Raw genomic sequence first — 57,671 nt, forward strand, 5'->3', positions numbered from 1 at the left:
AGAAGAATTAGGCCCTACATATATAAAATTTGGTCAATTATTAAGTAATCGTAAAGATCTTGTCCCTGAAGAATTAATTTTAGAATTAAAAAAACTACAAGACGATGTCCCTCCGGAGCCAATCGATATTGAAAAAAGATTAGCAGATGAATTTGGAATTGTAGTGAGAGATCATTTTTTAGAAATAGAAAGTGTTCCTTTTGCTGCTGCAAGTATATCGCAAGTATATAAAGCTACTTTATTATCTGGAGATAAAGTCATTTTAAAAGTTAAACGTTCGAATATCCAACAAATTATTGAATCAGATTTAGCACTTATTCGAGATTTAGTTTTCTTCTTAGAAAGAAAATATGAACGACTACAAAAACTATTTATCTCTGAAATTGAAAAAAGTTTTGAAAATTCATTACTGAAGGAACTTTCATTAATTAATGAATACCAAAACATTGAACGTTTCCGTAAAAATTTTGCTAAAAGTAAAGATGTATACGTTCCTAAAACTTACCAAGATTATTGCAACAACAATATCTTGTGTATGGAATTTATCGAAGGATTTAAGATTACTGATATTGAAGAACTCCGTCGAGTAAAAATTGAACCTAAGAAAATCATTGAGAAAGGTTTCGATATTTATTTAAAGCAATTACTAGATGATGGCTTTTTTCATGCTGATCCACATCCCGGAAACATCTTTGTAAAAGATAATGGACAAATTGTTTTCATCGACTTCGGCTCAATGGGTGTTTTAACTATAAGTGAACGTGAAATTCTTGAGGAAGTTGTAATTAATTTCGGCTTAAAAAATTCGAAAAAAATCGTTCGATCTTTAAAGAAAATGGCAATCAAACATTTTATTGAAGATGAAAAACAATTAGAGCGAGACATTGCAGAAATTTTTGATTATCTAGAATATAATACCGTAGATACAATAGAAGTTCAGGTTATCATTAAAAAGTTTAATAATATTTTAAATAAAAATCATGTCCTTTTACCTGAGTATGTTTACGTATTATTAAGAGGAGTAGCTTTGATTGAAGGGATAGGCCAACAATTAGATGCAGATCTTAATGTACAGAAATCGATGCGACCTTATGCTATTAAGCTAGCACAAGAGAAATTATACCCACAAAATATTGCAAAGAAAGCATTTGAAAATTTTAAAGATGTAAAAGATTTATTTGATGACTTCCCTGAAGATACTTTAAAACTAATTGAGAAAGTGAATAATGATCAATTAGCTTTAAATTTTAAAATTTCTGAGATAAGATTAATTTTAGCAATTATAAAAACAAGTATCAATAAATTAGTTTTAGCAATATTAACATTAACGTTTGGTATTGGAGCAAGTATGCTAGCCAATACTAAAGTAAGACCTATGATTTTAGATATGCCTTTGTTAGCATGGATTGGCTACGGTATGTCTATCTTTACAGGATTAGCTATTTTATATTACGTCTTTAAAAAGAAATAAAAGTATTATAATTAGAAAATGCGTTCAAATAAAATTTGAGCGCATTTTTTTTAATAAATCATAGTCTAATTTATAATATAAAAAAAGGCCTTCTCTAAGAGAAGGCCTTTTATATATTAACTATCTAATAGATAATTACTTTTTCTTTTTTGTTGTTGGTTTAACAACTTTAGTTTCAACTACAGTAGCTGATTTTGGTAAAACCTCAACACGTCTGTTCTTTTGGTAACATTCTTCAGTTTCCTCAGTACATAATAATTGAGACTCTCCTAATCCACGAGCAGTTAAACGTTTTGCATCAACACCAGCTCTTTCATTTAAAACTTTTACTAATGCTTTAGCACGTTTTAAAGATAAAGTTTTGTTGTAAGCAGCAGTACCTCTTTGATCAGCGTGACCGTCAATGTAGAAGTGTTTGTCTTTTAAATCATCAGAATTTAAAATTTGTGCAGCTACACGTACGTCATCGTAAGAAGACTCAACAATTTTATCAGAGTTGTATTCGAATAAAATGTTAGATAAACGTTTAGCAACATGAACTTCAGTCCAAGGACATCCGTTGTTTTCTGCTGGTCCTTTAACGTCTGGACACTCATCTAATTTATCAACAACACCATCTCCATCTCTATCTGGACATCCGTTTGTAGCTGGATCGTTTGTAGCGATACCTGCTTCAGTAGGACAAGCGTCATCTTTATCTAAGATACCATCGTTATCTGTATCTGGCCAAGGACATCCGTTGTTTTCAACTGGTCCTGCAACCTCTGGACATTCGTCGATGTTATCAGTTAATCCATCACCATCTGTATCTGGCCAAGGACAACCGTTGTTTTCAGCTGGTCCGAATTCGTTTGGACAGTTATCTAAATGATCTGGAATTCCGTCTCCATCAGCATCTGGACATCCGTTTGTAGCTGGATCGTTTGTAGCGATACCTGCAACTTCTGGACATGCATCCTCATCATCAGGAATACCGTCTCCGTCTTTATCATTGTTTCCGAAACGGAAAGTTAAACCAACTGTATGTTGGAAAAAGTCGAAATAATCAGTTTTAGTAGCTGGAATCCAGTTGTAATCTGAAGCTACGTTTAAACCGAAGTTTTTAGTAAACCAGAAATTGATACCAACACCTCCTTGTAATGCAAAGTGATTTTTCTCACCTTTAACATCTTCACGTAAGATATCAGTTGTAGGGTTATCAGACTCTCCAATTGTAGAAACGTATGGAGTAGCAAAACCTGAATAATCATAGTGGTGGTAACCAGCTCCAATTCTTAAGTAAGGATCAAACCAAGATGACTCGTTTAAGAAATATCCGTTAGCAAATTTATAACGTAAACCTAAACCAGCGTTGATGAATAATTCATCTTTAATGTTCATTCTTTTGTTGTCAATTTCTCCTACAGAAGCAGTTAAATCAACATCGAAAGATCTGTTCAAGTTACGGATAACAGATAATTTAGATAAAGGAGGAACGATATCCCAGTTATCAGTATCAAAGTAGTGGTTGAAAGCTCCACGAACTGCACGGTGGTCAGTTGCATGTGCACCTACTGTAATTGCCCAAGGATTTTTAGAATTCTGAGCGTCTACGAATGAGCTACCAGCTAATAGTAACGTCACTGCAGATAATAATAGATTAAACTTTTTCATTATCAAATATTTAGCGTTTTAAATATATTTATTTTATGTAATTATTAAGCAAATTTAAGAATTCTTTACCATTCTATCCAAATCTCTCTTTAAATCTTTTCCTTTTATTGTCTCCCGTTTGTCGTAAAGTTTCTTACCTTTTGCAAGATAAACTCTTAATTTAGCAAATCCTTTATTGTTTATATAGAGGGTTGTGGGCACAATTGTAAGTCCAGACTCCTTCGTTTTACGTTCAAGTTTTTTTATTTCTTTTTTTTGTAAAAGAAGTTTTCGATCTCTTCTTGTTTTATGATTATAATGAGTACCCCAATCGTATTCGTCTATAAACATGTTGATAATATATATCTCACCATCTTTAATTTGACAAAAACTTTCTGTGATTGAAGCTTTTCCCATTCTTATAGATTTTATCTCAGTTCCAAACAATTGGATTCCGGCGTCAAATGAATCCATTAATTCGAATTCAAAACGGGCACGTTTATTCTTAATTGTAACTTCCTTTTGCACTTTATATTATTCCAATTATAATTTGTAACTTTGCCAAAATGTTAAAACAAACATCATACCAAAAATTATGTTAAATGTTTCTAATTTATCACTTCAATTCGGAAAGCGTTTACTTTTCGACGAAGTTAATATAAAATTTACAAATGGCAACTGTTACGGAATAATTGGTGCTAACGGTGCTGGAAAATCTACATTCCTTAAAATTCTTTCTGGAGAAATTGACCCAACTTCTGGACACGTTTCTTTAGAGAAAGGAAAAAGAATGTCTGTTCTTGAACAAAATCACTTTAAGTACGATGAATATACAGTATTGGATACTGTTTTACGTGGTAATAAAGTGCTATATGATATTAAAGAAAAAATGGATGCCTTATACGCTAAGGAAGATTTCAACGAAGAAGATGGAATCAAAGCAGGTGAATTAGGTGTTATTTATGAAGAAATGAACGGTTGGAATGCAGAATCTGATGCTGCCTCATTATTATCTAATGTAGGAATTGAATCTGATATGCATTATACATTAATGGGTGACTTAGATAATAAAGCAAAAGTACGTATCTTAATTGCTCAAGCTTTATTTGGTAATCCTGATGTATTAATCTTAGATGAGCCTACGAATGAGTTGGACGTTAATACAATTCAATGGTTAGAGGATTTCTTAGGAAACTTTGAAAATACTGTAATCGTTGTATCGCACGACCGTCACTTCTTAGACTCTGTTTGTACACATATTTGTGATTTAGATTTCTCTAAATTAAATTTATATTCTGGTAACTACACTTTCTGGTACGAATCTTCTCAGTTAGCTGCGAAACAACGTGCACAACAAAATAAGAAAGCTGAAGAAAAGAAGAAAGAATTACAAGATTTTATCGCTCGTTTCTCTTCTAACGTTGCTAAAGCAAAACAAACAACTTCTCGTAAGAAAATGATCGAGAAATTAAATATTGATGATATTAAACCATCTTCTCGTCGTTATCCTGCTATTATTTGGGATCAATCTCGTGAGGCTGGAGATCAAATTTTAGATGTTACTAATTTATCTGCTTCTGTTGATGGTGAAGTATTATTTAAAGATGCTAATATCAATTTAAAGAAAGGAGATAAAGTTGGTATTTTCTCTCGTAACTCTAAAGCTATTTCTCAATTCTTTGAAATTTTATCAGGAAATGCTCAACCAGATTCTGGAGAATATAATTGGGGAATTACAACTACACAAGCTTATTTACCTTTAGATAATACAAATTTCTTTAAAGAAGATATAAACTTAGTAGATTGGTTACGTCAGTACACTGAAAATGATGAGGAGCGCCATGAAGAGTTTATGCGTGGATTCTTAGGAAAAATGTTATTTTCTGGTGACGAAGCATTAAAAAAATCTTCAGTATTATCTGGAGGTGAAAAAATGCGTTGTATGTTCTCTCGTATGATGTTATTACGTGCTAACGTATTATTATTAGACGAGCCAACAGGACACTTAGACTTAGAGTCGATTACTGCATTAAATAACTCTTTATTGAACTTTAAAGGGACTGTATTAATGGGTTCTCATGACCACGAATTAATTCAAACAACTTGTAATCGTATCATCGAATTAACTCCTAATGGAATTATTGATCGTTACATGACTTATGATGAATTTTTAGAAGATCCTAAAGTAAAAGAATTAAAAGCTAAATATTACGCTTAATTATTTCTTTAAAAATATTTTAAACCACCATTATTAAATGGTGGTTTTTTTTATATACATATTTAAATAAAAAAGTCCAGTTCAAAGAACTGGACTTTTGATATTATATCAATATATTAAATATCAATTTTTGCATAATGAGCATTCTGTTCAATGAATTCACGACGAGGTGGTACATCATCTCCCATTAACATCGAGAAAACACGATCAGCTTCTGCAGCGTTATCAATAGTTATTTGACGTAATGTTCTATAACCTGGATTTAGGGTTGTATCCCATAACTGCTCCGCATTCATTTCCCCAAGACCTTTGTATCGTTGTATTGCAACTCCTTTACCATCTATAGAAAACTCTTTAGTAATACGCTCACGATCTTTTTCATCCCAAGCATATTCTGATTTAGCTCCTTTTTTAATTAAATATAAAGGTGGTGTAGCAATATAAATATGTCCTTGCTCTATTAACTCTTTCATGTAACGGAAGAAAAAAGTTAAAATTAATGTAGATATGTGAGATCCATCCACATCGGCATCGGTCATAATTACTACTTTATGGTAACGTAATTTAGAAATATTTAAAGCTTTTGAATCTTCTTCTGTTCCTATTGTTACTCCTAATGCAGTATATATATTTTTAATCTCTTCGTTGTCTAAAACTTTGTGCGCCATCGCTTTTTCAACATTTAAGATTTTACCACGTAATGGTAAAATTGCTTGAAAATGACGATCACGACCTTGTTTTGCTGTACCTCCGGCAGAATCTCCCTCGACAAGGAATAATTCTGACTCTTCTGGATTACGAGAAGAACAGTCTGCTAATTTCCCTGGTAAACCGCTTCCGCCCATTGGGTTTTTACGTTGTACCATTTCTCTCGCTTTCTTAGCAGCTTGTCTTGCTTTTGCAGCTAAGATTACTTTATCAACGATTAACTTAGCTTCACCTGGATTTTCTTCTAAGAAATTTGTAAGCATTTCTGCTACAATTTTATCTACTGCTGGTGAAACTTCAGAATTCCCTAATTTAGTCTTAGTTTGTCCCTCAAACTGAGGTTCCATCACTTTAACAGAAATTACAGCTGTTAATCCTTCACGGAAATCGTCTCCAACAATTTCTACTTTTTCTTTTGCAAGATTAAAGTTTTCCTCAGCATATTTCTTAAGCGTACGAGTTAATGCACGACGGAAACCTGTTAAATGCGTTCCACCTTCATGTGTATTAATGTTATTTACATACGAGTGTACATTTTCCGTATAAGAAGTATTATAACGCATTGCAACTTCTACAGGAATATTATCGCGTTCACCTTCCATAAAGATAATTCTATCCATAATAGACTCGCGACTACTATCAATAAAAGCAACGAATTCTTTTAACCCTTCTTCTGAATGAAATACTTCTGTTACAGAATTACCTTCTTCATCTTTTTGGCGTAAATCTGTTAAAGTAATATTAATTCCTTTATTTAGGAAAGAAAGCTCACGTAAACGATTAGCTAAGGTTTGATAGTTATAAGTATTAACCTCTTGGAAAATTGTAGTATCTGGGGTAAAGGTAACCGTAGTTCCATTATGTTCTGCTAAGCCAACTTCCTTAACATCATATAATGGTTTTCCTTTAGAATACTCTTGAATATATTTTTTACCATTTTTAAAAACTTCTGCAGTTAAATGCTCTGACAATGCATTTACACAAGATACACCTACACCGTGCAATCCTCCAGAAACTTTATAAGTATCTTTATCGAATTTACCACCTGCTCCAATCTTAGTCATTACAACCTCTAAAGCAGATTTTCCTTCTTTTTTATGTAAGTCTACTGGAATACCACGACCATTATCTTCAACACGAATAGAATTATCTTCTAAAATGGTTACTTTAATCGTGTCACAGTATCCTGCTAAAGCTTCATCAATAGAGTTATCAACAACCTCATAAACTAAGTGATGTAATCCTCTAACTCCGACGTCTCCAATATACATTGAAGGACGAAGACGAACATGCTCCATACCTTCTAACGCCTGGATATTATCCGCCGTATATGTGTTATTACTCATAATGTATTTCTCTATTTTTTTAACAAACAAATATAGTAAAAAATAGCGAGTTAACCATTATAATGCATGGTTAAAAACTTAGGTTTTATGAAGTTTTTAACTAAAAAAAGCTCTGAAAAATCAGAGCTTTTAAATTGTATTGAATTCTTTATTAAATATCTTTTTTATGCAAGTAAACTACTTTTTTAGTTTCGAAGAAATCTTCCTCGAAAAACTCAGCAATATTATGTAATTCTGCATTTGGAAAATCTTTTAATTCTTCAGTTAAATCACCTCCTTTTAGGTATAATAATCCATTAGGTAGTGGATTTAAAGAATCTCTTTTAAATTTACCTCTAATCCATTCTGCAAATTGTGGCATTGCCGTTACTGCACGTGATACAACAAAATCATATTTATCGTGTAATTGTTCAGCTCGCTTTTGCTCTGCCTTTACATTTGTTAGCCCTAATCCATTAGCTACTCCTTGTACAACCTTGATTTTTTTACCAATAGAATCAACTAAATGAAAATTGACATTTGGAAATAAAATTGCCAGAGGAACTCCAGGTAAACCGCCACCTGTACCAACATCTAAGACATCCGATCCATCTTCAAATTTCATTACTTTGGCTATAGCTAAAGAATGTAAAATATGATTAGTATAAATCTCATCGATGTCTTTACGTGAAACTACATTTATTTGTTCATTCCACTCTTTATATAAATCGCCAACTTTATTAAATTGTTCGATTTGTTTTTCAGTTAAATCAGGAAAATATTTTAATATTAAATCCATAAAAATTATATGATTTCAGAAACTTTGTTGCAAATATACTCCAACAATTTTGTGTCTGCATCAGTAAATGGATCAATTGTGTGCGAATCAATATCTATTTGTCCTATATTTTCCCCATTTTTGAAGATTGGCATTACGATTTCTGCCTTTGTATCAATAGAACATGCTAAATAATTATCTTGTGCATACACATCTGGTACTACAAAAGTTTCATTAGATTCTGCGACTTGACCGCAAATTCCTTTTCCGTAAGGAATAATTGTATGATCGGTCTCAGCACCTACATAAGGTCCTAATTTTAATTCATTTTTATCTCCATTTTTAAAATAGAATCCAACCCAATTATAATATTCAATTTCATCAGATAAAAGCTGACAAACTTTTGATAATTTTTCTTCAACGGAAATTGAACTTCCAAAAATCACATCTATTCTTTTATTTAAATTTTCCATTTTTTAGTTATTTTATATACAAACTTAAGGATAAGTTAGACAGAAAATACTTAACATTTTCACAAACTAATATTCATCTATTAAAGTAATTATTATATGTAAATTATACTATTTTAGTCCAAATTTTATTATTTAAATTCACCCTAAATATATTTACACATAAGGTGTATTTTTAAAATAGAAGTCCTAATAAATCATTTATATTTGTTTTCTATCTATACGTGAAATGAGACAATACAAACCTTTAATATTCTTTTTATTAAGATTCATAGGATCTTATGTACTCTTTATATTAATATATAATTGGTATTTAAATCATTTTTTACCACATGGCTTACCAGATCCTTTTACAAAATTTTGTGCCGAATTAGCTTCTAAAGGATTTAATATAATAGGATTTGAATCTTCTACCATTCATATTCCAGGAGAAAACTATATGCGACTTATTGTAAACGGTAAAGTAGGATCAATAGTAAATGAAGGATGCAATGCCATCTCTATCTTAATAATTTTTGTAGCTTTTATATTGGCATTTTATACCACATTTAAACAAACCCTTTTATACATTATATGTAGCTTAGTAGGATTATTTTTGATGAATATTTTTAGAATTATTTTATTAACCTATATTTTTAGATTTCACGATTCTATCGCAAAAGTATCACACGACTATTTATTCCCTGCGATAATCTATGGTTCAATAATTATATTATGGATAGTTTGGATTAAATTTTTTGTATCAAAAAGAAAAATAAATGCAGCATAATGTTTTAAAATATAGTCTTCTTACTTTTTTATTATTTGCGTTAATTGCAGTAAGAATGTATGAAGCAGAAATTTTCTATGATCCACTTTTAGATTATTTTAAAAATTCTAATCATACGAATTTACCTTCTATGAATCTTACAGATTTATATATTAATGTATTTTTAAGATTTATGATTAATTTATTACTAAGTGTTCTAATTGTAAAAGTTTTGTTTAATGAAAAAGCGTATGTAAAATTCACAATCATAGTAGGAATTTTAGGCTTTGTAATACTTTTACCATTATATGCTTATATGCTTAACCATAATTTAAATTTTGGAGAAATGATCTTTTTTTATGTAAGAAGATTTCTGATTCAACCCATGTTTTTAATTATATTAATTCCATGTTTTTATTACCAAGAAATTAGAAATAAAAAAGCGACTCAAGTTTGAGTCGCTTTTTATATTTATATTTTGTCTTGATTTTCTGCTGCAATTTTCTGTTCTTTTTTAAGTTTACGATATTTAAATAACCAACCTAAAAAGCCTCCCAAAATTAATCCTATTCCTATTCCTCCTATCGTACCAATTGCAAAACTATATTCTTTCACCATTTCAGCAAAAACAGTATGCGTGGTATTATACATCATATAAGACATTGCGAGTAATAATACTCCGATTATTGAAGCGTAAGACATAAATTTTTATTCAAAAAGATTAGCATTTACACGTTGACGAACTGCTTCGTATAAAATTGCTCCACATGCAACTGATACATTTAATGAAGCTGTTTGTCCAGTCATTGGTAATTTAATCATTTTATCAGAAATTTTCAAGATAGAATCTGATACACCATCTTCTTCGCTTCCCATTACAATTGCAGTAGGAACAGAAAAATCTGCATCGTATAAGTAATCATTTGTTTTTTCTGATGCACTAAATACAGAAATACCTGATGCTTGTAAAAATCTTACCGCATTTACCAAGTTACCCTCTTTACAAACTGGAATATTATATAAAGCTCCAGTTGAAGTTTTGATCGCATCTCCATTTACAGAAGCAGAACCTTTTGCAGGAATAATAATAGCATCTACCCCCACACATTCTGCAGTACGAGCAATTGCACCAAAGTTTCTCACATCACTAACACGATCTAATATTAAGATAAACGGAGTTTTACCTTGCTCATAAATTTGAGGTAAAATATTTTCGATTGAATCAAATTCAATCGGAGAAATAAAAGCATATACTCCTTGGTGATTTTTTCCTGTAAAACGATTTAATTTTTCCACAGGAACATAACTAACCGGGATTTCATGTAAAGTGATTAATTTTCTTAATTCAGCAAAAATTTCACCTTGTAATCCTTTTTGTACAAATATTTTATCGATTGTTTTTCCAGCTTCAATCGCTTCAATAACAGGTCTAAGACCAAAAATACCTCCTTCGTTTTTCATAAATGCAAAGATACAATTATTTACGAATCCTTTTCTTTACATTTTGTATATAATGTGGCAATCCAGTTGCTAAAACAAATGATAAGATTAAAATGGCTAAAACACTCCAAATATTTAGCCTAAAATGAATTAATCTGCTCACTAGTGCAAACACCAAAACAAGCATAATAAAGGTCTGAAAATAAAAATGTTGTATTAATTGCATTCCTTTTTTTGTGCGTTTAACATAAAAAAACAAGAATAGAAATAACACAAACGATAAAATGCTTACTAATTTCATTTGACTAAATTGATTTCATTTATAATATATTTTTACTATATTTTTGTCTCTGTAAAATTACCTTTTAAATTTAAACTTATGCAACAATATCATGACCTTTGTCGTAAAGTAATGAGCGAAGGTTCGTTCAAAGAAGACCGGACTGGAACAGGAACAAAAAGTATTTTTGGGTATCAAATGCGCTTTAACTTAAGTGAAGGTTTTCCATTAGTTACTACTAAAAAATTGCATTTAAAATCAATTGTACACGAATTATTGTGGTTTTTAAAAGGTGATACAAATATAAAATACCTTACAGATAATGGAGTAAGAATTTGGAACGAGTGGGCAGATGAAAAGGGAGATTTAGGACCAGTTTACGGTAAACAATGGCGTTCTTGGGGAAAACCAGATGGAGAAGTTATTGATCAAATAAAAGTTGCTATTGATCAAATAAAAAATAATCCAGATTCTAGGAGAATCATTGTATCTGCATGGAATGTTGGTGAATTAGATCAAATGGCTTTAGCTCCTTGTCATGCATTTTTTCAATTTTATGTAAATGATGGGAAATTATCCTTACAACTATATCAACGTAGCGCCGATATATTTTTAGGTGTTCCATTTAATATTGCATCCTATGCTTTATTACAAATGATGGTGGCACAAGTTTGTGGATTAAAAGTAGGAGATTTTGTACACACATTTGGTGATGCACATATTTATAAAAACCATTTTGAGCAGGTAGAATTACAATTATCTCGCGAACTATTCCCATTGCCTACCATGAAGATTAATCCTAAAGTAAATGATATTTTTGATTTCACTTTTGATGATTTCGAATTGGTCAATTATCAAGCTCATCCACATATTAAAGGAATCGTAGCCGTATAAATAGTATTAAGCAGTGAATATTCACTGCTTTTTTTTATTTAAATTTTAACGTACGACTTTCAAAAATAATTGAGAAATTTAAACTTCATAAATTTTACACTTTATAAAATTTAATTCGTAAAATTATTTTTGTAACATATCCACAATTAGAACGTCTAATTGATTAAAATCAAGTCGATGAAAAAAACACTATTTTATATAGCTACTGCATTTGCATTGTCTGTAACAATTAATGCACAAGTAACTACTCTCCCACCAAGCTACAATGAAAATCAATCCGATCCTACAAAAATTTACCGCGCTGAAGCTGAGCGAATCAATAATTTAGTTCATACAAAACTTGATTTAAAATTTGATTATGCAAAACAACAAGCAAATGGTGAAGCTTGGCTTACCCTAAAACCTCATTTCTATACTACTCAAAAATTAACATTAGATGCAAAAGCTATGTTAATACATGAAGTAGCCTTAGTAAATGGAGCGAATAAACAAAAGCTGAATTATACTTATAATGACGAGCAAATATTCATTGATCTTGATAAAGCTTATAAAAAAGATCAAGAATATACCATTTATATCAAATACACAGCTCGTCCAAACGAAGTAAAACAAAAAGGAAGCTCTGCAATAAGTGATGCAAAAGGATTGTACTTCATTAACCCTGATGGCACTGAACCTAATAAACCTACGCAAATTTGGACACAAGGTGAAACCGAATCTTCGTCTTGTTGGTTTCCAACGATTGATAAAACAAATCAAAAAACATCACAGGAAATCTATTTAACATATCCTGAAAAATACGTTTCTCTTTCCAATGGTTTATTAAAATCATCGAAGAAAAATGGAAATGGAACTAAAACTGATTATTGGAAATTCGATTATAAACATGCCCCATATTTATTTTTTGTAGGAATTGGAGATTATGCCATAATTAAAGACAAATGGAAAAATATCGATGTAGATTACTACGTAGAACCAGAATATAAGGATTACGCAAAAGAAATTTTTGGCGCAACTCCTGATATGATTACATTTTTTTCAAACATTTTAGATTATCAATTCCCTTGGGATAAATACCATCAAATGACTGCTCGCGATTATGTATCTGGAGCTATGGAAAATACTGGAGCAGTTTTATTTTATGAAGCTGTTCAACAAAAACCTGGTGAATTAATTGATGAAAATACTGCTGAACCTATTATTGCTCATGAGTTATTTCATCATTGGTTTGGGGATTTAGTAACTGCAGAGAGCTGGACAAACCTTACAGTTAATGAATCATTTGCAAACTACTCAGAATATTTATGGTTTGAACATCGCTATGGTAAAGAAAAGGCAGATGAACATCGTACAACCGATATACAAGGTTATAAAATGGGCGATAATTTTACAAAATCATTAGTTCGTCCACACTATAACTCGCGTGAAGATATGTTTGATGCTGTTTCTTATAATAAAGGAGGAGCAATTCTTCACATGTTAAGAAACTATTTGGGTGATGAAGCTTTTTTTAAAGGATTGAATTATTATTTAAAAACAAATGAATTTAAAAAAGCAGAAGCAGTTCAATTACGCCTAGCTTTAGAAGAAGTTTCGGGTCGTGATCTAAACTGGTTCTTTGACCAATGGTATAACGGAAGTGGACATCCAAAACTTAATATTGTTTACGAATATAATCCTTCTACAAAGAAAGTAAAAGTAAGTGTAAAACAAGATACAAAAGGCTTGTTTGAATTTCCTTTTGCAATAGATGTTGTTGAAAATGGAAAAGCAACACGACATAATGTTTGGGTTGGAAAACAAGTAGAAAATTCATTTGAATTTGATGCATCACAAAAACCAGAAGTTGTTATCCCAAATGCTGATCAAGTTTTATTAGCCGATATTACAGATAATAAATCCATCGAAGAATTTATTGCTCAATATAAAGTAGGTAAAGGAACTTATGATACGAGAAGATTAGCTGTAGAAGCTTTTACGAATGCTCAAGCGACCAATCCTAAGGCTTTAGAAGCACTAATTAATGCTCTAAATGATCCTTACGAAGGAATTAGATCTATAGCTATTAAAGGATTAGACACTAAATCACCTAAAGTGATGGAGAAAGCAAAAGCTAAATTACTTGAAATTGCTGCAAAAGATCCAAAAACCAAAGTGCAAGGAGATGCGTTAAATTCATTAAATGAAGCCAAAATAGTTGACCAAGCAATTTTTACGCAAGCAGCACAAAGCAAATCTTTCCGTGTACAAAGTTTAGCAATAGCTGGATTGGTTAAAAATAATCCTTCTGCTATCGAACAATATAAAAATATAAGTGATGATGTCATAAAATCAAGTGACGATTTAGTCGCTCAATTTTTGCCAACATGGATTAAGAATAATCAAGTAGATAAGGCGAAGTTAGTTGGTGAGAATGCTGCTTTTTATGAATTAATTAAATTTCAAGATCCTTCAGCTGGTAAAACTTTTGAAGATGCATTTATATGGATGATGTCTAATGATACTCCAGAAGCAACAACACAGATTGCAAATACATTTGCCCGTTATTTTGGATATTTTAAGGAACAGAATCCTATGGTTGCAAATTTACTTAGACAAACTGCTAACAAAGGTTTAAACTTAAAAACTGAGGCATATAAAAAACAATCTTCGGCTTCTTTACAAAAACAAATTGATGAATTGAAAAAAGCCATCGAAAAAATGAAATAATCAATTATTTTTATATCTTTATGAAGCTATTCTCGTCAGGGAATAGCTTTTTTAGCCTTATTAAATAACTTATGATAAAAATTATTGTAGCGAAAGCAAGTAATAACGTTATTGGAAATAACAACGAATTGATTTGGCATCTACCGAATGATCTTAAAAATTTTAAAAAACTCACATCTGATCATCCCATAATTATGGGGCGTAAAACCTATCAATCATTAGGAAGACCTTTACCAAATCGTACCAATATTGTTATAACGCGCGATTCAAATTTTAAAGATGACAAAGTTGTAATTACTTATTCTTTAGAAGAGTCAATTAATAAAGCAAAAGAGATAAATAATGATTTGTTTATAATTGGAGGAGGAGATATTTATAAGCAAGCGATGGAAATTGCAGACGAATTATACATTACAGAAGTTCATCACGAATTTGAAGGAGATACATTTTTTCCAGAAATCGATGAAGATAATTTTGAAGAAATTTCTAGAGAACATTTTAATAAAGATGAAAAACATCTCTATGCCTATTCTTTTGTAATATATAAGAGAATTAAGGAATCAATAAATTAAAAGGATAAATAGGAATATTCCTTAAAATCCCAAATAAAAGTACTAAGATTAACAATCCAATCCATACAAACTTCTTTGTTGGAATTCGGATTGTTTTTTTTGCATCAAAGATGAGGTTGTAAATTTTTATGATGACTCCATAAATTATAAAAGGTAGAGCCAAAATAAATAATGCATTATACCGTAAAGCTTCTATCACTTCCAAATGTAGTAAATGATGCAATGCCCGCTGAGTTCCACATCCAGGACAATTAAAACCGAAGATTAAATTGGAAGGACAGCGTAAAAATAATGATTGACTTGTACTAGGATTATTAGTGTAAAAATATAATAATATTCCACTAGATAATAAAATAACTACAAAACCTTTAGCTGCTTTTACTTTATTTATAGGAAACATTACTAAAAAGTATAATAGAGAATATTATGATTACTCCTATAACAAATGATAAAATTATAGCTGAAATTGCTAATTGTACTGTTCGTTTAGAAGCTTTTTTTGATGGTTCTATTAAATTTTGTTCCCAATATTTATTCACTTTTATTGAATTATATAAAGCCAATATAGATAAAGGCCAAAAAAATAAAAAGGATATAATTACTAAATACAAATAATTATTAGGCCTTTTGGATGGAGATTGTAAATCATTCATAGAAAAATATATAATAGATTTATAAATATAAAAAAAGGAAGGTTATAATAACCTTCCTTTTTTTTATATATTAATGTGAAATATTTCCTACTGAATTTGGATCATGTTTATGCTTAAATAAAATTGCAAAGAAAACAGCAATAATTAAGGCATAAGCCGCAAATGTCAACCAAATATGCTCCCAATCTTTAAACATTAAAGCTTTATCAAATATACCATTTGTAACTATGATTCCGTTTGCTGAAATAAATTCAGTCATCAAATTATTATCAGGTGTAGTATCTAAAAAGTTAGCTAACTCAGTTGTGTTATTAAAAGATTTAGTGAAAAACTTATCAATCATCCACCCCGATGTTAAACTTCCAAATACAGCACCAAAACCATTTGTCATCATCATAAATAAACCTTGTGCTGATGAGCGCATCTTAGAATCTGTATTTGTCTCAACAAACAATGAACCTGAAATATTAAAGAAATCGAATGCCATACCATAAACGATACAAGATAGTATAATCATCCATAAACCGTCTTGTGGGTTAGAGAATCCTAATAAACCGAAACGTAAAACCCATGCTAACATAGAAATTAACATCACCTTTTTAATTCCATATTTCTTTAAAAAGAATGGAATTGCAAGGATAAATAAAGTTTCAGAAACCTGAGAAATTGACATGATAATTGTTGAATATTTTACAACAAAAGAATCTGAGTATTTAGGAAAATGCTTAAACTCGTCTAAGAATACATCTCCATAAGCATTAGTTAATTGTAATGCTCCTCCTAAAAACATTGCAAAGATGAAGAACAATGCCATTTTATAATTAGCAAATAATTTGAATGCATCTAATCCTAATAATTGCATTAAGCTTGCATTCTCATTAATTGTTTTCTGTGGTTTACATGGTGGGATTGTTACAAAAGCATATATTCCCAAAACAATTGCAGCAACACCTGCAATGTAAAATTGTAACTCTGTAGCTTTATTCCCTGTTAAATTGGTAATCCACATTGCAACAATAAATCCTACCGTTCCCCAAACACGAATTGGTGGGAAATCTTTGACTACATCATAATTATTAGACTTTAAGACTGTGTATGATATTGAATTATTCAATGCGATAGTAGGCATATAACAACTCATTGCTACTAACATTACCCAGAAGAATGTATTAGGATCATTTATTTGAGGTAAACAAAATAATACAGCTGCATAAGCAATATGTAAAATTCCGTATAATTTTTCTGCATTTACCCATCTATCTGCGATAATACCTGTAATGGTTGGCATTACTAATGAAGCAAATCCCATTGTGGAGAAAATTAATCCAAATTTTGTTCCATCCCATTGTTTAGTTCCGAACCAATAATTGGCAATTGTAATTAACCAAGCTCCCCAAACAAATAATTGTAGGAAGTTCATTAATGTTAGTCTAACTTTTAAAGACATAATTCTATTAAAAAAGTGATTGTTTAGTTTTTAAAATTTTCTATTTCGTCTCTTAGACGTGCGGCTAATTCGTAATCTTCATTCATTACTGCCTTTTTCATTTCCTCTTCTAATTCATCTTTCGACCAACCAGAGAAATCTGAACCTAATTCACTTTCTGCGATGAAGTCAATCTCCTCATTAATCTGATCCATAGTATGTTGGATATCTTCATCATCTTCCTCGACAATATCTAAATGGATACCAGCCTTTTCTACCACATGTTCATATGCATATATTGGTGCATTAAAACGTACAGCTAAAGCGATAGCATCCGAAGTTCTAGAATCAATTTCGTGGCGCTCACCATCTTCATTTATAAAAACGATATTAGAATAAAAGACCCCATCTTCTAACTTGTATATATATACTGATTCTACTGTAATATTATATACTTTTCCTAAACTAATAAATAAATCATGAGTTAATGGTCGAGGTGGATTAATATCTTTTTCTAAAGCTAATGCAATTGATTGTGCTTCGAAACTTCCAATAATAATTGGTAGTTTACGAGTACCTAACTTTTCCTCCAAAATCAAAGCATATGCACCAGTCTGAGTTTGACTGTATGATATACCTTTTATTATTAAGCTAATTAAATTGTTCATTTGGGTGTAAAGTTATCAAAAAATGATTAAATAATAATGATTATTTAACAGATAAAAAAATCCGAATCACATTAGTAATCCGGATTTATATTTTAAAGATTTATTAATTGAATTAAGCTAATCCTTTTAATTTCTTAACTTCCTCGATTAATCTAGGAACAACTTCAAACGCATCTCCTACAATACCGTAATCAGCTGCTTTAAAGAAAGGTGCTTCAGCATCACTATTAATCACAACAATAGTTTTAGATCCATTAACCCCTGCTAAATGTTGGATAGCTCCAGAAATACCAATCGCTATATATAAATTTGGCGCGATAGCTTTCCCTGTTTGCCCTACGTGTTCTGCATGTGGTCTCCATCCAATATCTGCTACTGGTTTTGAAGAAGCTGTTGCAGCACCTAATAATCCTGCTAATTCTTCAATCATACCCCAATTTTCTGGACCTTTTAATCCACGGCCTGCAGAAACTACAATTTCAGCTTCTTTTAAATCGATTGCCCCTGTTTTTGCAAACTCAACTCCTAATACTTTTACTTTAGCATCAGCATCAGTTACAGTAACTTTTACAGATTCTTCAGATCCTGTTACTGCATTTTCCTTAACTCCAAATGCATTTTGCAAAACTGTTACAACAACTTTTCCAGCTGCTGCTACTGTTTCAATACCTTTTCCTGAGAATGCTTTACGTGCAACTGTAAATGGTGCTACAGCAGTTGGAGCTTTCTCCACATTAGTAACTAATGCCGCATTTAATTTTAATGATAATAATGGAGCAAAAGACGCTGCATCATTCGTAGATGGTAAAACAACTACATCTCCTGCTACTAATTCTGCTACTGCTTTAGCATAAGCATTAGCATCAAAGTTTTTTAAAGCTGAATTCTCAACTTTTAAAACTTTTGTAGCTCCATATTTGTATAATTCTTCAGATGAATCTGTTGCGTTGAAAGCAATTGCTGTAACTGTATCACCAGCCACATCTGCAACAGCTTTTGCATATGCTACAGCTTCTAATCCTGCTTTTTTATATTTTCCGTCGTGAGACTCTGCGTAAACAAAAATTGCCATTTTTTAAATAGTTTTAAAGATTGATTAATTAGATAGCTTTCGCTTCTTCGTGTAATAAACGTACTAATTCAGCAACATTATCTTTGTCTACTAATGTTACATTTCCACGTGAAGCTGGTTTTTCATAACCTACAACTTCTGTTTTAGTTTCTGTAGCTTCTGCTGCTACTACGCTAATTTGTTTTGTTCTTGCTTGCATAATTCCACGCATATTTGGAATTCTTAAAGCAGCTTCATCCACTAAACCTTTTTGTCCTGCAATAACTGCTGGTAAAACTACTTCTACATTTTCTTTACCTCCGTCTATTTCGCGAATAGCTTTAGCTGAAGATCCATCAATTTCTAATCCGATACATCCGTTAACAAAACCATAGTCTAATAAACCTGCAACTAATCCTGGTACAGATCCACCATTATAATCAATCGATTCTTTACCTGTTAAAACTAGATCGAATCCTCCTTCTTTTGCTGCTTTTGCTATTTGTGTCGCAACGAAAAAGTCATCACGAGCATCTGCATCGATACGTATACCGTCATTTGCTCCAATTGCTAAGGCTTTTCTCATTACTGGATCTACAGTAGCATCTCCTACTGTTAATATAGTTACAGTAGCGCCTTGTTTTTCTTGTAACTCTACCGCTTTGTTTAAACTAAATTCATCATGTGGATTTATAACGAATTGTACACCATTTTTATCAAATGATTTTCCGTCTCCTGTGAAGTTGATTTTTGCTGTAGTATCTGGTACACTACTAATACAAACTAATATCTTCATAATTTTGGGTTTATTATATCTTTATAGTAAAATTAAAAAATTTATTTTATTATGCAAGCATAACATGATTATTTCTTAACAAGATCTGTTCCTTTAGATCTTAACTGCTTTGTATATATATTATTAGACACTAATATACTAAACTCATACAATATCCATAATGGTATAGTTACCAACACCATACTATATACATCATTAGGCGTAATTGCGGCTGCTATAACTAACACTACAATAAAAGCATGCTTACGATAATCCTTTAAAAATTTTGGTGTAAGGATACCAATACTTGTTAAAAAGTAAACAAAAACAGGCATTAAAAACATTACTCCCATAGAAAGCAATAGTTGGACAAATAGATCTATATAACTTGGTAAAGTCCATGTATTTCCAACTCCAAATGGATCATAAGTAAATAAAAACTGAGTACAAAGTGGTAATAATAAAAAATAACTAAAAAGTACTCCAGTTATAAAAAAGAATGTTACAGCTGATATTGTAGCTCCCGCATACTTACGTTCATTTTCTTTTAGTGCAGGACTTACGAATTTCCAAATTTCATAAATAATATAAGGGATGGACACAATAACTCCACAAACCATCACAGCAAAAAACTGAGATGTAATTTGTCCTGAAGGATTTAAATTTGTTAAGTCTTTAGAAATATCAAATGAACCGGTATAAATTTTTCCATAACCAGTTAGTTCCCCAAAGGCATTAAACCAATCAAATGTTGGAAAGGTCGATTTTAAGGGCGCCATAATAACATATTCTACTAATTCTTCCCAAAAAATAGCCACTCCTATCGCAGCTATTACAATAGCAATCACAGATCGCACAAGATGACCTCTTAATTCTCCTATGTGTGCCAAGAAAGGCATATCTTTTTTAAATGTTCCAGACATATTATTCGATTCCTTCATTTAAAATTGAGTGAATATCTAATATTCCAAAATAGTGATTATTTTCATCAACAACAACTAATTGCCCTATACTATTTTGTCTTAGAATACTCAAAGCTTCTCTTGCTTTTTCCTTTGTATGAATCGTTTTAGGATTTAAAGTTGCGATGTCAATAGCTGTTAGATTTGAAAAATCCTTATATTTCATCAACATACGTCGTAAATCTCCATCTGTTATTACACCTATTATTTTCTTATCCTCTAAAACAACCGTTATTCCATGCTTACCTGATGTTAAAGAATTAATAACATCAGCAATAGTAGAATCTGGATTTACAGATGGATGCCTTGTAGGATCCACAATATTTTCAACCGTCCACAATAATCTTTTTCCTAATGCTCCACCTGGATGAGATTTTGCAAAATCATCAGATTTAAACTGTCGTAATTTCATTAATGCAACCGCAATTGCATCTCCCATTACAAGTTGTGCAGTAGTAGAAGATGTAGGTGCTAAATTGATAGGACAAGCCTCTTTCGATATGTTAACATCTAAAACTATATCCGAATTTTTAGCCAATTCTGATTTTAAATTAGCTGTTAAACCAATTAAAAATGAAGAATATTGTCTTAATATTGGAGCTAAATATGTTATTTCTGGAGTATTTCCACTTTTAGAAATACAAATTACTACATCTTCTTTTTGTAGTAACCCGAGATCTCCATGTATAGCTTCTGCTGCATGCAAAAATTGAGATGGCGTACCTGTAGAATTTAATGTCGCAACTATTTTATTTGCGATATGTGCGCTTTTACCAACTCCTACAACAACTAATTTCCCTTTCGTATGGTATATTGCGTTCACTGCATCTGTAAAAGAATTATCTAAACGGGATGCGATCGTTTCTAGCTCATGAATCTCATCTTGAAAAACATTCTGAGCAATTTGTATTAATTCTGACTTTTCCAAAACAAATAGTATTGTCTAATTTTATTTTTTTCGTACCTTTAACTCCCTTTTTTAACTCTTAATCAATTGAATAAAAATTGAAAGGTTAATTCAGGTTTCAAATATAGGAACTATTTAATTTATAATTTTAATTTTAGTCTATTGCTTAGATGGAAGCCAATTCGAAGAACTTAACATCTTACCTTAAAAAGTATTTTGGTTTTGACCAATTTAAAGGTCAACAGGAAGAAATTATCACATCACTTTTTAATGGTGAAGATGTTTTTGTCCTTATGCCTACCGGAGGAGGTAAGTCATTATGTTATCAATTACCGGCACTAATGTCAGATGGAGTGGCAATTATTGTATCACCTTTAATTGCACTAATGAAAAATCAAGTAGACGCAATACGTGGAATTTCTGAAAATGATGGAATTGCACACGTATTAAACTCTTCTTTAAACAAGTCAGAAACAAAAACAGTGATGACTGACATCAAAAATGGTGTCACAAAAATGCTTTATGTTGCACCCGAATCCTTAACCAAAGAAGAATATATCGACTTCTTTAAATCTGTTAAAATTTCGTTCTTTGCAATTGATGAAGCGCACTGTATTTCTGAATGGGGGCATGATTTCCGCCCTGAATATCGAAATCTTAAATCTATAATTAACAAAATTGGAGACGCACCAATTATTGCTCTTACAGCAACTGCAACACCTAAAGTACAAGAAGACATTCAGAAAACTTTAGGAATGCAAACTGCTAAAGTTTTTAAAGATTCATTCAATCGTACAAACTTATTTTATGAAGTTCGTCCAAAAGTGAATCAAGACAAAGAAATTGTCAGATTTATAAAACAAAATGAAGGGAAATCTGGAGTTATTTATTGTTTAAGCCGTAAAAAAGTAGAAGAATTTTCACAACTTTTACAAGTTAACGGCATTAATGCTATTCCTTACCACGCTGGGTTAGATGCAAAAACAAGAAGCAGACACCAAGACATGTTCTTAATGGAAGATGCAAGTGTAGTTGTTGCTACTATTGCATTCGGTATGGGAATAGATAAACCAGATGTACGTTTTGTTATTCACTATGACACACCAAAATCATTAGAAAGTTACTACCAAGAAACTGGTCGCGCGGGTCGTGATGGTGGAGAGGGACATTGTATTGCTTTCTACGATTATAAGGATATAGAGAAGCTAGAAAAATTCTTAGCAAGTAAACCTGTTGCTGAACGTGAAGTTGGGATGCAATTACTTTCTGAAGTTGTAGCATATGCCGAAACTTCAATGTCTCGTCGTAAATTTTTATTACACTATTTTGGTGAGGAATTTGACGAGCATAACGGTCCAGGAGCCAATATGGATGATAATATGAGAAATCCTAAAAAGATGGTTGATGCTACAGAAGATGCTTCTAAAGTTCTTGAAATTATTTCAAAAACTAATCAAAAGTTAAAAATAAATGATGTAGTAAATGTGATGGTAGGAAAAGAAACATCCATTACTAAATCATATAAACTTGAAAAAGAATCATTTTTTGGCACTGGAAAAGGGAAAGAAGATTATTATTGGAAATCTATTCTGCGACAATTAATTGTTCATAATTTTTTGATTAAAGAAATTGAAACATATGGAATTTTAAAACTAACAAAAGAAGGAAAAGATTTTATTGCTAACCCTACTTTTTTTGAAATTGCAGAAGATGTTGATTACAAAAAATTATTAACTGATGGCTCATTAGACAAAGAAGATGTATCTACTGCTACACTTGCATATGATGATGTTCTTTTAAAACAGCTAAAAGATTTACGCAAAAAGATTGCAAAAAAACATAACATACCTCCATTTGCTGTTTTTCAAGACACAAGTTTAGAGGATATGACGATGCAATATCCAACTACAATTAAAGAACTAACAAATGTCTTTGGAGTTGGTGAAGGAAAAGCTCAAAAATTTGGAAAAGATTTTGTAAATTTCATTGCACAATATGTTACAGACAATGATATCATTCGTCCTGAAGATATGGTCGTTAAACAAGTTGCTGATAAATCTAGCCACAAAGTTTACATCATACAGTCTACAGATCGAAAGTTGAATCTTGAAGATGTAGCGAGTGCAAAAAATTTATCCATGTCAGATCTATTATCAGAAATGGAAGCAATCGTTTATCAAGGAACTAAATTAAATATTGATTATTATATTGATGATATTTTAGATGAAGATCAACAAGAAGAAATTCATGACTTCTTAATGGATTCCGAATCAGATTCTATGTCAGTATTATTAAAAGAATTTGGTGACGATTACGAAGAAGATGATTTACGCTTAATGCGAATCAAATTCATAAGTGAAGTTGCCAACTAAAAAATTAAACTAAGCTCAAAGTTTTCGTAACTTTGAGCTTTATTTTTTTTCAAAACAAACCATGAACAACAAAGCTATATTAATGATCTTAGATGGTTGGGGTATAGGAACTAATCCTTCTGTCTCAGCCATCGAACAAGCCAATACACCTTTTATCAACAGTTGCTATCAACGTTTCTCTCACTCTACATTAGATACATTTGGATCAGCAGTAGGTTTACCTGATGGACAAATGGGAAATTCGGAAGTTGGACATATGAATCTAGGAGCTGGAAGAGTTATTTTTCAAAATTTAGTCCGTATTAATATGGCTGTTGAAAATGGAACTTTTATAGAAGAGCCAATTTTAAAAGATGCATTTGATTACGCCATAAGAAACAACAAAAACATACATTTCTTAGGTTTGGTTTCTAATGGAGGTGTACATTCTCACATCAATCATCTAAAAGGATTATTAGACGCTGCAAACTCTGCGGGATTGAAAGATAATGTTTTTGTGCATGCGTTTACTGATGGACGCGATTGCGATCCTAAATCTGGTGTAGAATTTATTTCTGAAATAATTCAGCATATGGAAAATTCTACAGGAAAATTAGCTTCTATTACTGGACGTTATTATGCGATGGATCGCGATAAACGTTGGGAACGTGTAAAATTAGCATACGATGCAATGGTATATGCTAAAGGTAAAAAAACAGCATTCCCTATTCAAGCTATTGAAGATTCTTATCAGGAAAATATAACAGATGAATTCATAGAACCTATCATAATTTGTGATGAAAAATATGAACCAATTACCACAATTAAAGAAGGAGATGTTGTTTTATGCTTTAACTTTAGAACAGATAGAGGTCGTGAAATTACAGAAGTTTTAACCCAACAAGCTTTTCCTGAATTTGAGATGAAACCTTTAAATGTGAAGTATATTACAATGACTCAATACGATGAAACTTATCAAAATATTGATGTTTTATTTAATGACAGTAATATAAAAAATACACTTGGAGAAGTTTTAGAAAAAGCAGGTAAAAAACAAATTCGTATTGCAGAAACTGAAAAATATCCACATGTTACATTTTTCTTTTCGGGAGGTCGAGAAACTGAATTTATTGGTGAAAAAAGAATAATGTGTGCTTCACCAAGAGATGTAGCTACATATGATTTGAAACCTGAAATGGCTGCATATGACATTACAGCTGCTATATTACCAGAAATTGAAAATGAAAGTGCTGATTTTATTTGTTTAAACTTTGCTAACACAGATATGGTTGGCCACACAGGTATAATGGAAGCAGCAATAAAAGCCGCTGAAGTTGTTGATGCTTGTACAGAAAAAATAGTAACCTTAGCTTTACAAAAAAATTATAAAGTTGTCATCCTGGCCGATCACGGTAATTCAGATTTTATGAAAAATGAAGACGGATCACCAAATACACAACATACAACCAATCAAGTTCCTTTTATTTTAGCTGAAAAAAATCAGGAATGGAATGTATCTCATGGAAAATTAGGTGATATAGCACCTACAATTTTAACATTAATGGGTATAAATATTCCAGAAGATATGACAGGAAATATTATTATTGAAAAGAAAAATTAAATATAACTTAAACTAGCCAACCGATGATTAATAAAATTATTGCTGTTGATTTTGATGGAACCATTGTAGAGGATAAATATCCAGGAATTGGAAAACCAAAATTATTTGCTTTCGAAACTTTAAAACAACTACAAAACGAAGGATATAGACTTACACTTTGGACTTATAGAAGTGGAAAAATGTTAGATGAAGCTGTAGAATTCTGTCAAAAAAATGGCATTGAATTTTATGGGATCAATAATAGTTTTGTTGGAGAAGAATTTAATGAAGAAAAACAAAGCAGAAAAATAAATGCTGATATTTTTATTGATGATCGTAACCTTGGAGGTTTTCCTGGGTGGGGCGAAGTTTATCAAATTATAACTAAAAAAATCGAATTTTCTCTTCATGAAAATGGTAAAGAGACTGTTCGAAAAAAGAAAAGAGGATTTTTTGGATTATGATACATTTAAAAAGTAAAGAAGAGTTAGAATTAATGTACCTAAGTGCACAATTAGTGTCAAAAACATTAGGTATGTTGGCAAAAGAAGTGAAACCAGGTGTAACCACAAATCACTTAGATAAATTAGGTGGAGAATTTATCCGTGATCATGGTGGATATCCTGCATTTTTAGGAATGTATGATTTTCCTAAAAATTTATGTATTTCTCCAAATGAACAAGTAGTTCATGGAATTCCAAATGATATCCCTCTAAATGAAGGAGATATAGTTTCTGTAGATTGCGGTGTTTATATGAATGATTTTTATGGAGACCATGCTTATACTTTTGCAGTAGGTGAAGTAGATGCAGAAACAGAAAAATTATTGCGTATAACAAAAGAGTCTTTATATAAAGGTATAGAGCAAATGCAAAAAGGGAATCGCGTTGGAGATATAGGATACGCTATTCAATTACATTGCGAAAATGAAGGATACGGAATTGTTCGAGAATTAGTAGGACATGGTTTAGGTCGTAAAATGCATGAAGAACCACAAGTTCCTAACTACGGACGAAGAGGATCTGGAAAAAAAATTGAAGAAGGAATGGTATTAGCTATTGAGCCAATGACTAATATGGGAACTGAAAAAGTTAAATTCCATAAAGATGGTTGGACAGTAACTACACGAGATAATAAGTATTCTGCCCACTTCGAACACGATGTATGTGTGGTAGATGGTAAGCCAAAGTTATTATCTACATATCAATATATTTATGATGCATTAGGAATTGTTTCTGATGAAGAAACTCCATTTTTATTTAAACCATAAGCTATAACCTCATTTAGTGAAAGCGGCATTCAAAAAAATCATGAACATTGTACCACGTCCTTTATTAATTCAAGGAAGTTACATCGTTCGACCTTTTATTGTTTGGTACATGCGAGGAACTCGTTTTGTAGATCCAATCGATAATCAAGGATACAAAAATTTATTACCATACGGTTACGAAAACCAAAGAGATAATGTTCTTTCTCCTGGAACATATTCGCTAGAAAGACACCGTTTAATGTGGTTATATTTAAAAAATGAAACGGATTTTTTTACAAAATCAGCTAAAGTTTTACATATAGCTCCAGAACAATCTTTTATTAAACGATTCAGAAATCTAAAACATTTAAATTATACAACAAGTGATTTAGAATCGCCGTTAGCAGATGTAAAAGCTGATATTTGCGATTTACCTTTCGAAGATAATTCATATGATGTGATTTTCTGTAATCATGTTTTAGAGCATATACCAGATGATGCAAAAGCTATGTCTGAATTGTTTCGAGTAATGAAGCCAGGAGGTTGGGGAATTTTACAAGTTCCGATTTCTTACCAAAGAGATGTTACTTATGAAGATCCAACAATTACTTCCAAAGAAGATCGTCGCCGCGAATTTGGTCAGTACGATCATGTTCGTGTTTATGGAATGGATTATTATAAACGTTTAGAAAATGCCGGATTTATTGTAGAACAAGTAGACTACACGAAACAAATTCCAGCAGAAGATGTTGAAAAATATTGTTTAGAAAAAGGAGAAATTCTACCAGTAGTAAGAAAACCTTTGTAAATATAAAATCCCGCCATATCAGCGGGATTTTTTTTTAGTAAGTTAATATAATATTTTTCTTCTCTACACTTCCTTTTTTCTCGACAACTAAACTATCATTTTCTAATAATTTACCATTCACCTCATAATTATGCGGTTTATAATTAAATGGTAATCCATTTTTTGAAATTAAGCTGTCATTTTTTATCAAATCTTCTTCACTAAAATAATTGTAATAATTAGTTTTCGATTTTATCCTATACACAAAATCTGCATTACTTTGTAATTTTCTCCCATTACGATATAAACTACCCAAATGATTTAAACAAAATTTACTATCCCTATATTCTATAGCAAAATCTATATCACTCTTGGTTTGAGAAGGACTTAATTTAAAATTTAATAATTGCTTAGAAATATCTATATAATCTGATTTACTTATTTTTAAAACTTCTACATTTTCAAAACTAAAAGAAAGGTCGGCACAGTTTATCATATAAAGGTCTGATGTGTTATAAGATATCTTTAAATAATCATTGACAATATATTTTTTTAAATCTTCCTCATTACTGATTGTTGGAATAGAATTCTCTTCGCATGAACAAATTGAAATTATCATTAAAAAAAACAAAATAAAAGTCTTTTGCATATAGTGTTATTTAGGTCTTGAAATATAGAAATATTTAAATCAAAAAAATATGTAAAAGTTTAATTTCTAACAAAAAATATAAAGCCAACAAATTGTATTTAAAACATATATATTACATAAAAATTTATACACTTTTAATTTTATAAATTAGATACAGATACTTTTAAAATAAAAAAATCCACACTTCACAGTATGGATTTTTTTGATAAATATTTTGTAAAATTAATGCGCTTCGTACCAGTTAGCTCCTACTCCAACTTCTGCGATTAAAGGTACATCGAAAGAAGCAGCTGCTTCCATTGTATCTTTTATCATTTTTGAAACAGCTTCAACTTCATCTTTTGGTGCATCAAAAATTAACTCATCATGCACTTGCAAAAGCATTTTAGTTTTATAATTCTTTTTCAATTCTTTTTGAATTTGAATCATCGCTATTTTCACAATATCTGCAGCAGTACCTTGTATTGGTGCATTTACTGCATTGCGTTCGGCATGCGAACGTACAACTCCATTCCTAGAATTAATATCTTTTAAATAACGGCGACGTCCCATTAAAGTTTCAACAAAACCATTTTCGCGTGCAATTTCTACTTGTTGATCAATATACGTTTTTAGTGTTGGATATGTTATATAATAAGCATCAATCAAAGCTTTTGCTTCTTTACGAGAAACATCTGCTTGTTCTGCCAACCCAAAAGCTGAAACACCATAAATAATACCAAAATTTACAGTCTTAGCTTGGCTACGTTGTTCACGTGTAACCTCATCCAATGCAACACCAAAAACTTTTGCAGCAGTTGCCGCGTGGATATCTTCTCCTTTTCTAAAAGCTTCGACCATCGCAGGATCTTGTGACATTTGAGCAATTAATCGTAATTCAATTTGCGAATAATCGGCCGAAATAATCACGTGGTTTTCATCTCTCGCTATAAATGCTTTTCTAATTTGTTGTCCTTCTTCTGAACGAATAGGAATATTTTGCAAATTTGGATTTACGGAAGATAATCTCCCTGTTGCCGCAACAGTTTGCGCATAAGTTGTATGCAAACGATTGGTTTTGAGATTCACCAATTCTGGTAACGCATCTATATAAGTCGATTTTAGTTTTTGTAACTGACGATATTGTAAAATATCTGCAATAATTGGATGTTCTCCTTTTAATTTTGAAATAACTTCTTCCCCTGTTGCGTATTGACCTGTTTTAGTTTTTTTCGCTTTAGGATCTAATTTTAATTTATCAAAAAGAATATCGCCTAATTGTCTAGGCGAATTTATATTAAATTCTTCACCAGCATCTGCATGAATTTTTACTTCTAATTCTGCTAATTTTGCTTCATGTTTTACAGATAATTCTTTCAAGAAAGGTACATCTAAATTTATACCTTCTAATTCCATATCAGCCAAAACTTGCATCAATGGCATTTCAATAGTAGTAAATAATTGATGCGTATTAGCTTTTACCAATTCAGGTTCAAAAAGATTTTTTAATTGATAGGTAATATCAGCATCTTCCACCGCATATTCTGTTTGAGCCTCTAATTCTACCGTTCTAAAATTCTTTTGATTTTTTCCTTTTTTCCCAATTAAATCTTCAATTTTAACTGGTTGATAACTTAAATACGTTTCTGATAAAACATCCATATTATGGCGCATATCAGGATTTATTAAGTAATGCGCAATCATTGTATCGAAGTTATTTCCTTTCACTTCAACACCATATTTAGCCAGTACTTTTATATCATATTTTAGATTTTGACCAATCTTTGAAATTGATTCATCTTCTAAAATTTCTTTAAATTCATTAATTAATGCATTAGAACTTTCAAAATCTTCTGGAAATGGGATATAATATCCTTTCCCTTTTTCATATGAAAATGAAATTCCTACTAATTCAGCTTCCATCGTATCTAAAGAAGTTGTTTCTGTATCAAAACAAAACTCTTTCAGGTTTTTCAATTTTCTAATTAAAAGATTTCTTGCTTTTGGCGAATCAACTAATTGATAAAAATGTTCTGTTGTACCAATATTTGTATAAACTGAATTTTGAGGAACAATTTCATCACCCGATGTAAAATCAAATAAAGATTGTTGACCTGCAGGATCTGATGCTACATTTTCTTGTGATGCTAAAGAAATTTCTGTTTGTGCTTCTTTGATTATTCCAGAAGAATCTAATCCATAAATTTTATAAACAGTTTCTAACATACGACGGAATTCTAATTCCGTAAATAATTCTGTAACTTTTTCTAAATCTGGTTGACAAACTAATAAATCTTCCTCATCAAAATCTACTGGAGCATCGGTAATAATTGTCGCTAATTTCTTAGACAATAAGCCTAACTCTTTGTTTGCTTCAATTTTCTCTTTTGCTTTACCTTTTAATTGATCTGTGTTAGCTAAAAGATTTTCTAACGATCCAAATTCTTTGATATATTTACTCGCTGTTTTAGCTCCAACACCAGGCAAACCAGGGATATTATCCACTGCATCACCCATCATTCCTAAATAGTCAATGACTTGAATCGGGTAATCTACTCCAAATTTTTCTTTAACTTCTTCTATACCCCAAATTTCAACTCCTTTTCCATTTGCTGGTGGACGATACATCTTGATTTGATCTGTTACCAATTGGGCAAAATCTTTATCAGGTGTTACCATGTAAGTTGTATACCCATGTTGTTCAGCTTTAATTGCTAAAGTTCCAATTACATCATCTGCTTCATAGCCTTGAGCAAATAATACAGGAATTTTTAAAGCACGTAATAACTCTTGTATATAAGGTACACCTTCTCTAATTGCTTCTGGAGTTTCTTCGCGATTACCTTTATATTCTGCATAATCAACCGTACGAACAGTTGCTTCTCCTACATCAAATACAACTGCTAAATGTGTTGGTTTTTCACGATTTAAAACATCGAAAAGCGAATTCATAAACCCCATTACTGCTGAAGTATTGAAACCTTTCGAGTTAATACGTGGATTTTTTATAAATGCATAATATCCTCTAAAAATTAAGGCATAGGCATCTAAAAGAAATAATCTTTTATCTTGATTCATTGTTGATCAGTTTTAAGTATTACGTTTTACGTTGTACGTTAAACGCGAAATTTAGTCAACGTAGAACATATTACATACTACGTAAAACTTGGACAATTAATATTCAGGCGCTAATTCCACTACTAATCCGTCCATATCTTCCGTGATATGTAATTGACATCCTAAACGCGAATTATCTTGCACATTAAACGCTTCTGCTAGCATAGCATCTTCGTCTGGATTCATTTCTGGTAAATTAATCTCAGGTGTTTGCACATAACATTGGCAAGATGCACACATCGCCATACCTCCACAAACTCCTATTGTACCTTCTGGAGCTAATTCGTATGCACGTGTCAACTCCATGATGTTCATGTTCATATCAGTTGGCGCATCTACTTCATGCTTTACACCTTCTCTATCTATAATTGTAATTTTAATATCTGCCATTTTTATTCTATTATTCACAAAAATACTAATACTTAGAACACTAAAAAAAGATATCGTATAGTCTTTAAATTTTAAGATTAATTTAAACTAATTCTTGTTACAAAATGATGAATTTTGATACTAATTATTAAAATTGAATTGTTATGAATGCACACGAAATTGATTACGAAATTTTTGGCGAAGAAATGCAATTTGTCGAAATTGAATTAGATCCTCAAGAAACAGTTGTTGCGGAAGCAGGTAGCTTTATGATGATGGAAGACGGCATCAAAATGGAAACTATCTTTGGTGACGGATCACGACAAACAAGTGGAATTTTTGGTAAATTAATGAATGCTGGAAAACGTATGTTAACTGGTGAAGGTTTATTTATGACGACATATACTAACTATGGACAAGGAAAGAAAAAAGTGTCGTTTGCTTCTCCTTATCCTGGTAAAATCATTCCGATTGATTTATCCGCAGTTAACGGAAAATTTATTTGTCAAAAAGATGCTTTTTTAGCTGCAGCAAAAGGCGTTTCAGTTGGAATTGAATTCAACAGAAAACTAGGAACTGGATTATTTGGGGGTGAAGGTGTTTTCTTTGCTACATTACGTGGTCCTGGAACTGTCTATGTACAATCATTACCATTTAGCCGATTAGCTGATCGTATTATTGCACACGCGCCTTCAGCAGGTGGTTCATCTCAAGGCGAAGGTTCTATTCTTGGTGGATTAGGTCGTTTGATTGATGGAGATTAAGAATAAGGTTGAGATTTAACATAACCGTGTCAAGGTTTAGAACCTTGACACGGTTTTTTTGTCCTTTAAAAAGAGACCTTCTTAAAAGATTGATGATGAATCAATCTTTTTTATAAATTTATAAATCAAATAATTAACACTTTATGAATAAAATTTATCTCTTACTGATCCTTTTTGGAATTTCAGTTTCAGCTCAACTAAAAAACATCAAAATTGTAGACAAAGAAAACAATTCACCTTTAGCTGATTCAGATATTTATTTTACACAATCCACTAAAAATTTTATATCTGACGAAAATGGTAAAGTAAGGATTGACTTACAAAATATCTCACCAAATGACGAATTAATTATTTCGAAAAAAGATTATCAAAATGCAGTTTTTAAAATCGCTGAATTAAAAGATGACGAACTAATCATTCAACTATCTAAAGTTGATGAAATTGAGTTAAAAGAAACTTTCATTACAAATCTTAAGACAATAGATATTCTTCAAAAAGTAATTGAGAATTACGAAAAGAATTTCAACACAGAACAACATTTTTATAAAGTAAATTTTTCGGTCGACGAAATTGTTGATTCTATCAATCGTGATTTTATTAATCTTGATTTACAATTACGTTTTAAGAAAGATAATCTTTCGATTAAATCGAAAGAAAATGTGATAGAAAGAATTGTAAAAGAACCTAATTATGGTTATAATATTCGATTGAGTCCTATTCTAAAAGATATTCACTTAAAATATAAACTTGAGCAGTATATAAAATATTATTCAACATTAGAATCTTCGTCCGTTAAATTAACAAAATATGGAAATGAATATATGTATGAATTTCATTTAGTGAATAGTGTGTATCATCGTTTCTTAATAGCTAAAGATTCTTTTGCCATAGTAGAATTTATTATAGATGGAGAGAACTTAAATTTTAAAAAATCTGATGATTTCGTAAATTATGTGAATACTTATTACAGATATCGACCATATCAAGGAAAATATATTTTGCGAGAATTTGCAAGAAATTGGAGTACAAATTACAAGGAAAATGATGGAAGTAATCATAATGTCACATCAAAAATAAACCTCGAAGTTCAAGAATTCAGCAATCAACCTTTTCCTGAATTTAATCAATCCGTGAATGAGAAAATGGATATTCGTAAAAGTTTTAAAAACTAAATATGAAAAATATTTTAACACTATACCTTCTGTTTATTACTTCATTTGTCTTTGCACAAACTGAAAGTATAAGAGCCACTTATACAGCTGAATTTATTTTTGATTACGAACAATCAAAAGATTTATTCCCTAAGGATTTGCAACCTGTTTTTAAAAGTTTGATTGATAAAGGAATTTTTCTTGATTTTATTTTGGAAAGTAACAATCAATTATCCGTATTTAGAGCAGAAAGTAAAATCAACAATGCACAAGACCAATCGAATATGATTGTTCAGGAATTGTTAACTTCTGAACAAAATCCATTATTTAAAGATTTTTCTAAAAACGAGTATTACAAACAATACGATATCAATGTAAAAACATTTTTAGTAAAGGATCAAATCCCAAATCTCAAATGGCAACTTACCAAAGAAAAATCTACTATAAACGGTTATAATGCTACTAAAGCTATCGGAGAAGATATTGAAGGAAATGAATTTGTTGCTTGGTATTCGACAGATGTGAAATACAAAGACGGACCGCATAATTTTGCTAATTTACCAGGATTAATTTTGAAAACAGAAATTAAAACACCTTTTTTCACAACAATTTTCACATTAAAAAATTTAGAAATCCTAGATAAGCCATTAAAAATTACTCTACCGCAAAAAGGAAAAATCGTAACCTTTGAGGAAATGAGAAAAGAAATAGGAATCATCAACCAATAAAAAAGGAGCTCAAATGAGCTCCTTTTTTATTGTATATAAATTCTATCCGTAAAATATGGAATTCTATTGCGAAATCCGATATAGATGAAGAACCAAATTTCGAGACAGATTTTGATCATATTATCGAGTTGTTTCATTTTGGCGATTCTTATTATTACATCTTCAATCTACAAAATTCTGTTATTGAATATGTACATCCTAAGGTAGAAGAAATAATTGGCGTGAAACCTGAAGATTTTACAACAGAAAAATTTATGGAAATTGTTCATCATGATGATTTACCTCATTTTATGAACATGGAAAACACAGCGATTAAATTTGCTCTTAATTTTACACCCGAAAAATTAGAAAATTATAAAGTAAGAAGTGATTTTAGAGTAATTCATCAACAATCTCAGGAAACAATACGCATCTTAAGACATATTCATCCTTTGCAATTCACAGCAAATAAGGGAGTTTTACTTTGTTTAGGTATTCAGACCGACATTTCTTATTTGAAACCTTTTGGCAAGCCTATTTTATCTTTTATTGGACTGAATGGCGCACCTAATTATATTAATATTGAAGTAGAAGAAGTTTTTAAACCAACCAACGAAATATTAACTCCGCGAGAAAAAGAAATTCTGAAATTATTGCACAAAGGTGAAAGCAGTAAACAAGTAGCACAGGAATTACATCTCAGCGAAGCTACTGTTAATACTCATAGTCGAAATATTTTATGCAAAACCCAATGCACTTCAATACAAGAAGTGATTTATAAAGCCATTGAAAATGGTTGGATATAAAAAAGGCACCTTAGAGAAGGTACCTTTTTATTATGTATAAATTTTATTTAATGATAATTTTTTTACTTTCTCTACCTTCCGATGTAATTAGATTTAAATTATAAACACCTGTAGAAAAATTAGATAAATTAATTAAAATGTGATTTTTATAAAGGTTTATATCCATCTTAATTTCTCTTCCAAGCATATCATATAAAGAATAACTAATTAACTCACCTTTACTAATTTTTACATTCAATTTTCCATTAGTTGGATTTGGATAAACTACAACATTATTCTTTTTTGAAGAAAATTCAGTTGTTGAATTTTCTGTTGTATTAAGAAAAATAAAATCAACGTTAGAAACAACTAACTCATTACCATAATCTGTTTGAAAAATAGTACTCCCTAAAATTTTATTCAACTCTTCATTATAAATCATTTCTCCCATGTAATCTATATTGTCATAAAATATATCATCTAATTTAATTGGAATAGGGGAAACCTGATTATTTTCAATCGTAAAATATGTGCCAAGTATTACTGAATCATAAGCAGAATTTTGAAATAACAACGGTTTATTGCTAATACATAAGGTATTATTGTTATTAAAATATCCGTGAGTCAAGGTCATTAAATTTTCATTAGATGTTTTATCCTTTATTCTAACATCACGAAAGTTTAAAGAATAATCTGTATCGCCATATAATAGATAATTTCCACAATCTTTTAAAACCATCATATCATCTTCTAAATATCCAAAATTTTCTTCAATCAATATTTTAACTCCAGTATGGATATTATAACTATAGTAATTATTATCTTTTGTATAATAAATATTATCTTTAGTTAATTTAGTCGTTTTATTTGATTTAACCTTATCTATAAATTCTATTTCAGCGGTGTTTAAATTATAACGATATAATCTTCTTTCAAACAGAAAGTAATTTTCTGGTTGGTAAGAATAGGTATAATAAACATAATTATCTGTTACTGCTATAATTCCTTCAGTGTTAAAAGAATCTGTTCGTACAACTTCAGATATCCTATTTAATTTTCTTGTACCTTGCTCACTTCCGTCTGTTACCCACAAATCAAAAAAAACATACGAACCTTCTAAATAATTAGGTCGTAAAAAGTAAAGTAAATCTCCAATAATAGAGTCATCCGTAGTGGAAAAATAAGTAGAATTAGATCCTGGCGAAAATTCTTTTACAATACGAGTTCCTTCCCTTGTTCCATCAGAAGTCCAAAGTTCATCCCCTTGATGTGGTGTATTTCCAACAAAATAAAATCTATTTTCACCTTTACCAATAAAATTTCTGAAACCACTCACCACACTATGAGGCCCTGCAGTAGTGGTATTAATTTCAATTTCTTGGGTTCCTTCAGGTGTTCCGTCTGAAAACCATAACTCAGATCCAGAATTTATACCTGGTCTTATTCCTGAAAAATAAAGTTTACCCTTAAACTCTATTCCTTTCATTAAATTACCCAAAGTATTATTATTTAATGAGACATCAAATACTTTTCTAGTCGTTTCTTCAGTACCTTCTGTTACGTATAAATTATCTGACAATGCTTGATAAAAAACTTTATTACCAACATTGATAAATGCTTTTGGATTTGTATTTGGTGAATTATTTAAGTCTCCGAAATATTCTATTGAAGATGATACATTATTATACGCAAAAATTTCTGCACCAGTTTTCGGAGTTGTAGCGTGCAAAATAATTTCATCATTTGAAACACTCAATATTTTTTCAACCTTAATGTTAGAGGTTAACACTTGTCTTTCTCCATTGCTTATGTTATAAACTTCTAAGTTGTCTCCTTTTATATAATATTGTTTATCACCAAATGAATTATTCTCTAAAAAATTAGTATCATTTAAATAAGATATAAGCTCTAACTGTCCTGTTAAAATATCAATTTTCGCTGTCTCATAAGAACCTGTTTGATTAGAAAATATAAACGTGAAAATCGAATTATTATGTGAAATATCTAGAGTTGAATAATAATTTAAAGAATAATTACCTAAATCGATTCTAGATATAGTACTATTTGAATTAATTATATACAAGTTGTAATTATATATAAAAAGCGTTGTATCTCCTACTTTTCTTACAGAACCAAGTGTATAATTAGGTATGGTTGTATTTTGAAAACTATAAGTGTTTAAATCAAATGATTTTACTGTTGTTTGATAATTAACGACTGATTTAAAATATAATTTTGAATCAACAATGTCTAAATTAAAATTTGGAATTTGATTTCCATAATTCATCGTATTTTCAATCGAGAAATTTACGACCTCATTGTTTGTTAAATTAGTTATGCTGATTTTATTAACATAAAGCACAATAACTTTATTATTTTCTATTGAGATTCCCATTAATTTAGAATCTGTTTCTAAATTTAATACATCTTCAAAAGCACCGTTAGAAATTTTAGCTAATCTTGAATTTGTAGTGTCATAAGAATCAGAATATAAAATATAACTTACACTATCATCAACCTTAATAATTTTATTGAAATAGAAAGAACTTTTTATAGTCTCTACTTGACCATCTTCAGCATACTTTAAAAGTAATTTTCCATCGGTATAATTAAAGAAATGATTTATACCATCTGAAATTAATTCTGTATTCCTTAAATTATTGTTTCCTGTATTAACGAACGAATATTGTTTTGTCTGCTTATTTAGCTTTGTTAATTTATTATTGGCAAAAAACACATAATCTCCAGCTCCCGAAATAAAGTTACTTACCGATGTATCTCCATTTTTGGCGATATCTATTGTCTGAAAATTAAGTTCTTTCTGTGCAAAAGCTAATGGACTTAGTGCAACTAAATAAAGCGCTAATATTAATCTTTTCATTATTTTTTTATTAATTTCCTAGAGTAGCTAGATGAATTAGTTGTTATGTTTAGGAAATAAATTCCCTTTTTTAGTTGAGATAAATCTAATTCAGAAAAATTATTATGCGAATTAATGTTTTGTTTCAAAATTGTTTGCCCAGTAACATTCACAATTTTGATTTCTTTAATTTGTTCTTCTTTATTGACAATAATTTTAATCTTTCCAGTAGTAGGATTTGGATATACTTTTACTTCCCCTTTTTTGCTCAAATTTAAATTAATATCAAAATTTTGATCCGATAGAGTGGTTAAATTAAATGCATTATAATCTACAACAAATACCTCTTTACCTGCGTAATAATGTGAAATGGTTAGATATAATTTATCTTCCATAACCTCCATATTAGTCGTATAATCATAATTTACCCACATGTTTGGTAAATCATCAAATTCAAAATCAAATATTTTTTTTATCCCATTATCTATCACTGATAATTGATTTCCGTAATAATTTTCCATGAAAAATAATTTATCATTAAAGCATTTCATTGGACTTGAACTTCGGATATAAGAATGATCCATATATCCTACAGACCTTGTCCCTGCTGCTGTACCGTCAGTTTCATATAAATTATAATCTTTAAAACTGATAAAATACATTTTGTCATTGCATTGCTTATATAAAAATACCCTATTACCATCTCCTTGAATATTTAATTTTTCGTGAGTAACTCCATCACTTGTCCATAAATCATAATGCTCAGTGCTTCCCACAGCTTTTAAATAATAAAACTTATTGTTATGTATTGGCTGATTATCTATATTAAGAAACGGAGTTTCGGTATACATGACTCCAAACACAGTTCCGTCCGTAACGTAAGTCATTGTAGTACCATCATACAAATAATACCCATTATCATAATTAACCAGAAGTTTATCATTCAACTTACCAACTATTATAGCTTGCTTATTATCATAGCTTTTAACTAAAAATCTAAAAACTGGTTCAACTCTGTTATTAGATAAATTAAGTTTATTAATTTTTCCTTTATTATCCCCCTCTGAAACATAATAATATTGACCATCTAACTCAAAAATGCCATTAAACGAATAACCTAATATATCTGGATCAACATTAGCTATTGATTTAACATAATTAAGTGAATTATCAGCAGGATCTAAATAATGTAACTGACTATTATAGCCCTCGGATAGAGTATTGGATACAAAATATAATTTATTATTAAAAACATATGGATTAATAAATGAAAATCTTGGAGCTGTATAGATAATTTCAAAATCTTTTGTTTTTTCATTTAATTTTGAAAAATGGAATTGATAATTTCCTTCAGTAAATAATATAACATCATTGTTCACCTGAAAAAATGAATGAATAACGTAATTATAATTACTTTCAGGACTGGTATATTTTACACTTTCTCCAGTTGTAGAAATACTATAGACATTATTTTCAACGCCTTTAAAAAATAAACGATCATTTAATTTCTTAATTTTTTCTACATTTCCTGAACCTCTATAATTAATATTTTTTACGAGTTCTGTTATATTCGTATCTTCATTATATTTCCAAAGTTCATCTCCATTTATTTCATCACTTTTTCTAAAATATAACTCACCCTTAAAGGTGATGAGATCTCCAGAATTAACACCTCCTATCTCATCCACTATCCCAGAAGATGCTGTGGTCCCATCGCTTCTAAAAATTCGGAAAGATTGATAGTTATCCAAAACACTAAAATAAAAATTATCATCTGTAAAATAGAAATCACTAACAATAGTATTATCTGTAGAGGCATGAAGCACAAATCCAGAATTTCCATATTTATAAATTCTACCTCTATTATTATTATTTTGAACAACTACATACCATTCACCTTTAAACTTAAATAAATTTCTAAAATTTAAATACTGATTAGTAATTTCATTTCCATCAATAGTAATCGTTTCAAATAAGTTATTTGATTTGTTATACTTATAAACTTTAGATTGCTCATTCGACCAGTTTATACTTTTTGCTTCGATAAAAAGTACATCATTATCTAATACGAGAAATTTAGTAAAAGGAAGTGAATTGTTATCTACAAAAGCAAAATTTTCATTGCAATTTCCATTTTCACAAGTCAATATCTTACCTGTATTGTATGTATTAGAAATGTTATAAAACCATTTGTTGTTCACTTTTACAAAATCATTAATTGTAAGATTATCAAAATTGGTAATTTGAACTAAATTTTGGTTTGTATCTATTTTATAATGAAAATCCTTACTATTAATAGTCATAATAAAATGAAGTTCGTTAGCTATAACTTTTAAAGAACTAAAGTTTGAGAAGATAGCATTATCTGTGACAGACACTTTTTTTGTACCTAAAACAGTACCATCCGTCTCATATAAAAAATATTCATATCCATTATTTCTTACCAGGAAATACAATTTATTTCCCCATTTCACATAATCTTGATCATTAAAATAAAATGCTCCTAAATCAATTGTATTAGATTGTGTCCCATCAGTGATAAACACTTGGTGCGTATAATTCTTTGTTCCGGATAATATAAATCTATTCTCATCAAATTGAATTACCTTAGAATTACCAAAATAAATTGAATGATTTGCGTTGTCTTTATCGACAAATTTTAATTTATCGTCTTCTATATTATATAACCATCTATAGTCTCGGGATTGATTTGCTGTGAAATGAAGTTTGTTATTAGATATAAAAAAACTACTAATACTAGAACCTTCTTCTTTAGAAATATCAATTGCATTTAAAACAACTGAATTTTGTTGGCCAAACGAAATACATCCGGCTAATAATAGAGCAAAGTAGATTAATCTTTTCATGCTATGTTTATTGTGTTAACTAAACAAATATATCACTTTTAATTATTTATATTTAAACACCACTATTTATAAACGCAAAAAGCACCTCTATTGAGGTGCTTTTTTATTTTGAGCTACTATTTAATTAATCAATCGCTTTTACTACTGCTTTTTCAGCTTCTTTACGTGTTCCATCAAAACCATCAACACCTGAAACTGTTGTATATTTTAATACAAACTTCTTTCCTGGGTTTAATTTGTTATAAACAGATTGACACATTAAAGTTGCTTCGTGAAATCCACATAAAATTAATTTTAATTTTCCTGGATATGTATTCACATCTCCAATTGCATAAATCCCTTCAATGTTAGTTTGATAATCTAATGCATTATCCACTTTAATCGCATTTTTCTCAATCTCTAATCCCCAATTTGCTATAGGTCCTAGTTTTGGTGATAAACCAAATAATGGAATAAAATAATCAGTAGCTAAGTCAAAAGTTTCTCCTTCTTTCTCTACCACAATTGCTTCTACATGTCCATCACCTTTAATCCCAACAACCTCTGCTGGCGTTACTAAATTGATTTTTCCTTGTTTTTTTAATTCAATCACTTTATCCACAGAATCTAATGCTCCACGGAACTCGTTACGACGGTGGATTAAAGTCACTTCAGCAGCAACTTCTGCTAAGAAAATTGACCAATCTAATGCTGAATCTCCTCCTCCTGCAATAACAATTTTTTTGTCTCGGAATTGTTCAGGATTTTTCACAAAGTATTCTACTCCTTTTTCTTCATAAGAAGCAATATTCTCAATAAGCGGCTTACGAGGTTCAAAAGATCCTAACCCACCAGCAATAGCTACAGCTTTACCATGAACTTGGGTACCCTTATTCGTTGTTACGATAAAAGTTCCATCTTCTTGTTTATCTATAGTCATAGCTTGCTCAGCTAAAGTAAATCCTGGTTCAAATTGTTTAATTTGCTCCATTAAATTATCCACTAACTCTCCAGCACCAACTGAAGGATATCCCGGAATGTCGAAAATAGGTTTTTTTGGATACAACTCTGCTAATTGTCCTCCTGGTTGAGGCAAAGCATCAATAATATGACATCTTAATTTTAATAAACCTGCTTCGAACACAGCGAATAACCCTGTTGGTCCAGCACCGATAATAATTATATCTGTTTGAATCATTTTGTTTAAAACTTATTTAGAATATTACTAAATTGATTGCAAATTTAGTGAAATTGAACTATTTAAATGATGATTATCGTCAGAAGACTGTTAATATTTCATCAAAAAAAAAGCAGATTCATTATGAATCTGCTTTGAGTTTGTAGCGAAGAGCAGAATCGAACTGCCGACCTCAGGGTTATGAATCCTGCGCTCTAACCATCTGAGCTACCTCGCCTTGTTTGTTTTTATTGGTGCAAATATAAGGGCATAATTCGGACTATACCAAATGTTTTTTCAAATATTTTTTACATTTTTTGGCTTAAATAAGCTAATTAATTGATGTTCATTAAAATAAATTTTAAAATAATTTTTATTTCTTTTCGCCTCGTATGAAACTTATGATCATTTTACCAAGTTTCAATCCTAAAATCACGATCGAAATGAAAAGTATCAATTCAAAAAATAGTAAAAAATAGACTTCTTTCGATGAATTTTCTAATTCAGAAGATTGATTAAATCCTTCAAAAATCAATTTCAACATCAAAAAAATAAGAGAAAACATTAAAGCGATAATCTCAAAAGCGAGTTTAATTATTTTTTTCCATCTATAGAAAGATAATAATTATCCATCATAAAATAGTATCTCTACATCATCATATCCCTTAAATTTGCAACTCCTAAAATCGAGGAAAGAATGAAGAAGATTTTAATTGTAATTTTTGGAGTATTTATTTTGATGCAATTGATTCGAATTGATCGAAGCCATCTAACTATTGATAAAGGAAAAGATTTTGCATCGAATGAAATAATTCCTACCGATGTAAGAGCGATTGTAAAACGTTCGTGCTACGATTGCCATTCGTTCGAAACAAATTATCCTTGGTACGCGAATGTCTCTCCTGTTTCTTGGTGGATTAAAGGCCACATTAATGAGGGAAGAAAGTTTATTAATTTCTCTATTTGGGAAACTTATGCAAACGAAGAAAAATCGAGAAAACTATTAAATAGCTTGGCCTATATCAAACCTGATATGATGCCTTTACCAAGTTATATTTCCCAACATCCAGAGGCAAAATTATCTGTGGAGGATAAAAAGATTTTAAATGAATGGATGATGGAAGAGGCAAAACGATTAGACCCTAATTTAGAAAAAGAAGAATAAATAAAAAAACCTCAGAATTTCTGAGGTTTTTTTATTTATTCTTGTAAAGGATTTACATCATCTGCTATCGGAAAATGCTGTTCAGTATTTCCTATTAATTTATTAATTTCAAACTTACCTGTAGCAGTTATTTGGTGTCCTCCGGCTAATTTTACTTTATCTAATAAAGATAATGCCAATTTTTCCTCTTCACGTTGTTCAGTTACTAACCATTGCATAAAGTTCCAAGTAGCCCAATCTTTTTCTTCAAAACTCATGTTTACGATACGATAAATCGCTTCAGTATTTTCAATTTCTTGTTTCAATACTGCTTCAAAACATTCCACGATATTCATCGGTTCAGGTCCTGGTTTAGGAATTGCTTCAATTTTAACAGTACCTCCGCGTTCTTGTATATATTCAATAATTTTAGCCATGTGCACTCGTTCTTCATACGAATGTTTCATCATAAAACTATTAATGCCATCCAATTGGTTTTCATCTGCCCAACAAGCCAACATTAAATACATTTGAGCAGAATAGGCTTCTAAAGTAACTTGATCATTCAACGCTTCTTGTAAGGAATCTGAAATTCTTTGTGTTTTCATATAATTGTTTATTTGGTTTATATTGATTATCGAAATAATAATACCAAAATCATTTTCAGAATGTTAAATAAAAATAAAGCCTCGAACTTTCGTTCGAGGCTTTAATATAAATATGTTGAAAAACTATTTTTTACGATAATGCATTTTTGATACGTGTCATTGCTTCTTGTAATTCTTCTACAGAAGCTGCGTAAGAAATACGAATACATTCTTTTGATCCAAAAGCTGAACCTGATACAATTGCTACTTGTGCATATTCTAAAATATATAATGCTAAATCGTCTGCATTATTAATTGTAACGCCATTGTATGTTTTTCCAAACGTTTCAGAAACATCTGGAAATAAATAAAACGCTCCTTTAGGTTCGTTCACTTTAAATCCTGGAATTTCTTTTGCCCATCCAATCATTAATTCACGACGTTCTGCAAATGCATCAATCATATATTTCACAGAAGAAGGATCAGCTTCTAAAGCTGTAATTGCTGCACGTTGTGCGATTGCATTTGTACCAGAAGTTACTTGTCCTTGTAACGTCTCGCATGCTTTTGCTAACCAAGCTGGTCCACCAATAAATCCAATTCTCCAACCTGTCATTGCAAAAGCTTTTGCTAATCCATTTACAGTTACAGTTTGGTTATATACTTCAGGAAAAGATGCAATACTAACATTTTTTTCACCGTAAACAATATGCTCATAAATTTCGTCTGAGATGATAATTACATTTGGATGTTTAGCCAATACAGTTGCTAAATCCTGTAATTCTGCTTTCGTATAAACTGATCCAGAAGGGTTACATGGAGAAGAATAAATAATTGCCTTAGTTTTATCTGTTATAGCAGCTTCTAATTGCGCTGGCGTAATTTTAAAATCATTTTCTAATGTTGCCTCTACAAAAATTGGTGTTCCTCCAGATAATTCTACAATATCAGAATATGAAACCCAATAAGGAGTTGGTATAATAACCTCATCACCATCATCTACAATAGCTTGTAAAACATTATAAATCGATTGCTTAGCACCTGTAGAAACTACAATTTGGTTTTGAGCATACTCAATATTATTATCACGTTTAAATTTGGTAATAATCGCATCTTTTAATTCTGGATAACCACCAATTGGCGTGTAAGCTGTATAATTTTCGTCTAAAGCTTTTTTAGCTGCATCTTTGATAAAATCAGGAGTGTTAAAATCAGGCTCTCCGATACTTAAACTAATAATATCTAATCCTTGGGCTTTTAATTCTCTTGCCTTTGTAGACATTGCAATCGTAGCTGAAGGTTTTAAATTTTGTAGACGCTTTGAAAGTTGCATAATATTTGTGAATTATTTGTTTGTGTAAAATCTAATCTTACATGCGAAGATAATTTATTCTCATCAGAATTTACTTAAATTTATCACGATTTAAATACATAATAAAATCAACAAAATATGGCTACAATTACATTTAAAGGGAATCCTATCCAAACAAACGGAAACTTACCAGCAATTGAAACAAAAGCACCTGATTTCAATTTAACTGCTACTGATTTATCAGAAAAAAAATTAAAAGATTATGCAGGAAAAAATATTGTTTTAAATATTTTCCCAAGTGTGGATACAGGAGTTTGTGCAGAATCGGTACGAAAATTCAATACAGAATTATCATCTGTAGAAAACACAGTTGTACTATGTATTTCGAAAGATTTACCATTTGCATTTAGCCGTTTTTGTGCTGCAGAAGGTTTAGAAAATGTTATCTCATTATCTGCATTTAAAGATGCAACTTTTGACGATGCATATGGTGTTAAAATGACTGAAGGTCCTTTAGCAGGTTTATTAAGTCGTGCAGTGGTCGTGATCGATACAGAAGGATATGTAGTTTATACAGAACAAGTGCCTGAAATTGCACAAGAACCATCTTATGAAACTGCATTAGCAACAATCAAAGGATAAAATTTTAATTTAAAGTTTTTGATAAAAAAAAGTCATCCAAAATGGATGACCTTTTTTTTTGATTATAAATTGAATTATTTTGCAAATTGACGAGCTAATTTTTCTGCTTTCTTTGATGCAGAGTAATCATAAAATCCTTCTCCCGACTTTATTCCTTTCTTTCCAGCTGTCACCATATTAACTAATAGTGGACACGGTGCATATTTTGGATTTTTAAATCCATCATATAAAACCTCTAAAATAGAAAGACATACATCCAACCCTATAAAATCTGCTAATTGTAAAGGTCCCATTGGATGAGCCATTCCTAATTTCATTACTTGATCTATTTCTTCTACTCCAGCAACACCTTCATATAAAGTATAAATCGCTTCGTTGATCATTGGCATTAAGATTCTATTTGCCACAAAACCTGGATAATCATTCACTTCTACCGGAATTTTATCCAATTTCTTAGACATATCCATAATAGCTGCTGTGACCTCATCTGACGTACTGTATCCACGGATAATCTCCACTAACTTCATCATCGGAACAGGATTCATAAAATGCATTCCAATTACTTGTTCTGGTCTATTTGTTACAGAAGCTATTTTAGTAATAGAAATTGATGAAGTATTTGTAGCCAATACTGCATGAGAGGGTGCTGCAGCATCTATTTGTTGAAAGATTTTTAATTTTAAATCTAAATTTTCAGTTGCAGCTTCTACAACTAAGTCAGCTTCTTTAGCACCTTCTTCAACATTTAAAAATGTCGAAATATTTCCTAAAGTAGTCGCTTTATCCTCTGCAGTAATTTTCTCTTTCGCAATCATACGATCAAGGTTACCTGCAATGGTAGCTAAACCTTTGTCTAAACTAGTTTGGGCTACATCGACTAAATTAACTTTAAATCCGGATTGTGCAAATACATGAGCAATTCCATTCCCCATTGTCCCTGCACCAATAACAGTAATATTTTTCATTTTTTTTGTGGTGTTTATTTATTCTTTTTCTATGTTCTGATTTTTAATTACTTCTTGCGATTTTTCGAAATAAGAAATAATTTCTAAAGCTACTTTTAATGCATTGCGACCGTCTTCTAACGAAACTTTGATAGGTAAATTTTGTTCGATTGAATCTGCAAATGATTCTAGTTCATCTAAAATAGCATTATTCGGTAAAACATCTGGATGTTCAAAACATATTTCTCTGCGGTCTCCTTTATCATTTTCCCAAATCATTGCATATTCATTAGGATCTTCAGGTGCTTTGTGCATTTTAATAATCTCCGTTTTCTTTTCTAAGAAATCTATTGAGATATAAGCATCTCGTTGAAAAACACGCATCTTACGCATATTTTTCATTGACATACGAGATGTAGATACATTAACCACACAACCATTTTCAAACTCAATTCGTGCATTTGATATATCTGGTGTATGAGAAATAACTGAAACTCCTGATGAGTGTATTGACTTAATTTCTGATTTTACAATTGATAAAATCACATCTAAATCATGAATCATTAAATCTAAAACAACTGGAACATCTGTACCTCTTGGGTTAAATTCTGCTAAACGATGTGTTTCGATAAATAATGGTTCTTCAATATGTGGTAATGCAGCAGTAAATGCAGGATTGAATCGTTCTACATGTCCTACTTGTGCCTTAAGCCCTTTTGCATTCGACAATTCTATTAATGAATTGGCTTCCTCTAATGTATTTGTAATCGGTTTCTCAACAAAGAAATGTTTTCCTTTTTCAATTGCTTTTACCGCTACTTCGTAATGAGACAATGTAGGAGTTACAATATCCACAACATCTACTGCATCCATCAACTCGTCCATTGAGTGGAAAAATTTGTAACCAAATTCAGCTTCCACTTTTTTTCCATTCTCTTCGAATGAATCAAAGAAACCTACTAATTCGTATTTTTCAGATTGGTTTAATAACTTTAAATGTATTTTACCTAGGTGACCTGCACCAATTACGCCTACTTTTAACATTTTGTGTAGAATTTGCCGATAAAATTAATGAGAATATGTTGTATTTAACGCATTTTTGTAAAAATTTTGGAAGATGTCAATAGACGATTTTAAAAGTAAAGGAAGAAGAAAAATGCTTGTAGATTCTCTGAGAACCAAGGGAATTGAAAATGAACAAGTATTGCAAGCCATAAATAGTATTCCACGCCATTTGTTTTTAGATAGCGCTTTTTCAGAGTTTGCTTATAAAGACGAAGCATTTCCTATTGCTGCTGGACAAACTATTTCGCATCCATATACAGTAGCTTTCCAAACCCAATTGTTGGATGTGCAACCCAAAGAAAAAGTTTTAGAGATTGGAACTGGAAGTGGTTATCAAACCTCTGTATTAGTTGCTTTAGGCGCAGAAGTTTTTACTATTGAACGCCAGAAAGAATTATTTGATTTTTCTAAAATAATTTTACGTAATATTAGGTTCGTACCTCGTTACCAAACTTATGGCGATGGATATAAAGGTTTACCTACATATGCGCCTTTTGATAAAATTTTGGTTACTGCAGGTGCTCCTGAAATTCCGAAAGAACTATTAAAACAATTAAAAATTGGTGGAATTATGGTAATTCCGGTTGGTGAAAATTCCCAAAAAATGATGACAATAATACGTTTGGATGAAGATAATTTTGAAATGTATGAATTTGGCGATTTTCAATTTGTCCCAATGTTAGAACGGCGTGATAAATAATAAAAAAATCCAACTTAAATTTAAGTTGGATTTTTATTATAATCTATATTTTTTTTAAGGTTTAATACGAAGAAAATTTCCATTCGTATCAAAAATTAAATCTATATCATTTACTAATTCAACATCAAATCCTGCTACAGTTTTATCAATTGAATTAATTCCTTGCGCGGGATAATTTGTTTCAATATAATTTACAATGTTAGGAAGTATAAAACTTGTAGGTAAAGATGCATAACTAGGAGCGTCTACCTCTATCCAATTACCAGCTTGGTCTAAGTCAATTTCAACACCATTAGATAATTTGACTTCATACATTGTACCATCAGCTTTTGCAGGATTGTACTTTTCCACGACTGAAATTGTTGTACCTGGAAAATGAGTAGTGATGAATAATTGACCTTCGTTGGGTAGCGTATTGGCTTCTACGATTGTTGTATTATTATCATCATCAGTATTACAAGCTGCTGTTGTAAATCCAATAAAAGCAAATAAACTTAATCCTAAAAATAGTTTTTTCATTTCGTAATTTTCTTGGTTAAAAAATTAATCATCAATTCTTGTGAATTGACCTTTCGAATTAAATTCTAAATCCAATCCATTCGTTAATTCAACTTCGTATTTAAATCTTTTCTTTTCAATTTTTTTGATTTTAGCATTTGGAAAACTTTTCTTTACATAATTTGAAATTGACTTTGGAACAAATCCCATCGGAATAGCATTTCTTTTTCCGTCTATTTCTTTCCATGCTCCATCTCCATCAAATTCAATTTTCGTCCCGTTATTTAAGATTACTTCATAATCTTTAGAAAAGTAATCATCATCCATAATTACAGCACTTACATGCTTTGCACCAAAATAAGAAGTAATAAAATTTTGACTAGCTTGTGGTAATTGATTAAAACGAATAACTTGATCTTGTGCAAAGATCATAACTGACATCGTGATGAATAATAAACTAAATATTTTTTTCATGATTGTTGATTTTTTTAATTTGATAGGACAAATTTCTAACTTGAATTAGGAAAGATTTAGGAAAAATTATTTAAATTTTTATTTTATTAAAATAAATTGATGATAAGGCGCTTGATAACGATAATCTAATTTTAAATTCATTTGATTTTTTAAAATTGTATCTACAATAGATAGTCCTAAACCTGTACTTCCATCTGAATTTCCTTGCTTATAAAATCGATTAAAAATTACATTTTCATTTAGCTCACCATGATTACTCGTATTGGCTATAATTATATGATCCGCTTCGATTTTTACTTGAATAGATTTCTGTTCATTATTATGCTTCACTGCATTTCGGATTAAATTTGAAATTAAAATCCGAGCCAAATCAGAATTGTAATTAATTATAAAATCCTGATTTATATTTGTTTCAACATTAATTTCTGCATCCTCAAAAAATGGTTCATAATCCTCTACAATTTCTTGTATTAAAGATTTAAAATTTATTGGTGATTGATTCGCATAATGTTGATTTTCGATGCGAGATAACATTAATAAAGATTTATTTAAATTAACCATTCGCCACAACGAATTTTTAGTCTCAGCTAACTGTACATAATCTTTTTCATTTAATTCTGATTGATCTAACATTAGATCTATTTTATTAATGGCAATAGCTAAAGGCGTTTGTAACTCATGTGATGCGTTTTCTATAAACAAACGTTGATCAGTAAATACTTTTTCGTTACGATCAATCATCGAAGAAATCTCATTTTGTAAAACATAAAACTCTGTTACATTCGTTTCTATCTGTTCAATTTTTTTTGACTGCCCAAAACGATAATTTTGTAATTGTGTCATAATCTTATCAAACGGTCTAAAAGCTTTATCTAAGCCAAAATGATTAATCAATAAAATACTAACTAAAATAATAATGTATAAAAAGATTAAGGCAATTGTTAGATCATAAATCAAATCATCTTCTTCTACTGTAGAGGTTCTAATTTCCAGTGAATATTCCTTTCCGTCTTGACCATAGAATCCAGTTCTTAAAACACGATAAGGCTCTTCTTCCCCATCATATGGCATAAAAACCATCTCATTTGTTAACCGATTTGCTTCATTATACTCTAAATGAGAAACAGGTAAAATACGATATTGAGCTAATCCAAATTCATTCGTTTTAACGATTTCTGGATTTACATAAGATTCACGAATTATTTCAATTTTCTGATTTTTAAGTCCATCATCAACATTATCGTAAACCTCATCTAAAATCATAGAATGAAAAAGCAATGCCCAAATTGTTAGCACTGCCAATAAAGAAATTGTAAGGTATCTAAACGTATAATTTTTTAAAGAAGTCTTCATCTAAATTAATTTATATCCTACTCCATAAACAGCTTGCAAATCAGCATCAGCATTAGCGTCCTTTAATTTTTTTCGAATATTTTTAATTTGAGAATAAATAAAATCTAAATTATCTGCCATCTCAATATGATCGCCCCAAACACTCTCTGCTAATGTTGTTTTTTGAAAAACTCGTTCTGGCCTAAGCATAAAATAATAAATTAAATCATACTCCTTTCGATTTAATTTTATATCTACACCATTTACTAAAAATCGACGATCTTCAGGAAAAATTGATAAATTTTTAAATGTAATTTTTTCCTCTCCATGTTGTTGATTCTTTCGCATTGCAACTTTTATACGCGCCCACAATTCTGCAAAATGAAATGGTTTGGCTAAATAATCGTCTGCTCCGACTAATAAACCTTCCACTTTATCGTCCACTGAATCTTTTGCTGAAAGGATAATTACAGAAGCTTTTTTCTGCATTTTTTTTAACTCTCTCAATAAAGACATTCCATCTCCATCTGGCAACATCATATCCAATAAAATACAATCGTAATCAAATGAAATAATTTTATCTAAACCTTCTGCGAAATTACTTGCTGTTTCAACAATTAATTTCTCATTTTCCAAAAACTGAACAATAGTTTGCTGTAATTGGATTTCATCTTCTACGACTAATATTTTCATGAATAATTAATTTATTTCAAAGTTACTTTTGAAAATAGGAATAATTTAGGAAAAGCGTAATTTTAACGTATCAAATAAATAACAATTTTGAAAAAATATAGTTTTAAAAACGATTACAGTGAAGGAGCTCATCCATTAATCCTTCAAAGATTAATGGAAACAAATTTGCAACAAACAGTCGGATATGGAGAAGATGAATTTTGTAATGAAGCAAGAGATTTAATCAAAACTTATTTACAAAAAGATTCTGCTATACATTTTGTTTCAGGAGGAACACAAGCCAATTTAATTGTAATTTCATCGATTCTAAAACCACACGAATCTGTAATTGCAGTAGAATCTGGTCATATTGCGGTACATGAAACTGGTGCTATTGAAGCTACGGGACATAAGGTAAATACGGTTCCCACAACAGATGGAAAAATTACCTTAGAAGAAATTCAAAATATTTTAACACTCCACACAGATGAACATATGGTGAAACCTAAATTGGTTTATATCTCCAATTCGACCGAAGTGGGAAGTGTTTACACCAAAGCGGAATTAACGGTTATTTATGATTTTTGTCAAGAAAATAATTTATACTTATTTGTAGATGGTGCACGTTTAGGCTCTGCTTTAACTTCTTCTAAATGTGATTTAACCTTAGAAGATTTAGCGAATTTAACGGACATTTTTTATATCGGAGGAACTAAAAATGGTGCATTAATCGGTGAAGCTATTATTATAAATAATTCAAAATTAAATGAGGATTTCCGTTATCATATTAAGCAAAAAGGTGGAATGCTAGCCAAAGGAAGATTAATAGGAATCCAATTTGCAGAAATGTTCAAAAATGATTTATTCTTTGAAATGGGAAAACATGCCAATGCAATGGCTAAAAAATTAGCAGAAGGAATTGCTGGAGAAGGCTACAATTTTTTAACTGTTCCTTCTTCAAATCAAATTTTTCCAATTTTATTTAACTACGAAATTGAACGATTACAAGAACATTTTGATTTTTTTATCTGGCAAAAAATGGATGAAGAAAAATCAGCTATTCGATTAGTGACTTCTTGGGCAACACCAGAAGAACAAGTAGATCATTTTTTGAAACAATTATAAAATTAATCCTCCAAATCGTGGAGGATTTTTTAATTTTAAAACAAATACTATTTAAAAGTTTTACCTTTGTACTTTAAATATTTTTATGTCATTCGAACAATTAGGATTATCTCCATATATAGCTAAGTCAATTTCAAAATTAGGATTCTTAAAACCTTTCGAAATTCAGGAACAAACCATTCCTCATATTTTAAAAGGAAAAGATGTAATGGGAATTGCAAAAACAGGTTCGGGTAAAACTTTATGTTTTGTAGCGCCATTGTTACAAAAAATGCAGCATGCTTCATACGAAAAATCTCGTGCGATAAAAGCTTTAATTTTAGTTCCGACTCGTGAATTAGCAGTTCAGATCGAAGAAACTTTTGTAGGATTACAAGATGCATTACGTCGCGAAGTAAAGACACAAGCAGTTTACGGAGGAACATCAATTAATCCTCAAATGAAAAATTTATATGGAACAGAAATCTTAATTGCCACACCTGGACGTTTATTAGATTTATTGGATCACAATGCTTTTTCAATGGATCAATTGGAGTATTTAGTGATTGATGAAGCAGATAAAATGTTCCAATTAGGTTTTGGAGAAGAAATGGAGCGAATTTTAAAAGTAGTTCCAGCTAAAAAGCAATCAATTTTATTTTCGGCAACTTTAAATGAGAAAGTAGATGAAATTAAAGCAACTTTAAAAATTAATCCAATCGTTGTTGAAGTTAAAAAACAAGACATCGATATTGAAGCAATTGAGCAAGTAGCTTATCATGTAACTGCTGAAAACAAAGGTCCTTTTTTACGTTATTTAATCAAAACTGAAAATATTCAGCAAGTCTTAATTTTTGTTTCTTCTACACGTACTGCTGATAATTTAGTGGAAAAATTAAAAAAGAATAATATTGATGCGTTAGCGGTGCATAGTAAAAAATCGCAAGGAGCTCGTATGGATAATTTAGAAGATTTTAAATTAGGAGATGTACAAGTTTTGGTGGCTACAGATTTAATTGGTCGTGGGATCCACATCGAAGGTCTTCCTTATGTAATTAATTACGAATTACCTCGTTCGCCTTTAGATTATGTTCACCGTATTGGTCGTACAGGTCGTGCAAATCAAACCGGAAAAGCTATCAGCTTAATTACGGAAGAAGATTTACACCACTTTAAAGTAATCCAAAAGAAAATGGGTAAAAAAGTTGAAGTCGAATCGACAGAAGAAGTTAATCTTCACGGATATTAAATTCATTTAACGAATATATTTTCAAAATCCACGCAAGTTATTTGTGTGGATTTTTTATTTTTAAACATTATTGATATCAAATGAAACCACCACGCTATTATTCCCTTGATGTATTTCGAGGTGCAACCGTTGCTTTAATGATTTTGGTCAACAATCCTGGAACTTGGTCAGCGATGTTTGCTCCATTACAACATGCCCATTGGCACGGATGCACACCCACTGATTTAGTTTTTCCTTTCTTTTTATTTGCGGTTGGAAATGCGATGGCTTTCGTGATTCCTCGATTCAAGAAACAACCTCAACAAGAATTCTGGAAAAAAGTAATCAAAAGAACAATCATCATTTTCGGAATTGGTTTATTCATCAATTGGTTTCCGTTTGTTAAATGGGAGAATGACGAAATCATTTTTAAAGCGTGGCAAGATTCACCGGAAAGTGGTATCCGCATTATGGGCGTTTTACAACGTATTGCAATCGCATATTTCTTTGCATCAGTCATTGCTTTTTATTTTAAAGAAAAAATGGTCTTATGGATTGCGGGTGGAATCTTAGTCGGCTATTGGATTCTTACCAAATTTTTAGGTGGAACAGATCCTTATTCGATTGAAGGATTTATCGGAACATCAATCGATACTCAAATTTTAGGTTTAGCCCATATTTATAAAGGCGAATCGATTCCTTTCGATCCCGAAGGTTTATACAGTACAATCAATGCGATTCCGCAAGTTTTATTGGGTTATTTGGCTGGTATTTTCATCAATAAACAAGGCAATGTAAAATGGTTAAGCAAAGCTTTACCCGAATCCAATCAGCCGAATTATCGCTTAGTCTCAGGTTTATTTGTTTTGGGAACAATTGCTTTAGTTATCGGTTATTTTTGGCAATTAGAGTTTCCGTACAATAAAAAGATTTGGAGCAGTTCGTATGTCATTCACACCACAGGATTATCACTCGTTACGATTGCAACCATGATTTGGTTCATCGAAATTTTGAACATCAAAAATGGTGTAATGAAATTTTTTGATGTCTTTGGTAAAAACCCATTATTCATTTTTGCATTCAGTGGTTTATTTCCTCGTTTATTGGGATTAATTCGCATAGAAAATGGATTAAATGAAGAGGGTCTAATCAAATATATTTCTCCATTAGGATGGTTCTACGAAACTGTTTGTGCTAAAATTCCGGTAATTCCCGAAGTTGGATCTTTTGTTTATTCTCTTATCTTTTTAGGCTTCTTTTGGGCTTTAGCTTATTATTTAGATCAGAAGAAAATTTACATTAAAGTTTAAACACTATTTATGAAGAATTTTATTTTAGGATTATTTACTCTTTTCCTTTTCACATCCTGCGAACAACCAAAAGAAATTTTACATCTAAAGGTAAATCCAGAGAAAGTAATCAAAGCTGTTTTTCCACCTAATCATTTAGACTATCAAATTGCACCAACGTGTGATAATTTAACGAATAAATTTGATGATTTAGATTCCGAAATTGTTTTGATTCAAGAGGAAGAATTCAACTCGATTATTGAGCGTTTAAATGATTTAAAACCGTCAAAAGAAAGCAATGATTGTTCAAGTGATTTTAGCTTTTTTGTAGGAGAGGATAAATATTGTTCGTGTATTTATGATGAACATTTCATTACCAAAAATGAACAATTATTTGAAATATCCGATACATTATTATTTGATCTCAAAACAGCTTTGACTTATTATAATTCCAGACCAAAAGAAAATTTAAAATACGATCCTTTGATTCAAAAATTTGGTTTACCTAAAAATTATAAGTTTCAGCGTGCAGGAAAAACATCTATCATTTATGATGAAAATCATAATCCTATCGATGAATTTATACCTTTAGAAATGCGATTGGTTACTTTGAGTACAAGATAAAACAGAAACTCCTTACAAGTAAAAGTGTAAGGAGTTTCTGTTTTATTTTATAATTACATCATATTCTACTTTAGCCCCTGCTCTACGCAAAGTTTCTAAAACTGAACAATATTTCTCAATAGATAATTCGGCTGCACGTTCTGCTTTTGCGTGATCAAAATTTCCACTTAAATGGTATTCAATTCTCACTTTTTCCCAAACGGCTGGTGTTTTATCTTTTTCTCGCTCACCGTAAACTTTTATTCTTAGCTCATCAAATTCTTGTCGCTGTTTATCCAATATCATCACAATATCAATTCCACTACAGGCTCCACAAGCCATTAATAAACTTACCATAGGACCTACAGATTTACCTTTAGATTCTTGGGCTGTTTCATGATTTTCACGATCTGCTTTAAAGGTTAATACGTTTCCATTAAAATCATCTGCAACAAATGTATCACTTGCTTTGTGGTATAAAATATCGATTTCCGTCATAAGAATATGTTTTATCTGCAATTTAAGAAATTCAGAAGAAATTCACTCAATAGGATACCGTCAAATTCTTACAACTATAATAGATTTATGTGTTTATATGTTCATTTGCAAAAGGTGAAAATATATTTTTATAAACATCATTATCTTTAACAACTTTCTTAATTCATTAAAAAAATAACACTTATAGTTATTTGCTTTGTACTTATGTGAAAAAATGCTTTAGAAATAAACTTTAGAATATTTAATAAAATACTTGTACTCTGAAAGGAAAAGATTATTTTTGCATATTCTACAAATTGAATATGAAGAACATCCGTAATTTCTGTATTATCGCCCATATTGACCATGGTAAAAGTACCTTGGCCGATCGTTTATTGCAAGTAACTAACACGATTACAGACCGTGAGTTACAAAATCAAACCTTAGACGATATGGATTTGGAACGCGAGCGTGGTATCACAATCAAATCTCATGCTATCCAAATGGAATATGAAAAAGATGGTGAAAAATATATATTAAACTTAATTGACACTCCGGGTCACGTTGACTTTTCTTACGAGGTTTCTCGTTCGATTGCAGCTTGTGAAGGAGCTTTGTTAATTGTTGATGCTGCGCAAAGTATCCAAGCTCAAACTATTTCTAACTTATATTTAGCGTTAGAAAATGATTTAGAGATTATCCCAGTTTTAAATAAAATCGATTTACCTTCTGCTAACCCAGAAGAGGTAACTGATGATATCGTTGATTTATTAGGTTGTGCACCTGAAGACGTTTTACGTTGTTCTGGAAAAACAGGTGAAGGTGTATTAGAATTATTACACACGATTATTGATAAAGTTCCGCCTCCTGTAGGTGATCCTGATGCTCCATTACAAGCCTTAATTTTTGACTCTGTTTATAATCCATTCCGTGGAATTGAAGCTTTCTATAAAGTAATCAATGGTGAAATTAACAAAGGTGATCAAGTAAAATTCATGGCCACTAATAAAAAATATGGCGCTGATGAAATTGGAACGCTTAAGTTAAACCAAGTTGAAAAGAAAACAATTAAAACTGGAGATGTAGGTTATATTATTTCTGGGATTAAGGACGCTTCTGAAGTAAAAGTTGGTGATACGATTACATTAGTAGATAATCCTGCTGCCGAAGCTATTGATGGGTTTGAAGAAGTAAAACCAATGGTATTTGCTGGGATTTATCCAGTAGATACGGAAGATTATGAAGATTTACGTGCTTCTATTGAGAAGTTACGTTTAAATGATGCTTCATTAACCTTTGAGGCTGAATCTTCTGCTGCTTTAGGTTTTGGTTTCCGTTGTGGATTCTTAGGAATGTTACACTTAGAAATTGTTCAAGAGCGTTTAGAGCGTGAGTTTAACATGACTGTAATTACAACTGTACCTAACGTTTCTTACGAAGCCTACTTAGAGAAAGATGTCAACAAAATGATTCCGGTTCATAATCCATCAGAATTACCTGATCCTTCAGGATTAAATCGTGT

General features: G+C 30.7%; 54 protein-coding genes and 1 tRNA gene (2 of these 55 running past the window's edge). 24 read left to right on the forward strand and 31 right to left on the reverse strand.

Translation table 11 applies throughout. The features are described from left to right. On the forward strand, nucleotides 1-1,471 hold the 3' portion of the coding sequence (locus IM532_RS04675; RefSeq protein WP_194182269.1) for an ABC1 kinase family protein. 179 nt of this gene lie to the left of the window's left edge; the window shows 1,471 of its 1,650 coding nt (coding positions 180-1,650); the start codon falls outside the window, past its left edge; the stop codon is at nucleotides 1,469-1,471. A 135-nt stretch (nucleotides 1,472-1,606) separates the two neighbouring features. On the opposite strand, the gene IM532_RS04680 is transcribed toward IM532_RS04675, so the two are convergent. Together IM532_RS04680 and smpB are read right to left on the reverse strand one after the other, a co-directional pair. Further along, a complete protein-coding gene (locus IM532_RS04680) occupies nucleotides 1,607-3,124 on the reverse strand; it encodes a thrombospondin type 3 repeat-containing protein (protein WP_194182270.1) in 1,518 nt (505 codons plus the stop codon). Nucleotides 3,125-3,178: 54 nt separating this feature from the next. Continuing rightward, nucleotides 3,179-3,631, reverse strand: coding sequence for an SsrA-binding protein SmpB (gene smpB, locus IM532_RS04685; RefSeq protein ID WP_194182271.1), 453 nt, complete (start codon nucleotides 3,629-3,631; stop codon nucleotides 3,179-3,181). 67 nt (nucleotides 3,632-3,698) lie between these two features. Here smpB and IM532_RS04690 point away from each other — a divergent pair, with 67 nt between their 5' ends. Continuing rightward, nucleotides 3,699-5,321, forward strand: a complete 1,623-nt coding sequence (locus IM532_RS04690; RefSeq protein WP_194182272.1) for an ABC-F family ATP-binding cassette domain-containing protein — start codon at nucleotides 3,699-3,701, stop codon at nucleotides 5,319-5,321. Nucleotides 5,322-5,437: 116 nt separating this feature from the next. On the opposite strand, the gene gyrB is transcribed toward IM532_RS04690, so the two are convergent. The 3 genes from gyrB to IM532_RS04705 form a co-directional block, all read right to left on the reverse strand. After that, nucleotides 5,438-7,375 carry a DNA topoisomerase (ATP-hydrolyzing) subunit B gene (gene gyrB / locus IM532_RS04695; protein WP_194182273.1) on the reverse strand — a complete coding sequence of 646 codons (1,938 nt, stop codon included), beginning with the start codon at nucleotides 7,373-7,375 and terminating at the stop codon, nucleotides 5,438-5,440. 151 nt (nucleotides 7,376-7,526) lie between these two features. Then, nucleotides 7,527-8,153, reverse strand: a complete 627-nt coding sequence (rsmG, locus tag IM532_RS04700) for a 16S rRNA (guanine(527)-N(7))-methyltransferase RsmG (RefSeq protein ID WP_194182274.1) — start codon at nucleotides 8,151-8,153, stop codon at nucleotides 7,527-7,529. 5 nt (nucleotides 8,154-8,158) lie between these two features. Then, a complete protein-coding gene (locus IM532_RS04705) occupies nucleotides 8,159-8,605 on the reverse strand; it encodes a GAF domain-containing protein (RefSeq protein WP_194182275.1) in 447 nt (148 codons plus the stop codon). Nucleotides 8,606-8,831: 226 nt separating this feature from the next. On the opposite strand from IM532_RS04705, the gene xrtF reads away from it, so the two are divergent. Together xrtF and IM532_RS04715 are read left to right on the forward strand one after the other, a co-directional pair. Next, nucleotides 8,832-9,371, forward strand: coding sequence for an exosortase family protein XrtF (xrtF, locus tag IM532_RS04710; RefSeq protein ID WP_194182276.1), 540 nt, complete (start codon nucleotides 8,832-8,834; stop codon nucleotides 9,369-9,371). Then, the gene (locus tag IM532_RS04715) at nucleotides 9,361-9,807 is read left to right on the forward strand and encodes an exosortase F system-associated membrane protein (protein WP_194182277.1); all 447 of its coding nucleotides are present in this window, start codon (nucleotides 9,361-9,363) and stop codon (nucleotides 9,805-9,807) included. Before xrtF ends, IM532_RS04715 begins: the two co-directional genes overlap by 11 nt. Before the next feature lie 14 nt (nucleotides 9,808-9,821). On the opposite strand, the gene IM532_RS04720 is transcribed toward IM532_RS04715, so the two are convergent. Both IM532_RS04720 and rlmB read right to left on the reverse strand, forming a co-directional pair. After that, nucleotides 9,822-10,052, reverse strand: coding sequence for a hypothetical protein (locus IM532_RS04720; RefSeq protein WP_194182278.1), 231 nt, complete (start codon nucleotides 10,050-10,052; stop codon nucleotides 9,822-9,824). Between the two features lie 6 nt (nucleotides 10,053-10,058). Next, nucleotides 10,059-10,811, reverse strand: coding sequence for a 23S rRNA (guanosine(2251)-2'-O)-methyltransferase RlmB (gene rlmB / locus IM532_RS04725; RefSeq protein WP_194182279.1), 753 nt, complete (start codon nucleotides 10,809-10,811; stop codon nucleotides 10,059-10,061). Between the two features lie 358 nt (nucleotides 10,812-11,169). Between rlmB and IM532_RS04730 the strand changes: the two genes are divergently transcribed. The 3 genes from IM532_RS04730 (at nucleotide 11,170) to IM532_RS04740 (ending at nucleotide 15,245) form a co-directional block, all read left to right on the forward strand. Then, complete coding sequence (locus IM532_RS04730) at nucleotides 11,170-11,964, forward strand: thymidylate synthase (RefSeq protein ID WP_194182280.1); 795 nt, start codon at nucleotides 11,170-11,172, stop codon at nucleotides 11,962-11,964. A gap of 177 nt (nucleotides 11,965-12,141) precedes the next feature. Then, nucleotides 12,142-14,673 carry a M1 family metallopeptidase gene (locus tag IM532_RS04735; RefSeq protein WP_194182281.1) on the forward strand — a complete coding sequence of 844 codons (2,532 nt, stop codon included), beginning with the start codon at nucleotides 12,142-12,144 and terminating at the stop codon, nucleotides 14,671-14,673. Nucleotides 14,674-14,744: 71 nt separating this feature from the next. Next, complete coding sequence (locus IM532_RS04740) at nucleotides 14,745-15,245, forward strand: dihydrofolate reductase (RefSeq protein ID WP_194182282.1); 501 nt, start codon at nucleotides 14,745-14,747, stop codon at nucleotides 15,243-15,245. Here the strand turns inward: IM532_RS04740 and IM532_RS04745 are convergent. From IM532_RS04745 to IM532_RS04780, 8 genes are all read right to left on the reverse strand, one after another. Continuing rightward, nucleotides 15,226-15,645, reverse strand: coding sequence for a DUF2752 domain-containing protein (locus IM532_RS04745; protein ID WP_194182283.1), 420 nt, complete (start codon nucleotides 15,643-15,645; stop codon nucleotides 15,226-15,228). The genes IM532_RS04740 and IM532_RS04745 overlap by 20 nt on opposite strands. After that, nucleotides 15,629-15,898: a CD225/dispanin family protein gene (locus IM532_RS13840; RefSeq protein ID WP_194182284.1), complete on the reverse strand. Its 270-nt coding sequence runs from the start codon at nucleotides 15,896-15,898 to the stop codon at nucleotides 15,629-15,631. Before IM532_RS13840 ends, IM532_RS04745 begins: the two co-directional genes overlap by 17 nt. A 70-nt stretch (nucleotides 15,899-15,968) precedes the next feature. Then, nucleotides 15,969-17,345, reverse strand: coding sequence for a nucleoside permease (locus tag IM532_RS04755; protein ID WP_194182285.1), 1,377 nt, complete (start codon nucleotides 17,343-17,345; stop codon nucleotides 15,969-15,971). 23 nt (nucleotides 17,346-17,368) lie between these two features. Beyond that, nucleotides 17,369-17,992: a bifunctional nuclease family protein gene (locus IM532_RS04760; protein WP_194182286.1), complete on the reverse strand. Its 624-nt coding sequence runs from the start codon at nucleotides 17,990-17,992 to the stop codon at nucleotides 17,369-17,371. Between the two features lie 112 nt (nucleotides 17,993-18,104). Beyond that, entirely contained in the window at nucleotides 18,105-19,064 is a 960-nt protein-coding gene (locus IM532_RS04765) for an electron transfer flavoprotein subunit alpha/FixB family protein (RefSeq protein ID WP_194182287.1), read from the reverse strand. Nucleotides 19,065-19,092: 28 nt separating this feature from the next. Further along, nucleotides 19,093-19,839, reverse strand: a complete 747-nt coding sequence (locus tag IM532_RS04770) for an electron transfer flavoprotein subunit beta/FixA family protein (RefSeq protein ID WP_194182288.1) — start codon at nucleotides 19,837-19,839, stop codon at nucleotides 19,093-19,095. A gap of 68 nt (nucleotides 19,840-19,907) precedes the next feature. After that, a complete protein-coding gene (tatC, locus tag IM532_RS04775) occupies nucleotides 19,908-20,759 on the reverse strand; it encodes a twin-arginine translocase subunit TatC (RefSeq protein WP_194182289.1) in 852 nt (283 codons plus the stop codon). Continuing rightward, nucleotides 20,743-21,708, reverse strand: coding sequence for a KpsF/GutQ family sugar-phosphate isomerase (locus tag IM532_RS04780; RefSeq protein WP_194182290.1), 966 nt, complete (start codon nucleotides 21,706-21,708; stop codon nucleotides 20,743-20,745). The genes tatC and IM532_RS04780 overlap by 17 nt, the downstream gene beginning before the upstream one ends. 149 nt (nucleotides 21,709-21,857) lie before the next feature. On the opposite strand from IM532_RS04780, the gene recQ reads away from it, so the two are divergent. The 5 genes from recQ (at nucleotide 21,858) to IM532_RS04805 (ending at nucleotide 27,695) form a co-directional block, all read left to right on the forward strand. Beyond that, the gene (gene recQ, locus IM532_RS04785) at nucleotides 21,858-24,059 is read left to right on the forward strand and encodes a DNA helicase RecQ (protein WP_194182291.1); all 2,202 of its coding nucleotides are present in this window, start codon (nucleotides 21,858-21,860) and stop codon (nucleotides 24,057-24,059) included. A 61-nt stretch (nucleotides 24,060-24,120) separates the two neighbouring features. After that, complete coding sequence (gene gpmI / locus IM532_RS04790; protein ID WP_194182292.1) at nucleotides 24,121-25,659, forward strand: 2,3-bisphosphoglycerate-independent phosphoglycerate mutase; 1,539 nt, start codon at nucleotides 24,121-24,123, stop codon at nucleotides 25,657-25,659. A gap of 23 nt (nucleotides 25,660-25,682) precedes the next feature. Continuing rightward, entirely contained in the window at nucleotides 25,683-26,102 is a 420-nt protein-coding gene (locus IM532_RS04795) for a BT0820 family HAD-type phosphatase (RefSeq protein WP_194182293.1), read from the forward strand. Further along, complete coding sequence (map, locus tag IM532_RS04800) at nucleotides 26,099-26,908, forward strand: type I methionyl aminopeptidase (RefSeq protein ID WP_194182294.1); 810 nt, start codon at nucleotides 26,099-26,101, stop codon at nucleotides 26,906-26,908. The genes IM532_RS04795 and map overlap by 4 nt, the downstream gene beginning before the upstream one ends. A 40-nt stretch (nucleotides 26,909-26,948) precedes the next feature. Beyond that, complete coding sequence (locus tag IM532_RS04805) at nucleotides 26,949-27,695, forward strand: methyltransferase domain-containing protein (protein WP_228063656.1); 747 nt, start codon at nucleotides 26,949-26,951, stop codon at nucleotides 27,693-27,695. 34 nt (nucleotides 27,696-27,729) lie between these two features. On the opposite strand, the gene IM532_RS04810 is transcribed toward IM532_RS04805, so the two are convergent. The 3 genes from IM532_RS04810 to IM532_RS04820 all read right to left on the reverse strand — a co-directional run bounded on the left by IM532_RS04810 (nucleotide 27,730) and on the right by IM532_RS04820 (nucleotide 31,809). Beyond that, on the reverse strand, nucleotides 27,730-28,323 hold the full coding sequence (locus IM532_RS04810; RefSeq protein ID WP_194182296.1) for a hypothetical protein: 594 nt from the start codon (nucleotides 28,321-28,323) through the stop codon (nucleotides 27,730-27,732). Nucleotides 28,324-28,545: 222 nt separating this feature from the next. Continuing rightward, nucleotides 28,546-31,380 (reverse strand): DNA polymerase I, encoded by a 2,835-nt coding sequence (gene polA, locus IM532_RS04815; RefSeq protein ID WP_194182297.1) that lies wholly within the window; start codon nucleotides 31,378-31,380, stop codon nucleotides 28,546-28,548. 96 nt (nucleotides 31,381-31,476) lie between these two features. Further along, complete coding sequence (locus tag IM532_RS04820) at nucleotides 31,477-31,809, reverse strand: 2Fe-2S iron-sulfur cluster-binding family protein (RefSeq protein ID WP_194182298.1); 333 nt, start codon at nucleotides 31,807-31,809, stop codon at nucleotides 31,477-31,479. Between the two features lie 143 nt (nucleotides 31,810-31,952). Between IM532_RS04820 and IM532_RS04825 the strand changes: the two genes are divergently transcribed. The 4 genes from IM532_RS04825 to IM532_RS04840 all read left to right on the forward strand — a co-directional run bounded on the left by IM532_RS04825 (nucleotide 31,953) and on the right by IM532_RS04840 (nucleotide 35,216). Next, a complete protein-coding gene (locus tag IM532_RS04825; protein ID WP_194182299.1) occupies nucleotides 31,953-32,552 on the forward strand; it encodes an AIM24 family protein in 600 nt (199 codons plus the stop codon). 143 nt (nucleotides 32,553-32,695) lie between these two features. Continuing rightward, complete coding sequence (locus IM532_RS04830) at nucleotides 32,696-33,724, forward strand: hypothetical protein (protein WP_194182300.1); 1,029 nt, start codon at nucleotides 32,696-32,698, stop codon at nucleotides 33,722-33,724. Nucleotides 33,725-33,726: 2 nt separating this feature from the next. Continuing rightward, the gene (locus IM532_RS04835) at nucleotides 33,727-34,431 is read left to right on the forward strand and encodes a GLPGLI family protein (RefSeq protein ID WP_194182301.1); all 705 of its coding nucleotides are present in this window, start codon (nucleotides 33,727-33,729) and stop codon (nucleotides 34,429-34,431) included. Between the two features lie 29 nt (nucleotides 34,432-34,460). Further along, on the forward strand, nucleotides 34,461-35,216 hold the full coding sequence (locus IM532_RS04840; RefSeq protein ID WP_194182302.1) for a LuxR C-terminal-related transcriptional regulator: 756 nt from the start codon (nucleotides 34,461-34,463) through the stop codon (nucleotides 35,214-35,216). 43 nt (nucleotides 35,217-35,259) lie between these two features. Here IM532_RS04840 and IM532_RS04845 read toward each other — a convergent pair whose 3' ends face one another. The 4 genes from IM532_RS04845 to IM532_RS04860 form a co-directional block, all read right to left on the reverse strand. Then, on the reverse strand, nucleotides 35,260-38,076 hold the full coding sequence (locus IM532_RS04845) for a T9SS type A sorting domain-containing protein (RefSeq protein ID WP_194182303.1): 2,817 nt from the start codon (nucleotides 38,074-38,076) through the stop codon (nucleotides 35,260-35,262). After that, nucleotides 38,076-40,922, reverse strand: coding sequence for a T9SS type A sorting domain-containing protein (locus IM532_RS04850; RefSeq protein ID WP_194182304.1), 2,847 nt, complete (start codon nucleotides 40,920-40,922; stop codon nucleotides 38,076-38,078). Before IM532_RS04850 ends, IM532_RS04845 begins: the two co-directional genes overlap by 1 nt. Before the next feature lie 124 nt (nucleotides 40,923-41,046). Continuing rightward, the gene (locus IM532_RS04855; protein WP_194182305.1) at nucleotides 41,047-42,099 is read right to left on the reverse strand and encodes an NAD(P)/FAD-dependent oxidoreductase; all 1,053 of its coding nucleotides are present in this window, start codon (nucleotides 42,097-42,099) and stop codon (nucleotides 41,047-41,049) included. A 143-nt stretch (nucleotides 42,100-42,242) separates the two neighbouring features. Then, nucleotides 42,243-42,316, reverse strand: a tRNA-Met gene (locus IM532_RS04860). A 459-nt stretch (nucleotides 42,317-42,775) separates the two neighbouring features. On the opposite strand from IM532_RS04860, the gene IM532_RS04865 reads away from it, so the two are divergent. After that, nucleotides 42,776-43,243, forward strand: coding sequence for a heme-binding domain-containing protein (locus IM532_RS04865; protein ID WP_194182306.1), 468 nt, complete (start codon nucleotides 42,776-42,778; stop codon nucleotides 43,241-43,243). Between the two features lie 35 nt (nucleotides 43,244-43,278). Here the strand turns inward: IM532_RS04865 and IM532_RS04870 are convergent, their stop codons facing one another. Together IM532_RS04870 and IM532_RS04875 are read right to left on the reverse strand one after the other, a co-directional pair. Further along, nucleotides 43,279-43,830, reverse strand: coding sequence for a ferritin (locus tag IM532_RS04870; protein ID WP_194182307.1), 552 nt, complete (start codon nucleotides 43,828-43,830; stop codon nucleotides 43,279-43,281). Nucleotides 43,831-43,960: 130 nt separating this feature from the next. Continuing rightward, nucleotides 43,961-45,142, reverse strand: coding sequence for a pyridoxal phosphate-dependent aminotransferase (locus IM532_RS04875; RefSeq protein ID WP_194182308.1), 1,182 nt, complete (start codon nucleotides 45,140-45,142; stop codon nucleotides 43,961-43,963). A gap of 117 nt (nucleotides 45,143-45,259) precedes the next feature. On the opposite strand from IM532_RS04875, the gene tpx reads away from it, so the two are divergent. Then, entirely contained in the window at nucleotides 45,260-45,763 is a 504-nt protein-coding gene (gene tpx, locus IM532_RS04880) for a thiol peroxidase (RefSeq protein WP_194182309.1), read from the forward strand. A gap of 74 nt (nucleotides 45,764-45,837) precedes the next feature. Here the strand turns inward: tpx and IM532_RS04885 are convergent, their stop codons facing one another. Beyond that, on the reverse strand, nucleotides 45,838-46,728 hold the full coding sequence (locus IM532_RS04885; protein ID WP_194182310.1) for a 3-hydroxybutyryl-CoA dehydrogenase: 891 nt from the start codon (nucleotides 46,726-46,728) through the stop codon (nucleotides 45,838-45,840). Between the two features lie 18 nt (nucleotides 46,729-46,746). After that, nucleotides 46,747-47,751, reverse strand: a complete 1,005-nt coding sequence (locus IM532_RS04890; RefSeq protein WP_194182311.1) for a Gfo/Idh/MocA family protein — start codon at nucleotides 47,749-47,751, stop codon at nucleotides 46,747-46,749. Nucleotides 47,752-47,824: 73 nt separating this feature from the next. On the opposite strand from IM532_RS04890, the gene IM532_RS04895 reads away from it, so the two are divergent. Continuing rightward, on the forward strand, nucleotides 47,825-48,472 hold the full coding sequence (locus tag IM532_RS04895; protein ID WP_194182312.1) for a protein-L-isoaspartate(D-aspartate) O-methyltransferase: 648 nt from the start codon (nucleotides 47,825-47,827) through the stop codon (nucleotides 48,470-48,472). Nucleotides 48,473-48,526: 54 nt separating this feature from the next. Here the strand turns inward: IM532_RS04895 and IM532_RS04900 are convergent, their stop codons facing one another. The 4 genes from IM532_RS04900 to IM532_RS04915 form a co-directional block, all read right to left on the reverse strand. Further along, the gene (locus IM532_RS04900; protein WP_194182313.1) at nucleotides 48,527-48,991 is read right to left on the reverse strand and encodes a PepSY-like domain-containing protein; all 465 of its coding nucleotides are present in this window, start codon (nucleotides 48,989-48,991) and stop codon (nucleotides 48,527-48,529) included. A gap of 24 nt (nucleotides 48,992-49,015) precedes the next feature. Further along, nucleotides 49,016-49,444, reverse strand: a complete 429-nt coding sequence (locus tag IM532_RS04905) for a PepSY-like domain-containing protein (protein ID WP_194182314.1) — start codon at nucleotides 49,442-49,444, stop codon at nucleotides 49,016-49,018. A 78-nt stretch (nucleotides 49,445-49,522) separates the two neighbouring features. Further along, nucleotides 49,523-50,797 carry a sensor histidine kinase gene (locus IM532_RS04910; protein ID WP_194182315.1) on the reverse strand — a complete coding sequence of 425 codons (1,275 nt, stop codon included), beginning with the start codon at nucleotides 50,795-50,797 and terminating at the stop codon, nucleotides 49,523-49,525. Next, nucleotides 50,798-51,469 carry a response regulator transcription factor gene (locus IM532_RS04915; RefSeq protein WP_194182316.1) on the reverse strand — a complete coding sequence of 224 codons (672 nt, stop codon included), beginning with the start codon at nucleotides 51,467-51,469 and terminating at the stop codon, nucleotides 50,798-50,800. A gap of 153 nt (nucleotides 51,470-51,622) precedes the next feature. Here IM532_RS04915 and IM532_RS04920 point away from each other — a divergent pair, with 153 nt between their 5' ends. The 4 genes from IM532_RS04920 (at nucleotide 51,623) to IM532_RS04935 (ending at nucleotide 55,693) form a co-directional block, all read left to right on the forward strand. Then, nucleotides 51,623-52,573, forward strand: coding sequence for a threonine aldolase family protein (locus IM532_RS04920; protein ID WP_194182348.1), 951 nt, complete (start codon nucleotides 51,623-51,625; stop codon nucleotides 52,571-52,573). Between the two features lie 85 nt (nucleotides 52,574-52,658). Continuing rightward, the gene (locus IM532_RS04925; RefSeq protein WP_194182317.1) at nucleotides 52,659-53,801 is read left to right on the forward strand and encodes a DEAD/DEAH box helicase; all 1,143 of its coding nucleotides are present in this window, start codon (nucleotides 52,659-52,661) and stop codon (nucleotides 53,799-53,801) included. 80 nt (nucleotides 53,802-53,881) lie between these two features. Beyond that, complete coding sequence (locus IM532_RS04930; protein WP_194182318.1) at nucleotides 53,882-55,090, forward strand: acyltransferase family protein; 1,209 nt, start codon at nucleotides 53,882-53,884, stop codon at nucleotides 55,088-55,090. A gap of 9 nt (nucleotides 55,091-55,099) precedes the next feature. Continuing rightward, entirely contained in the window at nucleotides 55,100-55,693 is a 594-nt protein-coding gene (locus tag IM532_RS04935; RefSeq protein WP_194182319.1) for a hypothetical protein, read from the forward strand. A 42-nt stretch (nucleotides 55,694-55,735) separates the two neighbouring features. On the opposite strand, the gene IM532_RS04940 is transcribed toward IM532_RS04935, so the two are convergent. Further along, nucleotides 55,736-56,170, reverse strand: coding sequence for an OsmC family protein (locus tag IM532_RS04940; protein ID WP_194182320.1), 435 nt, complete (start codon nucleotides 56,168-56,170; stop codon nucleotides 55,736-55,738). A 302-nt stretch (nucleotides 56,171-56,472) separates the two neighbouring features. Between IM532_RS04940 and lepA the strand changes: the two genes are divergently transcribed. Then, a protein-coding gene (gene lepA / locus IM532_RS04945; protein ID WP_194182321.1) for a translation elongation factor 4 crosses the window boundary here: on the forward strand, nucleotides 56,473-57,671 show its 5' portion. Its footprint extends 598 nt past the window's final position; 1,199 of the gene's 1,797 nt are visible here — the first part of the coding sequence; the start codon lies at nucleotides 56,473-56,475; its stop codon lies beyond the right edge, outside the window.

Origin of the sequence: Faecalibacter rhinopitheci (genome assembly GCF_015234135.1) — a bacterium.
Taxonomy (GTDB): Bacteria; Bacteroidota; Bacteroidia; order Flavobacteriales; family Weeksellaceae; genus Empedobacter; species Empedobacter rhinopitheci.

Coding starts and splice junctions, on each gene's coding strand:
- recQ (WP_194182291.1), top strand. CDS start 21,858: ATGGAAGCCAATTCGAAGAACTTAACATCTTACCTTAAAAAGTATTTT.
- IM532_RS04825 (WP_194182299.1), top strand. CDS start 31,953: ATGAATGCACACGAAATTGATTACGAAATTTTTGGCGAAGAAATGCAA.
- IM532_RS04820 (WP_194182298.1), bottom strand. CDS start 31,809: ATGGCAGATATTAAAATTACAATTATAGATAGAGAAGGTGTAAAGCAT.
- IM532_RS04735 (WP_194182281.1), top strand. CDS start 12,142: ATGAAAAAAACACTATTTTATATAGCTACTGCATTTGCATTGTCTGTA.
- IM532_RS04705 (WP_194182275.1), bottom strand. CDS start 8,605: ATGGAAAATTTAAATAAAAGAATAGATGTGATTTTTGGAAGTTCAATT.
- IM532_RS04935 (WP_194182319.1), top strand. CDS start 55,100: ATGAAGAATTTTATTTTAGGATTATTTACTCTTTTCCTTTTCACATCC.
- IM532_RS04930 (WP_194182318.1), top strand. CDS start 53,882: ATGAAACCACCACGCTATTATTCCCTTGATGTATTTCGAGGTGCAACC.
- IM532_RS04810 (WP_194182296.1), bottom strand. CDS start 28,323: ATGCAAAAGACTTTTATTTTGTTTTTTTTAATGATAATTTCAATTTGT.
- IM532_RS04865 (WP_194182306.1), top strand. CDS start 42,776: ATGAAGAAGATTTTAATTGTAATTTTTGGAGTATTTATTTTGATGCAA.
- IM532_RS04900 (WP_194182313.1), bottom strand. CDS start 48,991: ATGAAAAAACTATTTTTAGGATTAAGTTTATTTGCTTTTATTGGATTT.
- IM532_RS04895 (WP_194182312.1), top strand. CDS start 47,825: ATGTCAATAGACGATTTTAAAAGTAAAGGAAGAAGAAAAATGCTTGTA.
- tatC (WP_194182289.1), bottom strand. CDS start 20,759: ATGAAGGAATCGAATAATATGTCTGGAACATTTAAAAAAGATATGCCT.
- IM532_RS04940 (WP_194182320.1), bottom strand. CDS start 56,170: ATGACGGAAATCGATATTTTATACCACAAAGCAAGTGATACATTTGTT.
- rsmG (WP_194182274.1), bottom strand. CDS start 8,153: ATGGATTTAATATTAAAATATTTTCCTGATTTAACTGAAAAACAAATC.
- IM532_RS04715 (WP_194182277.1), top strand. CDS start 9,361: ATGCAGCATAATGTTTTAAAATATAGTCTTCTTACTTTTTTATTATTT.
- IM532_RS04835 (WP_194182301.1), top strand. CDS start 33,727: ATGAAAAATATTTTAACACTATACCTTCTGTTTATTACTTCATTTGTC.
- IM532_RS04855 (WP_194182305.1), bottom strand. CDS start 42,099: ATGATTCAAACAGATATAATTATTATCGGTGCTGGACCAACAGGGTTA.
- IM532_RS04905 (WP_194182314.1), bottom strand. CDS start 49,444: ATGAAAAAAATATTTAGTTTATTATTCATCACGATGTCAGTTATGATC.
- IM532_RS04850 (WP_194182304.1), bottom strand. CDS start 40,922: ATGAAAAGATTAATCTACTTTGCTCTATTATTAGCCGGATGTATTTCG.
- IM532_RS04680 (WP_194182270.1), bottom strand. CDS start 3,124: ATGAAAAAGTTTAATCTATTATTATCTGCAGTGACGTTACTATTAGCT.
- gpmI (WP_194182292.1), top strand. CDS start 24,121: ATGAACAACAAAGCTATATTAATGATCTTAGATGGTTGGGGTATAGGA.
- IM532_RS04805 (WP_228063656.1), top strand. CDS start 26,949: ATGAACATTGTACCACGTCCTTTATTAATTCAAGGAAGTTACATCGTT.
- IM532_RS04845 (WP_194182303.1), bottom strand. CDS start 38,076: ATGAAAAGATTAATATTAGCGCTTTATTTAGTTGCACTAAGTCCATTA.
- IM532_RS04740 (WP_194182282.1), top strand. CDS start 14,745: ATGATAAAAATTATTGTAGCGAAAGCAAGTAATAACGTTATTGGAAAT.
- IM532_RS04910 (WP_194182315.1), bottom strand. CDS start 50,797: ATGAAGACTTCTTTAAAAAATTATACGTTTAGATACCTTACAATTTCT.
- IM532_RS04765 (WP_194182287.1), bottom strand. CDS start 19,064: ATGGCAATTTTTGTTTACGCAGAGTCTCACGACGGAAAATATAAAAAA.
- IM532_RS04830 (WP_194182300.1), top strand. CDS start 32,696: ATGAATAAAATTTATCTCTTACTGATCCTTTTTGGAATTTCAGTTTCA.
- IM532_RS04925 (WP_194182317.1), top strand. CDS start 52,659: ATGTCATTCGAACAATTAGGATTATCTCCATATATAGCTAAGTCAATT.
- IM532_RS04885 (WP_194182310.1), bottom strand. CDS start 46,728: ATGAAAAATATTACTGTTATTGGTGCAGGGACAATGGGGAATGGAATT.
- IM532_RS04890 (WP_194182311.1), bottom strand. CDS start 47,751: ATGTTAAAAGTAGGCGTAATTGGTGCAGGTCACCTAGGTAAAATACAT.
- IM532_RS04755 (WP_194182285.1), bottom strand. CDS start 17,345: ATGTCTTTAAAAGTTAGACTAACATTAATGAACTTCCTACAATTATTT.
- gyrB (WP_194182273.1), bottom strand. CDS start 7,375: ATGAGTAATAACACATATACGGCGGATAATATCCAGGCGTTAGAAGGT.
- IM532_RS04760 (WP_194182286.1), bottom strand. CDS start 17,992: ATGAACAATTTAATTAGCTTAATAATAAAAGGTATATCATACAGTCAA.
- IM532_RS04795 (WP_194182293.1), top strand. CDS start 25,683: ATGATTAATAAAATTATTGCTGTTGATTTTGATGGAACCATTGTAGAG.
- rlmB (WP_194182279.1), bottom strand. CDS start 10,811: ATGAAAAACGAAGGAGGTATTTTTGGTCTTAGACCTGTTATTGAAGCG.
- xrtF (WP_194182276.1), top strand. CDS start 8,832: ATGAGACAATACAAACCTTTAATATTCTTTTTATTAAGATTCATAGGA.
- IM532_RS04720 (WP_194182278.1), bottom strand. CDS start 10,052: ATGTCTTACGCTTCAATAATCGGAGTATTATTACTCGCAATGTCTTAT.
- IM532_RS04915 (WP_194182316.1), bottom strand. CDS start 51,469: ATGAAAATATTAGTCGTAGAAGATGAAATCCAATTACAGCAAACTATT.
- IM532_RS04730 (WP_194182280.1), top strand. CDS start 11,170: ATGCAACAATATCATGACCTTTGTCGTAAAGTAATGAGCGAAGGTTCG.
- IM532_RS04770 (WP_194182288.1), bottom strand. CDS start 19,839: ATGAAGATATTAGTTTGTATTAGTAGTGTACCAGATACTACAGCAAAA.
- IM532_RS04875 (WP_194182308.1), bottom strand. CDS start 45,142: ATGCAACTTTCAAAGCGTCTACAAAATTTAAAACCTTCAGCTACGATT.
- IM532_RS04870 (WP_194182307.1), bottom strand. CDS start 43,830: ATGAAAACACAAAGAATTTCAGATTCCTTACAAGAAGCGTTGAATGAT.
- IM532_RS04690 (WP_194182272.1), top strand. CDS start 3,699: ATGTTAAATGTTTCTAATTTATCACTTCAATTCGGAAAGCGTTTACTT.
- polA (WP_194182297.1), bottom strand. CDS start 31,380: ATGAATCAAGATAAAAGATTATTTCTTTTAGATGCCTATGCCTTAATT.
- map (WP_194182294.1), top strand. CDS start 26,099: ATGATACATTTAAAAAGTAAAGAAGAGTTAGAATTAATGTACCTAAGT.
- IM532_RS13840 (WP_194182284.1), bottom strand. CDS start 15,898: ATGAATGATTTACAATCTCCATCCAAAAGGCCTAATAATTATTTGTAT.
- tpx (WP_194182309.1), top strand. CDS start 45,260: ATGGCTACAATTACATTTAAAGGGAATCCTATCCAAACAAACGGAAAC.
- IM532_RS04920 (WP_194182348.1), top strand. CDS start 51,623: ATGGAAACAAATTTGCAACAAACAGTCGGATATGGAGAAGATGAATTT.
- IM532_RS04745 (WP_194182283.1), bottom strand. CDS start 15,645: ATGTTTCCTATAAATAAAGTAAAAGCAGCTAAAGGTTTTGTAGTTATT.